We start from the raw sequence: 56,735 nt of genomic DNA, 5'->3' as shown, positions 1-56,735 counted from the left end.
GACACTGCATTCGAGCTTCAGCGACTTGTACACCGCGTACGACACAATCTTCGACTCTTGTTCCGAGACGGACCGGCGACTGTTGTTCGGCGACACAGCGCAGCGCCTCTACGGCCGCAACATGCGGCAGGCACGCTGCCCACCCTGCCCGTCCAAGGGCTGACCGAAGCGCAGCTCATCGAGCTCAACCGCGCGGTGGCGACGGAATACTGCCCCGACGTCCTACGCCGGCAAGGAGGGGAACTGACATGACCGCCGTCTACACCGGGGACGTCTTCTCCACCCTCGACGGCTACGGCTCCTACGCCGAGGGCGCCGACTGGGGCGGCTACTGGGGCAAGCAAGGCCCCGAACTGCTCGAGCATCGCGCCGCCCTCTTCGACACCGAGCAGCGGATGGTGTTCGGGGCCACCACCTTCCGAGAGAACGCTGAAATCATGTCCTCGGGCATCGATCCCCATACGCTCGACGAGTGGAACGTCCGGACGATGCGCATGCCGGCGACGGTGATCTCCTCCACGTTGCGGGACACCCTCGGCTGGCCGGACGCGACCATCGTGACCGGTCGTCTACCGCCCCACCCTCCGATGACGGCGTCCTGGACGACCCTGCGCCTGGTCAACGAACCGGCGTCGGAGCGCAGCAGACCGGACTACGACCCCGCGCCGTCTGCGTAGGCGTCTATCTCGGCGATGATCTGCGACTTCACGGCGTCCTCGGCGTATGAGGCGCGGACCGCGGTGCGGGAGAGCTCGGCGAGCCCGGCCTCGTCGAGCTCGAGCAGCTCTGCCGAAAGCTCGTACTCCCGGTTCAGCGTGGTGCCGAACATCGGCGGGTCGTCGGAGTTGATCGTCACCGTCACGCCCGCGTCGCGGAACACCGGCAGCGGGTGCTCCGCGAGCGTCGCGACGGCCCGCGTGGCGAGGTTGGACGACGGGCACACCTCCAACGGCACGCCGGTCGCGGCCAGGTGGGCCAGCAGCTCGGGGTCCTGCAGGTGTACGGCGTGCACGTCAGCTCGGCGTAGCGCAGCCGCTGCCCCACCGCCATCTCCCGGGCCACCTCGTAGGTGAGGTAGCCGATGTCCTGCGGCGTGCGGATCAGCGCGACCACCGCGAGGTAGACCTCGATGAAGTGGGCGAAGTCGCGGAACTCGTAGAAGCGCTGCAGCTCCTCGAGGTCGGTCGGTACCGTGCCGGGGTGGCGGGCCGCCAGCTCACTGACGATCCGCGGCGAGGCAGACCCGACGTGGTGGACGTGCAGCTCGGCCTTGGGCAGACCGGAGATGAAATCAGACATCCTCATCCGTCGATTGTCCGGGGACTCGGTGATGTGGCTCGCCGACGATGGTGCCCGGAGGCCCACACGGTTCGCCATGATGACGGGCTATGGACGATGAACAGCGCCTCGAACTGCGCGTGATTGGCGTGGTGCGGTCACCGTTGCGCGACCCGGCCGACGCGCCCCGCCAAGGCGACGAAGGCGCACCTCGCGCACAGGTGGTGCTGGATCCGCAGGTGTGGCCCGGGCTGGACGGCCTGCAGGTGGGTCAGGAACTGCTGGTGCTGACCTGGCTGCACCGTGCCCGGCGTGACGTGCTGCAGACCCGACCCCGCAACGATCCCCACCGTCCAGAACAAGGGGTGTTCACCACCCGGTCCCCGGACCGCCCGAACCCGTTGGGGTTGCACCCTGTGCGGGTCCTTGCCTTCGGTGGCAACACGGTGGAGGTCGACGGGCTGGAAGCGATCGACGGCACTCCTGTCGTCGACCTGAAACCGCTGCTCGGACCGCTCGACGAGCGTTGACCACCCACTCCATCAGACGCGGTAGGCGCACTACGCGCAACCGCTCCACGGACGTGGCACGCGACGAGGTCGACCGCACCGGTGATCCTTCACGAGCCAGGGGTCCAGGGAGCGAGGACAGAGGCCAAGTACCTGTGGGTCTGGCTCGAGCAACACTCCTCGTCGGGACTGACGTTGCCCGCGTCCGCCGGCCCGACGAGCGGGGTCGGCGCCGCCACGGTGCCGGCATCGGCGTGCTTAGCCGTCGACCCGCAGCGGCGCCAGGCGCTCGGCGAGTTCGTCCGCCGTCGCACCGTGCAGCTCGAGCGCCCGCACCCGGCCCGCAGCCAACTCGAACGTGCCCAGGTCGGTGTAGACCCGGTCGATGCACCCGAGGCCGGTGAGGGGGTAGGTGCACCGGGGAACGAGCTTGGGAGCGCCCTGCTTGTCGAAGAGCGTCATCATGACCCAGACCCGCTTGGCGCCGATCGCGAGGTCCATGGCCCCGCCGACGGCGGGGATCGCGTCCGGGGCGCCGGTGTGCCAGTTGGCGAGGTCGCCCGCGGCCGAGACCTGGAACGCCCCGAGCACGCAGACGTCGAGGTGGCCGCCGCGCATCATGGCGAAGGAGTCGGCGTGGTGGAAGTACGCGGCACCGGGCAGCTCGGTGACGGGGACCTTCCCGGCGTTGATCAGGTCGGGGTCGACCTCGTCGCCGTGCGCCGCGGGGCCCATGTTGAGCATGCCGTTCTCGGTGTGCAGCACGACGCCGGAGCCGGCGGGCAGGTGGTCGGCGACCAGCGTCGGCTGCCCGATCCCCAGGTTCACGTACGCGCCGTCGGGGTGCTCGGCCGCGATGTCGCGGGCGATGGCGGCAGCGATGTCGTCCTTGCTGCGCGGCGTGCTCATGCGGCTCGCTCCTGGCCGGCCGGGACGATCCGATCGACGTAGATGCCCGGGGTCACGACAACTTCGGGGTCGAGGCCCCCGATCTCGACGACCCGGTCGACCTGCACCGCGACCGTCCGCGCTGCGGTGGCCATGATGGGGCCGAAGTTGCGGGCCGTCTTGCGGTAGACGAGGTTGCCCATCCGGTCCGCGACGTGCGCCTTGATCAGCGCGAGGTCGCCCTTGATCGGGTGTTCGAGCACGTACGTGCGGCCGTCGATCTCGCGGCTCTCCTTGCCCTCGGCGAGGGAGGTCCCGACACCGGTCGGGGTGAAAAAGGCGCCGATGCCGGCACCGGCGGCCCGCAGGCGCTCGGCGAGGTTGCCCTGCGGCACCACCTCGAGCTCGATGCGGCCCGCGCGGTAGAGGCTGTCGAACACCCAGGAGTCCGCCTGCCGCGGAAAGGAGCAGATCACCTTGCGCACCCGGCCCGTGGCCAGCAGCGCGGCCAGGCCCGTGTCGCCGTTGCCCGCGTTGTTCGACACGACCGTGAGGTCCCCGGCGCCCTGCCGGATCAGCGCGTCGATGAGCTCGACGGGCATGCCCGCCATGCCGAAGCCGCCCACCAGCACGGTCGCGCCGTCGGCCGTACCCGTGACCGCGTCGTCGTGGCTGCCGCAGACCCGGGCGGTCACGACCGGGCGCCGGAGATGTTCTCGAGCACCACGGCCAGCGCCTGCCCGACGCCGATGCAGATCGCGGCCACGCCCCAGCGCTCGCCGGATTCCGTGAGCCGGGCTGCGAGCGTTCCGAGGATGCGCGCCCCGGACGCGCCGAGCGGGTGCCCGATCGCGATCGCGCCGCCCTTGGCGTTGACGATGTCCGGATCGACCTTCCAGGCGTCGACGCAGGCCAGCGCCTGTACTGCGAACGCCTCGTTGAGCTCGACGGCCGCGACGTCGTCCCAGCCGATCCCGGCGCGGGCGAGTGCCCGGTTGGCCGCCTCGACCGGGGCGAAACCGAACTCCCGGGGGTCGAGCGCGTGCACGCCCCGGCCTGCCACCCGGGCCGTCGGGTCGATCCCGATCCGCACGGCGGCGCCCTCGGAGCCGAGCAGCACGGCCGCGGCGCCGTCGCTGAGCGGGCTGGCGTTGCCGGCCGTGATGGTGCCTGCCGACTGCCGGAACACCGGCGCGAGCGCGGCCAGCTTCTCCGGCGTCGAGCCGTCGCGGATGCCCTCGTCCCGTGCGGACTCGACGCCAGGAACCGGGACGACCAGGTCGTCGTAGAAGCCGGCCGCCCAGGCCTGCCCGGCGAGCCGGTGCGAACGGGCGGCGAACTCGTCCTGGCGGTCGCGCGAGATCGCGAACCGCTCGCCCAGCTGCTCGTTGCACTCGCCCAGCGACACCGTCCACTCCGCCGGCATCCGCTCGTTCACCAGACGCCAGCCGAGCGTCGTCGAGACGGCCGTGACGTCGCCGGCCGGGAACGCGCGGGAGGGCTTGGGCAGCACCCACGGTGCCCGGGTCATCGACTCCACCCCGCCGGCGACCGCCACCTCGAGGTCACCGACCTCGACGGCCCGCGAGGCCTGCATGGCCGCGTCGAGCGACGACCCGCAGAGCCGGTTGACCGTGGTGGCCGGGACCGAGGTCGGCAGCCCGGCCAGCAGCACGGCCATCCGCCCCACGTCGCGGTTGTCCTCGCCGGCCTGGTTGGCGCACCCCCAGACGACGTCGCCGATCTCGGCAGGGTCGAGCCCGGGGGCCCGCGACAGCACGCCGCGGAGGGTGCTCGCGGCCAGGTCGTCGGGCCGCACGCCGGCCAGTGCGCCACCGAAGCGGCCGAAGGAGGTCCGGGCGCTCGCGTACAGGTAGCAGGACGTCACGCCGTCCACGGTAGGAAGCCTCATCCATCACGTCCAATAGCAATCTGCCCGTCATTCATAAGCCCTGCGCATAAGCTGACGCCGTGGAGCTGCGCCACCTCCGGTCGTTCGCCGTGCTCGCCGAGGAACGCCACTTCGGCCGCGCCGCCGCCCGGCTGCACATCGCCCAACCGGCGCTGTCGCAGCACCTGCGGCAGCTCGAGCACGAGGTCGGCGTCCGGCTGGTGGACAGGTCCACGCGTCGGGTCGAGCTCACCGAGGCGGGCAGGCTGCTGCACGACCGCACCCGGGAGATCCTGGCGACCCTGGATCGCACCACCGCCGATCTCGCTCTGCTCGCCGCAGGCCGGGCCGGCCGGGTCCGCGTGGGCTTCGTCGGCACGGCGACCTACGACGTGCTCCCCCGCGTCGCGCAGCGCGTGCGGGCCGAGCTCCCGGACCTCGAGCTTGACCTGCACGGGGAGCTCCTCGCGCCGGCCCTGCTCGACGCGCTGCGCGCGGCGGAGCTCGACCTGGCCGTCCTGCGTCCGCCCGCGGTGCTGCCGGACGACCTGGTGACCGTGACGCTGCGCGAGGAACCGCTGGTCGCGGTGCTGCCCAGCGGGCATCCCCTGGCCACCGCCACCGAGGTGGAGATCGCCGCGCTGGCGGGCCCGCCACTGATCACCCATCCCTCGGGCCGTCGCTCCACGATGCAGCCGCTGGTGCTCGAAGTGTTCCGGCGAGCGGGGCTCGAGCCCGAGATCGTGGAGGTCGGCGAGACCGGGACGCTGGTCGCCTTCGTCGCCGCCGGGCTGGGGATCGGGCTGGTGCCGGCGTCGGTCCGCGCGCTGCGCCTCGACGGGGTCGCCTACGTGCCGCTCGCCGGGACGCCGCCGACGGTGCCGCTCGTCCTCGCGCACCGGCCCGGTCCGACGGCGGCGGTGGCCCGGGTGGCGTCGCTGATCACCGCCGTCGTCCGATGATCATGGGCGACGCCGGGCGAAGGCCGGGCCGAGCATGTCCGGTTCCGGCGTGTCGAGGGCCAGCCGCAGGAACCGGCGCACGGGTGGGGTCGGGGGTTCGGACCGCCGGCGCAGCAGGCCCGTCTCCACGACCGGAAAGTGCCGGGTCAGGGGCAGCGCGACGGCGCCGGTATCCGGCCCGCACAGCTCGCCCGCGGACGCGGGGAGCACCGCGACGCCGGCGCCCGCACCCACCAGCGCGACGGCGGTCTGCACCAGCTGGACCTCGCGGCGCACGGGGTCGAACCCGGACAGCCGGCACGCTCCGACGAGGTGTGCCGCCAGGGAGCCCGACCCGGCGCGGGCGGGGACGAGGAACTCCGCGTCGGCGAGTGCCCCGAGGTCGACCCGGTCCCCGAAGCGCGCAGCGGCCTCGCGGGGCAGCACCGCGACCAGCGGTTCCCGGCGCACGACGGCGACGTCCAGGTCGTGCCCGACGCCGGCGGCCGCGCCGGCGGGCGGCAGGTAGAGCAGTCCGAGCTCGGCGCGGCGCTCACGCACGTGCCCGGCGACGGCGTCCGCACCGTCCTCCACCAGCCGGACCGTCACGTCGGGCCGGTCGTCGCGGAACCGGCGCAGCAACGGCACCAGCAGCGGACCGGCCGTGGCCGCGACGAACGCGACGGTCAGCCGCCCGGTCCGCCCCTGCCCCGTGCCCGTGACCTCCTCCGCCGTCGCCTCGGCCTCGGCGAGCAGCCGCCGGGCCCGCTCGGCCAGGACCCGCCCGGCCTCGGTGAGGTCGACACCGCGCCGGTGCCGGACGAGCAGCGGGACCCCGAGTTCGTGCTCCAGCCGGGCGAGCTGGGCCGACAGCGGTGGCTGGGTGAGGTGCAGCCGGACGGCGGCACGGGTCACCGAACGCTCCTCCGCGACGGCGAGGAAGTACTCCAGTTGCTTCAGGTCCATGGTTTTCCGTATGGCTGTGCTTCGGATTCGGTATTGGACATATAGCTGACGCGCGCGCAACTGTGAAGGGGCCCACCGAGAAGGGGACCTCCAGTGCACCACTTCACCTACGACCAGCTCCCCGCGCGGATCGTGTTCGGCGCGGGCCGGGCTCGCACGGAGCTCGCGGGCGAGATCAGCCGGCTGGGCGCGGAGCGGGTGCTGGTGATCGCCTCGACGCGCGACGCGGAGCGGGTCGCCACGCTCGTAGAGCCACTCGGAGAGCTGGTCGCAGGGACGTTCACCGCCGTCCGCGAGCACGTCCCCCTGCCGACCGCCGAGGCCGCCCGCGCGGCGGCCGCGCAGGTGCGGGCGGACGCGGTGCTGGCGATCGGCGGTGGGTCGACGGTCGGAGCAGCCAAGGCGGTCGCGCTCACGGCGCGGCTGCCCGTGGTCGCCGTACCCACCACCTACGCGGGGTCGGAGGTCACGCCCGTGTGGGGGCTGACCGAGAACGGCCGCAAGACCACGGGCACCGACCCCGCCGTGCTTCCTCGGGTCGTCGTGTACGACTCGGAGCTCACGGCGACGCTCCCCCGCGACCTCGCGGCCGCGAGCGGGTTCAACGCGCTCGCCCACGCCGTCGAGGCGATGTGGGCGCCGCGGCAGAACCCCGTCAGCACGGCCGTCGCCGAGGAGGCGATCGGGCGGCTGGCGACCGGACTCCGCAAGGACGACCCGGCCGAGCTGCTGTGCGGCGCGTGGCTCGGCGCGTCGGCGTTCGCCGTGGCCGGCTCGGGCCTGCACCACAAGCTCTGCCACGTGCTGGGCGGGACGTTCGACCTGCCGCACGCACGCACCCACGCCGTCGTCCTCCCGCACGTCCTGGCATTCAACGCGCCGGGCGCGCCGGACGCGGTGGCTCGGGTCGCCCGGGCACTGGGCGTCGCCGACGGGGTCGCGGGGCTGCGGGCGCTCGCCGACGAGCACGGCGTCCCGCGGGGGCTGCGCGCGTTGGGGATGCCCGAAGACGGGATCGAGAAGGCCGCCGCGCTCACCGAGCCGGCGGTGCCGGAGGACAACCCCGTCCCGGTCGGGGACGGAGCGCTGCAGCGGCTGGTCCGCGCGGCGTGGAGCGGGGAGGACCAGTGACCACCACCGACACCACGACATCGGGGAAGCGCGAGCAGGCGGTGACCGACGAAGTCGTCGCGAGCTTCGCCGGGACGAAGGACGACCGCCTGCGCGAGGTGCTGGAGAGCCTGACGCGGCACCTCCATGCTTTCGCCCGCGACGTGCGCCTGACCACCGAGGAGTGGGAGGCCGGCATCGGCTTCCTGACCCGGGTCGGGCACATCACCGACGACCGGCGCCAGGAGTTCATCCTGCTCTCCGACGTGCTCGGCCTGTCGATGCAGGTGGTCGGCATCAACGCGCCCGCCGACCCGCGCGCCACCGAGTCGACCGTGTTCGGACCCTTCTTCGTCGACGACGCACCCGAGGTCCCGCTCGGGGGCGACATCGCGAACGGCGCCACGGGCACACCGTGCTGGGTCACCGGCACCGTCACCGACACCGACGGCGTCCCGGTGGCCGGCGCCCGGATCGACGTCTGGGAGGCCGACGACGACGGCCTCTACGACGTGCAGCGCGACGGCGACGAGACGGCCGGCCGCGGGTGGCTGCGGTCCGGGCCGGACGGCGGCTACCGGTTCTGGTCCGTGCGGCCGTCGCCCTACCCGATCCCCTACGACGGGCCGGTCGGCGACCTGCTCACCGCGACCGGCCGCGGCCCGATGCGGCCGGCCCACCTGCACTTCAAGGTCGAGGCGCCGGGTCACCGGACCCTTGTCACACACATCTTCGTCGCCGGCGACCCCTACCTGGACTCCGACGCCGTGTTCGGCGTCAAGGACAGCCTCGTCGTCGATGTCGCCGAGCACCCCCCGGGCACCGCACCGGACGGCCGCGCGCTCGACATCCCGTGGACCGGCGTCCACTTCGACATCGTCCTGGAGAAGGCCTCATGACCGAGAACGAGAACCTCGAGACGGACGTCCTGATCATCGGCAGTGGCCCCGCCGGCGGCGGCGCGGCGCTCGCGCTGGCCACCTACGGCGTCGACCACATGGTCATCACCAAGTACCGGTGGACGGCGAACACCCCGCGGGCGCACATCACGAACCAGCGCACCATGGAGGTCTTCCGCGACCTCGGCATCGAGCCGGACGTCTGGGCCCAGGCGGTGCCGCACGAGCTGATGGGCGAGACGGTCTTCTGCACCAGCCTCGCCGGCGACGAGATCGGCCGCGTCCGCACCTGGGGCACGCACCCCGCCCGCGAGGCCGACTACACGCTGGCGAGCCCCTCGCAGAACTGCGACATCCCTCAGACGCTGCTCGAGCCGATCGTCGTCGGGCACGCGGCGTCGCGCGGCAGCCGGATCCGGTTCGACACCGAGTACGTCTCGCTCGTGCAGGACGACGACGGCGCGACCGTCACCGTGCGCGACCGCGTCACCGGCCAGACCTACGACATCCGCGCGAAGTACGTGATCGGCGCGGACGGCGGCCGCAGCCGGGTCGCCGAGGACGTCGGACTGCCGTTCGAGGGCCAGATGGACCTCGCGGGCTCGATGAACATCGTCTTCCACGCCGACCTGTCGCACCTGGTCGAGCACCGGCCGAGCGTCCTGTACTGGGTGCTGCAGCCCGGGTCGGACGTCGGCGGCATCGGGCTGGGGCTCGTGCGGATGGTCCGGCCGTGGAACGAGTGGCTGATCGTCTGGGGCTACGACATCGGGCAGCCGCCGCCCGACGTCGACGACGAGATGGCCACGCGGATCGTCCACGAGCTGGTCGGCGACGACACGGTCGCAGTGACGATCCGGTCGACCTCGCTGTGGGGCAACAACAAGATGTACGCCACCCGCTACCGCACGGGCCGGGTGTTCTGCATGGGCGACGCCGTCCACCGGCACCCGCCGTCGAACGGGCTGGGCTCCAACACCTCGATCCAGGACGCCTACAACCTGGCCTGGAAGCTGGCCTACGTGCTCCGCGGGACCGCGGGCGAGGCGCTGCTCGACTCCTACGACGCCGAGCGGACGCCGGTCGGACGGCAGATCGTGCTGCGGGCCAACAAGAGCATCGAGGAGTTCGGCCCGATTTTCTCCGCGCTCGGCGTGCTCGGGACGGACGACCCGGACGTCATGCGGGCGCACATCGAGAGCCGCCGGGACAACACCCCGGAGGCCGCGCGGCAGCGGGCGGAACTGCGCAAGGCGCTGGAGCTCAAGGACTACGAGTTCAACGCGCACGGCGTCGAGCTCGGCCAGCGCTACGCGTCGGGCGCTGTGGTACCCGACGGCACGCCGGAGCCCGCGTACGACCGCGATCCCGAGCTGCACTACCACCCGACCACCTGGCCCGGCGCCCGGCTGCCGCACGTCTGGCTGGGCCGTGCCGGCCGGCGCGTCTCGACCCACGACCTCGCGGGCAAGGGCCGGTTCTGCCTGCTGACCGGGATTGCCGGCCAGGCGTGGGCGGACGCGGCCGAGAAGGTCGCCACCGACCTCGGGATCGAGCTGGCCGCGCACGTGATCGGCCCCGGCCGCGAGCACATCGACCTGTACGAGGACTGGGCGCGGGCCCGGGAGGTCGGCGAGGACGGCTGCGTGCTGGTCCGGCCGGACATGCACGTCGCGTGGCGGGCAGCCGGGGCGGTCGACGACCCCGCCGCCGAGCTGTCCCAGGTCCTCACCGCCGTCCTGGCCCGCTGAGAGGAGACGTCATGGGACGCATGGACGGGAAGGTCGCCTTCATCACGGGAGCGGTTCGCGGGCAGGGCCGGGCACCAACGCCGGGATCATCAACGCGGTGCGGCCGAGCTGGGAGCTCGACGAGGCCGACTGGCAGACGATGATCGACATCAACCTCAGCGGGGTCTGGCACACCACCAAGGCCGCGATCCCGCACCTGATCGAGCGCGGCCCCGGCGGGTCCGTGGTGCTGATCAGCTCGACCGCGGGCCTGCGCGGCATTCCCGGCATCGCGCACTACAACGCCGCCAAGCACGGGGTGCTGGGACTGTCGCGGACACTGGCCAACGAGCTGGCACTCCACCGCATCCGGGTCAACTCGGTGCACCCGACCAACGTGCGCACGATCATGATCGACAAGCCGTCGTCGGCCCGGATCTACCGGCCCGACCTCGAGAACCCGACGTTCGAGGACTCCCTGTCGGCCCTCGCGAAGATCAACATGTGGGACGAGCCGTACCTCGACGTCGAGGACGTCGCGAACGCCGTGCTCTTCCTGGCGAGCGACGAGGCCCGCTACATCACCGGCGCCGCCCTGCCGGTCGACCTGGGGATGAGCCAGAAGTACTCCGGCGCCTGATTCCCCTCCACCCGCATCGCCCCGCACGACACCGCCGTCGAAGGAGTCGCCGTGACCCCGTCCGTCGCCCCACGCGAAACCGCCCGTCCCGCCTCCCCCGACCTGCCCTTCGACGTCGAGGCCGACGTCGTCGTGGTGGGCGGCGGGGGTGGCGGCCTGCCCACCGCGCTGTTCGCCCGCTGGCTCGGCGACGAGGTGATCCTGCTGGAGAAGGCCGCCGAGCTGGGTGGCACCGCCAACAAGGCCGCCTTCTGGTACTGGGTACCGAACAACGAGCCGATGCGCGCCGCCGGCCTGAGCGACACCAAGGAGGGCTACCTCCGCTACGTCGCCCGGCTCTCGCACCCCGAGCGGTACGACGCCGACAGCCCGACGTTCGGGCTCACCGAATGGGAGCACGCGGCGCTCTCCGCGATCTACGACAGTGCGAGTCCGGCCACGGAGCTGCTCCGCGAGCGCGGCGCGCTCCCCTACCGGCACTGCCCCGCCGTCCCCGACTACTGGTCGGAGATCCCGGAGGACGCCGCACCGTACGGCCGTGTGCTCGTGCCGGTCGACGCCTCGGAGTCCATGTCCGACGGCGGCAAGCACGCGGTCCGGACCATGTCGGCCGCCGCCGAGCGCGACGGCGTCGACATCCGCACGAGCCACCGCGTGCAGCGGGTGATCCTGCGCGGCGGACGGGTCGCGGGCGTCGAGGCGAGCACCGCGGACGGCCGGGTCCAGCGGGTCGGAGCGCGCAAGGCCGTCGTCTTCGCCAGCGGCGGCTTCACCCACGACGACGACCTGCGCACCAACTTCCTGCGCGCCCCGGTCTTCCCCGGCTGTGCCGCCGCCACCAACGAGGGCGACTTCGTCCGCATCGCGAGCGCGGTCGGGGCGCAGCTGCGCAACATGAACTCGGCCTGGATGTGCCCGGTGCCGCTGGAGCGCTCCGGTCGTCCGGACCTCGTCGGCATGTTCTCCGTCGCGGGCGACTCCATGCTCTTCGTCGACCCCCGCGGCCGCCGTGTGGTCAACGAGAAGTTGCCCTACAACGAGCTGGCGCAGGCGTTCTTCCGCTGGGACGGCAGCACGGGCACCTACCCCGACCTCGTGCTCGTGCAGATCTGGGACCAGCGCAGCCAGGACCACAGCGCCAGCGACGAGTACGGGCGGCTGATCGTCCCGCCGGGCGCGGACGACTCCCATGTCATCCGCGGCGAGACGCTGGAGGAGCTGGCCGCCGCCGTCGATGCCCGCCTGGCCTCGGTCGCCGCCCGTACCGGTGGAGTCCGGCTCGCCGACGGGTTCCTGCCGACGCTGCAGGACAGCATCGCGCGCTTCAACGGCTTCGCCACCTCCGGGCGCGACGAGGACTTCGGCCGCGGCGGCACACCGATTCAGATGATCTTCAACGGCCCCGTCAAGGAGGAGCCCGGCCGCACCAACCCGACCATGTGGCCGCTCGCCGACACCGGCCCCTACTACGCCGCCCTCGTCACCGGCGGCACGCTCGACACCAAGGGCGGGCCGCGCACCACGCCGGACGGCCAGGTGCTCGACGACCTCGGCGACCCGATCCCCGGCCTCTACGGCGTGGGCAACTGCGTCGCATCAGCCTCCGGCAACTCCTACTGGGCAGGCGGCGCCACCCTTGGCCCGATCATCGCCTTCGCCCACCGCGCCGCGTCCGCGGCACACGCCGAGCGCCCCGCCCTCGTCCCGACCGCCTGACAGGAGAGAAGACCATGGCCGTCGCCACTCAGACCATGACTGACGAGCAGCGCAAGTCCGTCGCGCTCGAGTACCTCAAGGCCTTCGACAACGCCGGGGTGACGAGCACCGGCGGCAGCATCCTCGACCTGTTCGCGGACGACGCGCAGGTGTACTTCCCGAAGTGGGGCATCGCCGAGGGCAAGGAGTCCATCGGTCGCCTCTTCGGCGACATCGGCGGCACCCTCAAGTCGATCAAACACGACTACGCGTCGTTCAACTGGGTCTTCTCCGGCGGCGACACGATCGTCGCCGAGGGCACGTCGTACGGCGAGCACCAGGACGGCGCCTGGCGCGCGGGCGTACCGGACTGGGGCGCCGGGCGCTGGTGCGACGTGTTCGAGGTCCGCGACTTCCTCATCCAGCGCTGCTTCATCTACCTCGACCCGGACTACGCGGGCGGCGACACGGCCCGCTACCCGTGGCTCGACCGGCCCGGCCCGGCCTGACCGAGGAAGAAGGCAGGCCTGTGACGTCGTCGCGAACCACGATGCGCGCCGTCCGGCTCTCCGCCCCCGGCCCGGTGGACAACCTCCGGCTGATGACGCTCCCGCTCCCGCGTTTCCCCGGGTGCCGGGCATCGAGGCCGCCGGCATCGTCGATGCGGCCCCGGTCGACAGCGGGCTGGCTCCCGGACAGAAGGTCGTCGCCATGATCGGCGACATGGGCGGCACCTACGACGGCGGCTATGCCGAGTACACGTCGGTGCCGCTGTCCCAGGTCATCACGGTCGACACCGACCTGCCGTGGGAGGTGCCGGGTGCCCTGCCGGAGATGGTGCAGACCGCATACGGCTCACTCACCATCGGCCTGGACCTGAAGCCCGGTCAGTCCGTGCTGATCCGCGGCGGTACCTCCTCGGTGGGCCTGGCCGCCGCGGCCCTGGCCCGATGGCGCGGCGCCACGGTGCTGTCCACCACCCGGCAGGCCGGCCGCCTCGCTTCGCTGCAGGAGCACGGTGTCGACCACCCACTGCTCGACACCGGCGAGGTCGCGCCCGCCGTGCGAGAGCTCTATCCGGACGGCGTCGACGCCGCCCCTGATCTCGTCGGCACGCCGACCCTGCCCGACACCCTGCGCGCGGTGCGGGTGCACGGCACGGCCTGCTTCGGCGGCAGCCTCTCCAACCAGTACACGGTGCGGGGCTTCTCCCCGAACGAGTACCTGCCGAAGGGTGTGCGCCTGGCGGGCTACTTCGGCGACGCCGCCGACCTGCCACGGGAGGCCTTTCAGGAGATCCTCGACGCGGTCGCGGCCGGTCAGCTGACCTTCCCTGTGGATCGCGTCTACAACGGTCTGGAGCAAGTGCGCCAGGCCGACGACGACATGGAACACAACCGCGCCACCGGCAAAACTCGTCGTCCGCGTCCGGCATCAGGTTGTCTAGCCTCGTGGTCGGCTCCTGCACGCACGGTGCTGCTATGCCAGGTACTCCTCGATGGCCTGGGCACCCGCCTCGACTCCACCGGCGTCACGCACCTCGGCCTGCATACGATGGAGGTTCGTCCGGATCACCGGGCTCACGGTGACCTGAGCGACGGCGCTGCGCAAGGCGTCCGCGGTGATGGCCTGCGGGTCGAGTTTCACTCCGAGGCCGAGCGCGGCGACGCGGTCGGCATTAACCGCCTGTTCGGGCATCTGAGGAAGCGCGAGCATGGGTACGCCGTAGTAGAGCGCTTCCATCGTCGAGTTCATCCCCGCATGGGTGATGAAGGCGCGGGCTTGCCGCAGGACAGCGAGCTGCGGAAACCACGATGCGACCTGCACCGTCGGCGGCAGCGGGCCGACGTCGGCGGGATCGACATCGCCGATGGTCATCGCCACCTGGAAGTGGCCGTCGCCGAAGGCTTCCACGCACGTGCGGTAGAAGTCGGGACGGCCGGTGAAGATCGATCCCAGGGAGACGAACAGCAGCGGCAGCCCGGGGTGCGGCGAGGACCAGGACTGCACCTGCTCGCGCCCGCCGATCATCGCTCCCACGAAACGGAACCTGTCGTCGAAGCTGTCCCCGGCGGGCTGGAACGCCCGTGCGACGAACACCAGATTGAGATCCTCGACGACGTCCATGGTCCCGGCGACGTCGATGTCGACTCCATGCGCCGCGGCGAACGCCGCGACGTCGTCGGCGAACGCCGCCATCTGCGGGTCGCCCTCCAGACCGGTGGTGAGCGCGTCGTCGACCTGCGAGTACGTCTCGTTCTCGGCCAGGTTGGGGATCGTGCGCGCCGCCCGAAGGCCCATCCGGCGTGCGACCAACCGCGCCGGCCAATTCGTCGCGTCGTACACCACTGCGTCGGGCCGATGCGCGCGGCAATGCGCCAAGAGGACCGGATAGGTCGCCGCCAGGCCGGCGAAGAAGTGCCGGAACCACAGGGCGACGATCTCCGGGCCCACCTGCGCCGGAGGGACGAACGGCGCCAGTCCGGGCATCGCCACCCACTGCGCACCGGCCCGCCCGATTGCCTCCCTGAACTCAGGTCCGCAGGCGTACTCCACCCGATGCCCTCGCCGCACGAGCTCGGCGACCAGCGGAAGCGTGGGCGTCACATGCCCATGACCAGCCAAGCACGCGAACAGCACCAGCCGCGACACGCCGCGACCGTAGGCACCCGCCCGATCAGACCGCCAGCGAGTAACACCACGGGCGGCACCCGCGGAGCGTCGGTACTCGGCGCTGTCCACCGACCTGCGCCGACCGCAGACCGGAGACGTGGAACTGTGCCATCGTGGGTCGGTGAGCAACGTCCAGGTGGTCACGAGCCGTGAGGTGCCGCTCGGCGGTCCGCGCGCGATGACGGTGCGCCGTACGCTGCCCCAACGAGCCCGCTCTCTGGTCGGCGCCTGGTGCTTCGCCGACCACTACGGCCCCGACGACATCACTGACACCGGCGGGATGGACGTGCCCCCGCACCCGCACACCGGCCTGCAGACCGTCAGTTGGCTGTTCGCCGGTGAGATCGAGCATCGCGACAGCAGCGGCGTACACGCGATGGTCCGGCCCGGGGAGCTGAACCTGATGACCGGCGGGTACGGCGTGGCGCACTCCGAAGTCTCGACACGCGGCACCAGCAGCCTGCACGGCGTCCAGCTCTGGGTGGCGCTGCCCGACCACGCCCGGCACCGGCCCCGGGACTTCACCCACCACGTGCCCTCGGCGGTCCACCTCGGCGGTTCCACGGCGCGCGTACTGCTCGGCACGCTGGCGGGCCACACCTCCCCGGTGATCACTCACACTCCCTTGCTCGGCGCAGAGCTGGTGCTCGCCCCGCACGCCGAGCTCACCCTCGACGTCGCGGCGGACTTCGAGCACGGCGTGCTCGTCGACCTCGGGCCGGTCCTTCTCGACGGCACCGAGCTGGTCCGCGCCGAGATGGGCTACCTGTCCCCCGGTGCCGACCGGCTGACGGTGGCCAACCCCGGCGACCGACCTGCCCGGGTGCTGTTGCTCGGCGGCACGCCGTTCACCGAGCCAGTGCTGATGTGGTGGAACTTCGTCGGCCGCAGCCACGAAGAGATCGCCGGCTTCCGCGAGGAATGGGAAGCCGCGTCCGAGCGCTTCGGCCGGGTCGAGGGGTACCGCGGCCAGGTACAACGCCTGCCGGCACCACCGATGCCCACCGTCCACCTCAAGCCCCGGCTGACGCCGCCCGACCATGGCGATCCCAGCGCCTGGGGATAGGGACCGATCCGGACGGGTGCGAGGCCCCCGGCACGCCGACCTGATAGCGACCAGCCCGTGGGGTTCACTACGCGACGAGTCGCTCCACGCGGTCAGCCGGCGCCGGCTCACCGTCGACGGGCACGGTTACCGTCAGCTCCGAACCATCGCGACGAACACGCACGACGCCGAAGACGCGGCGCAGGGCCGCGAGAGCGGCAGCGTTCACCACGAGCATCTCGCCGACGAGCTCGCGGTAGCCCAGCTCCGCAGCCCGGTTCCGGGCCGCCTGCAACAGTTCGGTGCCGGCTCCACAGCCCTGGCAGCGGTCGATGACCTCGACGGCGAGCTCCCCGCGCCCGTCGCCGAGGTCGATGATCCGCACGATGCCGATGGGACGGTCCTGGCTGAAGGCCGCAAGCGCAACATGCGTCCGGCCGTCCAACGCGGTCAAGCTCCGACGGGTGGCAGCCGAGAGCTCGGCGACCGGGGCTTGGAAGCGCAGGTAGCGGCTGTATCGGGACAGCCCGGCGAAGACCTCGTCGACGACGTCGCCGTCGCCAGGCCCGATCTCGCGGATGCGAACGAGACTCCTGGCAGAGGCGGCGCCAAGCTCGGCATCGTTACTGATCCTGGTGCTGCCGGCGCCGCGGGTAGTGGCGGTGTTGATCGGAGTTTCCCTTCTTGCAGTTCCGGGCAATTCCCGGCAGCTGAAGGGTGCGCGCCGCTGTGCACTTGCACCGTCGGTCGATTGGGGCCTTGGCGGGATTGTCCTGCTGTCCCCCGATCGACCGACGCCGCATTCCGCCGCTTTGCGCGATCGTTCACCTCGGCGCCGAAGTGTGGCTCCAGCTTCGTCAGTTCCTGTGGGTGCCCAAAACCGAGTTCATGTCCCTGACTTGCTGCGCAGCGCTACCGAGGCGGGAGGCGCAGCGACGGACGATGCAGCGGTGGAGCGGGCGGGCGACCGGACGGGTCGGCCCGGCACGGCGTCGGAACGGGGTGGCGCCGGCCGGGGCGCGGCGCCTCACCTCGTCGGCACGCGACCCGTGGATGCCCGGGTGACGACGACCGGCAAGGTCGGGATGGCGACGTCGTGCGGCGCCGCCCCCTCGAGCTGGTCGAGCACCGCGTCCACCGCCGCCGCGCCCAGTTCGAGCAGCGGCATCGCCACCGTGGTCAGAGGTGGGCTGAGGTAGTCGGCCAGGGGCAGATCGTCGTAGGAGACGACGGAGACGTCCTCGGGGACACGCAGGCCGAGGACGTGCAGGGCGTGCAGGGCGCCGATGGCTTGGCCGAGCGTGCCGCAGTAGAGCGCGGTGGGCGCCGGTCGCCGGGCCAGCAGGTGGCGGGCCGCCTGCGACCCACCCTCCTCGCTGAACGGCGCGCTGACGCAGCAGCCGGGATCGAGCCCCAGCCCGGTCATCTGATCGCGGAAGCCCTGCTCCCGGACACGGGCGGGATACAGCTCGGCCGGGCCGGACACCAGGCCGATGCCGGTGTGCCCGAGCGCGTACAGGTGGCGCACGGCGGTGGCGCTGGCCTCGGCGAGATCCATCCCGACGTTGCGCCCGGAACCCGGCATCTCCCGGTTGACGAACACGTGGGGCAGCCGGTCCAGGCGCGCGGAGGCGAGCAACCGGTGGTCGGGCCGCGCAGAGGCGATGAGCAGCCCGTCGACCCGGCCCTCCTCGACGAGGTCGGCGAACGTCTCGTCGGCACCGTCGGCGGGGGTGTCCTCGACGAGCAGCACCACGTAGCCGCGCTCGCGGGCCCGCCGGCAGGCGCCGCGGACGATCCGGGAGTACACCGGGTTGCTGAGGTCTGGGATGAGCAGCGCGAGCGCTCGGGTCCGGGCGCCGGCGAGCGCGCGAGCGCCGGCGTGGGGCCGGTAGCCCAGCTCCCGCGCCGCGGCGAGGATCCGTAGCCGGGTCGCGGGGCGGATGGTCAGGCTGGGATCGCCGTTCAGCGCCCGTGAGGCCACCGACTTCGTGACGCCGCAGGCCAGCGCCACGTCCACGAGACGGACGCGCTCGCCCGCCGGTTCAACGTGATCCCCCATGGGTAGCCCCCTCAGTTCAACGTAGCGCGGAAAACCGGTTTCCAACAGCACGTTTGTTGCGGAATCGGATGTTGACGACCCGTGGACACGGTGCCATGCTCTCGCCGGAGAACCGGTTTTCTCACCCAACGACGGGATGGAGTCCACCGATGCAACTCCGAACCAGGGCGATGCTCGCCGGTGTGGCGGTGGCAGCTCTTGGGCTTGCGGGATGTTCCAACGATGCCGCTCCCTCGGCCCCGGCCGCCGGCGGCGGCGGTGCCGGCGCGCCACCGGCCGCCGCGGCGAACTGCCCGCTGGCCTCGGCCCCGGACCCGGGGAACTCGGCGCCCCCGACGGGCGTGCCCATGGCGAGCGGCGCGCCGAAGCTCGAGGCCAAGCCGACCTACAAGGTGGCCTTCAGCCAGAACGCCAGCAACAACCCGTGGCGGCTCGCGGAGACCGCCAGCATGCAGGATGAGGCCACCAAGCTCGGATACCAGCTCACGGTGACCGACGCCAACAACGATCAGTCCAAGCAGATCCAGGACATCAAGGGCCTCATCGCGCAGAAGCCGGACGCGATGTTCGTCGCGCCGATCACCGAGCAGCTGGGCAACGTGGTGGCCGAGGCCGCCGGCGCCGGCATCCCGGTGTTCCTGCTCGACCGCAACGTCGACCCGGCCGCGGCGAAGCCGGGCGAGGACTTCGTCACGGTGATCGTCTCGGACTTCGTGCAGCAGGGGAAGCGCGCGGCCTGGGCGATGGCGCAGGCCACCGGAGGCAACGCCACGATCATCGAGCTGGAGGGCACCACCGGGTCGTCGCCGGCCATCGACCGGAAGAAGGGCTTCGACGAGACGATCACGCAGTGCCCCGGCCTGCAGGTCGTGGTCTCCCAGTCCGCCGACTTCACCCGGGCCGACGGCCAGGAGGTGACCGAGACGCTGCTGCAGAGCCACCCCGACGCTACCGCGGTCTACGCACACAACGACGAGATGGCGCTCGGCGCGATCGCCGCGATCCGGGCCGCCGGCAAGGTGCCGGGCCAGGACATCAAGGTCGTGTCGATCGACGGCTCCCGGGACGCGCTGACTGCGGTCGACGCCGGTGACCTCTACACCAGCGTCGAGTCGAACCCGCGCTTTGGGCCGAAGGCCTTCGAGACGATGAAGCAGTACGCCGAGGGCCAGGTCCCGGTGAAGCTCGTGCTCGAGGACCGGCTGTTCAACAAGGCCAACGCCGCGCAGAACATCGAGAGCGCCTACTGACGCGGCTCGACGCGGATCGCGGAGGGGCGCCATGGCCCAGGAGCCACTGCTGCGGTGCAGCGGCATGGACAAGTCGTTCGCCGGGGTGCCGGCGCTGCGTGACGTGCACATGAGCGTCGCAGCCGGCGAGGTCCGTGCCCTCATCGGGCAGAACGGCGCCGGCAAGTCCACCCTGATCAAGGTCTTGACCGGCGTCTACCGCCGCGACGCCGGCCAGGTCGAGTTCGCCGGGAACCCGGTGGACTTCACCTCGACCCAGGACGCCCAACGGAACGGGTTGGCCACCATCTACCAGGAGGTCAACCTCGTCCCGTACCGGTCGGTGGCCGAGAACATCTGCATCGGCCGGGCCCGTCGCCGGTTCGGCCTGATCGACTGGAAGGCGGTCAACGCCGAGGCGCGGGAGCGGCTGGCCGCTCTCGACGTGCACGTCGACGTCACCCGCCCGCTGGTCGAGTACCCGATCGCCACCCAGCAGATGACCGCGATCGCCCGGGCCCTCTCGTTCGACGCCAAGTTGGTGATCATGGACGAGCCGACGTCGTCGCTGGCGGAGCGCGAGGTGGCGACCCTGCTGGACGTGATCCGCCGGCTGCGCGACGAGGGCGTGGCGATCGTGTTCGTCTCCCACCGGCTCGACGAGCTGTACGCGGTGTGCGACACGATCACGGTGCTGCGCGACGGCCGCACCGTGGCCGACTCGCCCATCTCCGAGCTGTCCCGCTACGACCTGGTCTCGACCATGCTCGGCCGCGAGCTGACCGAGTCCGAGCGACGGGGACAGCACGTCGGCGCCACCGCGACGGCGGCCGCCCCGACCGTCCTGGAGGCGCGCGACCTCCGCCGCGCCCCGGTGCTCAACGGGTCGTCGGTGACGCTGCGCCGGGGCGAGGTCGTCGGCCTGGCCGGGCTGCTCGGGTCCGGTCGCTCGGAGACGGCACGCGCCCTGTTCGGCGCGGACCCCGTCACGGACGGCGAGATCCACCGGGACGGCGAGCCGGTCCGGTTCGCCTCGCCGCAGGAGGCGATCCGGGCGCGGATCGGGTTCAACTCGGAGGACCGCAAGGGCGAGGGCATCATCCCCGACCTGTCGGTCCGGGAGAACATCACGCTGGCCCTGCTGCCGCGCCTGCTCCGCCGCGGCATCGTGGACCGGGGCCGCCAGCAGGAGATCGTCGACCGGTTCATCCGGCGGCTCGACATCAAGCTGGCCGGCCCGGACCAGAAGATCAGCGAGCTGTCCGGGGGCAACCAGCAGAAGGTCCTGCTGGCCCGCTGGCTGTGCACCGATCCCGAGGTGCTCATCCTCGACGAGCCGACCCGCGGCATCGACGTCGGGGCGAAGCAGGAGATCCAGAACCTGGTCCGCGAGCTGGCCGACGACGGACTGTCGGTCCTCCTGATCTCCTCGGAGCTCGAAGAGCTGATCACCGACTGCGACCGGGTGGTGGTGCTGCGCGACGGCGCCACCGTGGCCGAGCTGGAGGGCGAGGACATCAGCGAGAAGTCGATGCTGCACGCGATGGCCGAGGGGACCGCCGCTACCGGCTCGCGGCAACCGAGCGGGTCCCGGGAAGAGGACGAGGTCCATGACTGAGACGGCCACTGCCGGGCCGACGTCTCCCGCCGCCACGCGCCGCCCCACCGGCCGGTCGTGGACGGGCTTCGCCCGGCAGTACGGCGCCGCGGCGCTCCTGGTGCTGCTGCTCGCCTACAACGCGGTCTTCACGCGCAACTTCCTCTCGTGGCAGACCCTGATGGACGTCCAGCTGCGCCAGGCGGCGCCGGTGGCGATCGTCGCGCTCGGGATGGCCCTGGTGATCGCGGTCGCCGGCATCGACCTCTCGGTGGGTTCGGTGATGGCCATCGCCGGCCAGGTCGGCGCACTGACCGTGCTCGGCGGGCTCCCACCCGCACTGGCCGTCCTGCTCGCGCTGGCCGTGGCTGCGGCGTGCGGAGTGTTCAACGGGACGCTGGTGGTGCGCTACGGGGTGCAGCCGATCATCGCCACGCTGATCCTCTTCATCGCCGGCCGGGGCATCGCGCAACTGCTCAGCGGCGGCAAACTCACCGGCTTCCGCAACCCCGGCCTGCAGTTCCTCGGCCTCGGCCGGATCGCCGGCGTCCCCATGCCGGTGATGCTGATGATCGTGGTCGCGGCCGTGCTCTGGTTCGTGGTGCGCTACACCGGCTACGGGCGCACCCTGCTGGCCACCGGCGGCAACACGGCCGCGGCCCGGCTGGCCGGGGTCCGGACCGGGCGGGTCACGATGGTGGCCTACATCGCCTCCGCGGCGCTGGCCGGCCTGGTCGGCCTGGTGGTCATCGGCATCACCGCCGCGTCCGACGCCAACAACGTGGGGTTGGGCGTCGAGCTGGACGCGATCGCCGCGGTCGCGGTGTCCGGCACCCCGCTGACCGGCGGCCGGATCTCGGTCGTCGGCACCGTCGTCGGCGCGGTGATGCTCCGGCTGCTGCAGAACACCCTCATCGCCCAGGGCGTCCCCCGCGAGATCGCGCAGATCGTCACCGGGGTCGTCATCGTCGTCGCGCTGTTCCTGCAGCGCCGGGCCCGCTGAGCGCGTCGGGAGTCCCCATGTCCACCAGCACCGGGTCCACCAGCACCGGGTCCACCACCACCGCCCCGGCCCGCATTGGCCGGATCGGCCGGGTCCTGCAGAAGCAGGGCGCGCTCATCGCCCTGATCGTCCTCGTCGTGTTCGGCACGCTGCGCTACGGCGAGAGCTTCGCCACGGGCTTCAACGTGCAGAGCGTGCTCGCTGACGACGCCAAGTACGCCCTGGTCGCGCTGGGCATGTGCTTCGTCATCATGACCGGCGGCATCGACCTGTCGGTCGGCTCGGTCGCCGCGCTGGGCGGCGTGGTCGCCGTCCAGCTCAGCGGCGCCGGCCTGGTCCCGGCCGTGCTCGCCGCCGTCGCCGTCGGAGCCGTGGCCGGGCTGGTCAACGGCGTCCTGATCGCCCGCTTCCGGCTGGCCCCGTTCCTGGTCACGCTGGCCTCGCTGCTGGTGGCCCGCGGGCTGGCGCTCTACCTCGCCGACGCCCGGTCCGCGGTGGCCCAGCCCGGCGGCTTCACCGCCTTCGGCGCCTGGAAACTGCTGGGCATCCCGGTGTCGTTCTGGATCGTGGCGCTGCTCTTCGCGGTCGGCGCCCTGGTCCTGGACCGGACCGACTTCGGCCGCAACGTGCTGGCCGTCGGCGGCAACGAGGACGCGGCCCGGCTGATGGGCCTGCCGGTGGACCGTACGAAGGTCGCGGTCTACACGCTGTCCGGGGCGCTGGCGGGCACCGCCGGGGCGTTCCTCGGCGCGCAGACCGGCTCGGTGGACGCCGCCGCGGGGCAGGGCTGGGAGCTCAGCGCCATCGCCGCGGTCGTGGTCGGCGGGACGCTGCTCACCGGGGGCGTCGGATCGGTGCTGGGCACCCTGGTCGGCGTGCTGCTCCTGCAGCTGATCTTCAACGTGATCGTGTTCGAGAACAGCCGCGGCGGGCTCCAGATCAGCTCCTACTGGGAGTCGGTGATCCGCGGCGCCTTCCTGCTCGTCGTGGTGCTGCTGCAGGTGCGCCTGACCAGGGGCCGACGCGCCGCCCTCGCCTGATCGTCTCCATACCTTCTGATCCCCGGAGCGACCGTGTCCACCGTGGCTTCCATCCGTACCGACTTCTACCAGGTCCCGCTGCCCGTGGTACTGACCGACGCCACGCACGGCGTGATGCCGCACTTCGAGCTGGTCACCGTGCGCGTGCAGGACTCCGACGGCGCGGCCGGCCTGGGCTACACCTACGCCGTCAACTCCGGGGCGGAGGCCTTCGCGGTGCTCGTCGACCGCTACCTGGCCCCCGTGGTCGTCGGGCTCGACGTCGACCGGACCGAGCAGGTCTGGGAGAAGATGTGGTGGGCGGTGCACTACGCCGGGCGCGGCGGGCACGCCACCTCGGCCATCTCCGCCGTGGACATCGCGCTGTGGGACCTGCGGGCCCGCCGCGACGGGCAGCCGCTGTGGCGGTACTTCGGCGGCTACGACCCCCGCGTGCCGGTCTACGCCGGCGGGATCGACCTGGACTTCCCGATCGAGGCGCTGCTCGAGCAGGCCGACCGGTTCCGCAAGGAGGGGTTCCGGGCGATCAAGATGAAGGTCGGGCGCGCCGACTGGCGGGAGGACGTCGAGCGGGTGCGGCGGATGCGTGAGCACCTCGGCGACGGCTTCCCGCTGATGGTCGACGCCAACATGAAGTGGACCGCCGACCAGGCCGTCAAGGTCGCCCGTGCGCTGACCGAGTTCGACCTGGTCTGGCTGGAGGAGCCGACGATCCCCGACGACGTCGCCGGGCACGCGCGCGTGCTGCGCGACGGCGGCCTGCCGGTGGCCAGTGGGGAGAACCTGCACACGCTCTACGAATTCCAGAACATGATCACGGTGGGCGCCGTGACGTTCCCCGAACCCGACGTGTGCAACGTCGGCGGGATGACCGTCTTCCGCAAGGTCGCGGCCCTGGCCGAGGCGCACAACCTGCCGGTCACCTCCCACGGCGCGCACGACCTGACCGTGCATCTGATGGCCGCCGCCCCCAACCGCAGCTACATGGAGGCCCACGGCTTCGGCCTGGAGCGCTACCTCGCGGAGCCGCTGCAGATCGTCGACGGCGCGGCCGTCGCCCCCGACCGGCCCGGGCACGGGCTCACGTTCGACTTCGAGGCGCTCGCGCCGCACCGGATCGGAGGCTCCCCGAAATGATCGGCGCAGGCATGACCGGCACGCCCGTCGTGGTCACCGACTGCGACCACGCCACCCTCGACCCCGAGCAGGCCGTGCTCGCCCCGGCGGGGATCGGGTTCCGCCGCGAGCAGTGCCACACCGCGGCCGACGTGATCTCCCGAAGCGCGGGGGCGCGGGTGCTGATCAACCAGTACGCGCCGATCACCGCCGAGGTGCTCGACGCGCTGCCCACCGTCGAGCTGGTGGTCCGCTACGGCGTCGGCGTGGACAACGTCGACGTCGAGGCGGCCACCCGCCGCGGCGTCTGGGTGGCCAACGTCCCGGACTACGGCACCGACGAGGTCGCCGACCACGCCCTCGCGCTGGCGCTGGCGCTGCTGCGCGGGGTCACGGTCTACGACCGCTCGGTGCGGGCAGGCGGATGGGAGTACCAGGACGCCCGCCCGCTGCGCCGGCTGTCCGAGCTGACCTTCGGCGTCGTCGGCTGCGGGGCGATCGGGCAGGCTGTGGCCGCCCGGGCGGCCGCGTTCGGGCCGCGGGTTGTCGGGGCCGACGTCCTCGACGGCCGCCCGCCCGGGCCGATCGAGCGGGTCGAGCTGGCCGAGCTTCTCGCGGTCAGCGACGTGATCTCCCTGCACGCCACCCTCGACGCGAACTCCCGCGGCCTGATCGGCGAGCAGGCGCTGGCCGCGTGCAAGCCCACCGCCGTGGTGGTGAACACCGCGCGCGGCGGGCTGGTCGACACGACGGCGCTGCTCGCGGCGCTCGACGCCGGCGCGATCGCGGGCGCGGCCCTGGACGTGCTGGACCCGGAGCCGCCCGACGCCGCCACCCGCGAGGGGCTCGCCCGCCACCCGCGGGTGATCCTCACCCCGCACGCCGCCTGGTACTCGGAGGAGTCGTTCGTGCAGCTCAAGACGGAGGTCGCGCGCGAGGCCGTGCGGGTCTGCCAGGGCGGGCCGCCCCGCTCGCCGGTGAACCGGCCGGCGCAGAAGTCCTCGGAGGTCGCGCGATGAGGGCGCTCACCTGGGTAGGCGGCAGCGACGTCGTGGTCGCCGAGGTGCCCGAGCCCGAGCCCGGCCCCGACCAGGTGCTGATCGCGGTCGGCTACACCGGCCTGTGCGGCACAGACCTGCACATCTGCGCGGGCGAGCACCCGCGGGCGAAGCCCGGCGTGGTCATCGGGCACGAGATCGCCGGCACCGTCGCGGCGACCGCGCACGGGTTCGAGGCGGGCACCGCGGTCGTCGTCGACCCGCTCGTCTCCTGCGGCCGGTGCGCCACCTGCCGCAGCGGCCGCCCGCACACCTGCGAGAACCTGCGGCTGATCGGCATTGACTTCCCCGGTGGCGCCGCGCCGCTGGTCGCGGTGGACGCCGACCGGCTGATCCCGGTCCCGGGCTCGCCCGACCTGCGCCACCTCGCCTTCGCCGAGCCGCTCGCGGTAGCGGTGCGCGCCGTGCGTCGCTCCGGCATGCAGCTGGGTCAGACCGTGGCCGTCGTCGGAGGCGGCCCGATCGGGGTCGCGGTCGCGCTGTGCGCCCGCAACGCCGGGGCCGGCCGGGTCGTGCTCGCCGAGCCCGCACCGGCCCGCCGCGAGTTCGCGGCCGGGCTGGGGCTGGAGACCGTGGCGTCGGCCGAGGGGCTGGCCGCCGAGGTCGTCTTCGACGCCGCCGGGCACCCCGCCGTGGCCGCGCTCGTCACCGACCTGGTCGCGCCCGGCGGCACGGTGGTCGTGGTCGCGGTCTACGGAGACCCGGCGCCGGTGGATCTGCGGGCGGTCACCTTCAAGGAGCTGACGGCCGTCGGCACCCGCGTCTACTCGCGGGGCGACCTCGCGGTGGCGACCGACCTGGTCGCGAGCGGCAGGTTCGACCCCGAGCCGTTCCTGACCAGCACCGTCACCCTGGACGAGGCGGCGGCCGCGATCGCCGACCTGCGCCGCGGCGTCGGCCTCAAGGTCCTGGTGCGGGGAGATTCGTGACGGGTCCCTCGACGACGATGATGGCGCTGCGCAAGCACGCCGCTGGCGAGCACGCCCTGCACCTCGACGAGGTCCCGGCGCCGCAGGCCCGGCCGGGCTGGATGGTGCTCGACGTCGGCTACGCCGGAATCTGCGGTACCGACCTGCATATCGTGGACGACGAGTTCCCCAGCTGGCCGCCGGTCACCCTCGGTCACGAGTTCATGGGCACCGTCCGTGAGCTCGGCGAGGGCGTCGAGGACTGGTCGGTCGGGGACCGCGTGGTGTGCGAGCCGCACTCGCTGGCCTGCACCCGCTGCCACCTGTGCCGGCGCGGCCTGGCCCACCTGTGCGCGCACAAGCGGTCCCCGGGCTGGGGCATCGACGGCGGCTTCGCGGAACGGGTGGCCGTGCCCGCCCACCTGCTGCACGCCGTCCCCGACAAGGTGGACGACGTCGCCGCCGGCCTGGTCGAGCCGCTGGCCATCGTGGTCACGGCGTTCGAGCGCACCCCCGTGCCGCCGGGCGGCACCGTCATGGTCATCGGCCCGGGTCCGATCGGCATCCTCTGCGCGCTCACCGCGACAGCGGCCGGCGCCGGCCGCGTGGTGCTGGTCGGCAGGCGCTCCTCGGCGGTCCGGTTGGAGCTCGCCGCCGAGCTCGGCCTGGAGGTGTGGGACTCCGCCGAGGGCGACGTCGCCGAGCGGGCCTACCGCCACACCCGGAACCGCGGGATCGACCTGGTGGTGGAGACCAGCGGCGCCGCCGCGGCCGTCGCCCAGGGCCTGGGCAGCCTGCGCCGCCGAGGGCAGATGTGCGTGCTGGGCGTCAGCGGGGAGCCGACCATCCCCATCCCCTGGGGGCTGGCCATGAACCGGGCCGCGGACGTCGCCTTCTCGCTGTCGTCGTCCTGGTCCAGCTGGGACGCCGCGCTGGCCCTGCTGGCCCGCGGCGCGGTCGACCCGCGCCCCCTGGCCACGGTGTTCCCCCTGACCGACTGGGCACAGGCCTTCGCCGCCACGCGGGACCGCGGCGTGGTCAAGGCCCTGCTCCGCCCGGTACCGCACTCGACGACCAGGAGCACTCCATGACCAACACCTTCGACCTGCTCGGCGAGCAGCCCGGAATGCTCATCGGGGGCGAGCGGGTGACCTCCCCGTCGACCCGCCCGGTGCTCGACCCGGCGAGCGGGGGCGAGCTCACCGCCGTCCCCGAGGGCACCGCCGAGCACGTCGACGCGGCCATGGCCGCCGCCGTCGCGGCACAACGGCAGTGGGCGCGGCGCAGCCTGCCCGAGCGCGCGGACGCGCTGACCGCGGTCATCACCGAGATCGAGCGGCACGCCGAGCAGCTGGCCAGGATCGTCGTGGCCGAGCAGGGCAAGACCATCACCGAAGCTCGCGGCGAGGTGGAGGGCATCCGGGCGTTCTTCGACTACGCGGCCAGTGCCCACAAGTACCGGGCGGTCGGCGAGGTGGTCGCGGCCAGCCGACCGAGCGAGATGCTGGTCACCCGGGAGGAGCCGCTCGGGGTCGTCGCCGCGATCACGCCGTGGAACTACCCGGCCGCCATCGTGGCCCGCAAGCTCGGGCCGGCGCTGATGGCCGGCAACGCCGTGGTGCTCAAGCCCAGCGAGGAGACCCCGCTCTCCGCGCTCGCGGTCGCCCGGGTGTGTCAGCTCGCCGGCCTGCCGGACGGCCTGGTCAACGTGGTCACCGGGGCCGGCCGGGTGGTCGGGAACGCGCTGGTGACGCACCCGCGAACGAGCATGGTCACGCTCACCGGGTCGGTCCGGGCCGGCAAGGAGATCCTGGCCGCGGCGGCGCCGTCGATGATCCCGGTGTCCCTCGAGCTCGGCGGCAAGGCGCCGTTCCTCGTGTTCGCCGACGCCGACCTCGACCTGGCCGTCGAGCTGGCCGCGCAGGCCCGGTTCGTCAACTGCGGCCAGGTGTGCACCTGCAACGAGCGCACCTACGTGCACCGCAGCCGCTATGACGAGTTCGTCGCCCGGCTGGTCGAGCGTTCCGCCGCGATCCGGGTCGCCGATCCGTCCGACGAGAGCGCCGAGATGGGCCCGAAGGTGTCGGCGGCCGAGTGGGAGAAGGTGGCCGGGATGGTGGCGCGCGCCCAGGACCAGGGCGCGAAGCTCGCCCTCGGCGGCGGCCGGCCCGACGGCGAGCGGTACCGCGACGGGAACTGGTTCGCCCCGACCGTGCTGACCGACGTCCGCAACGACATGGAGATCGTGCAGCAGGAGGTGTTCGGCCCGGTGCTGCCGGTCGTCCCTTTCGACGACTACGGCCAGGCGATCGAGTTCGCCAACTCCACCACCTACGGGCTGACCGCCTACGTCTTCAGCCGCGACATGGCCACCGCCATGCAGGCCTGTGATGACCTGGAGTTCGGCGAGGTCTACGTCAACGAGATCGGGCCGGAGCAGGTGCAGGGCTTCCACCACGGCTGGAAGCAGTCGGGCCTCGGCGGCGAGGACGGCGAGCACGGCTACCAGCGCTACGTCCAGCACAAGACGCTCTACCTCGGCTACGGAGGACGCGCGTGACCGACACCGGCCTGCTGAGCCTCAGCCCGTACCGGGCACGGTGCGTCGCCGCAGTCTTCGAGGCGATGTTCCCGGCCGGGTCCGACCATCCCGGCGCGGTGGACATCGGCGCGGTCGCCTACCTCGACCGGGCGCTGGCCGGACACGACCGCCACCAGCGCGACGCCTACGACGTCGGGCTCGACGCCCTGGACCGGGAGGCCCGACGCCGCCACGGCGTGGGCTTCCCCGACTGCACCTCGGCCGACCAGGAGGCGCTCCTCACGGACCTGGAGGCCGGAGCGTTGCCCGCCTTCACCGTGCCCGACCAGCGCGAGTTCTTCCACATGCTGCACGGCCACCTGCAGGAAGGGGTGTTCGCCGACCCCGCGCACGGCGGCAACCGCGACAAGGCGGGCTGGCGCTTCCTCGGCCACCCCGGCGTCTGGCTGGAGCACTCGGCGGAGGAGCAGTGGGCCGAGGAGCCGGTGACCAAGGGCGGCGACGTCCGCTCCCTGGCCGACGCGGGCTGGTGCCTGGGCGGGTCCGCGGAGGAGCCGCCGCGCGAGGTGCCCGGCTACGACCCGCAGCGCGCCGCCGTCGAACCGCCCGGCCCCGCCGACGTCATCGTCGTGGGCATGGGCGCGGTCGGGGGCTTTGTCTCCGCGCTGCTCACCGACGCGGGCCTGCGGGTGGTCGGCTTCGAGGCCGGCAACTGGCGGCACCGGGCGGACTACCACCCCGACGAGCTCGGCGCGGCCTACTACTGCCGCGGCGACATGGGCCCGAAGTTCCTGGCCGAGGCCCCGCGCTGGCGGCGCAACGAGGGCGAGCCGACCCGTCCCATCACGTTCAGCCTGGGCCGGATGATGAACGGGATCGGCGGGTCGATCCGGCATTGGGGCGGCGCGCTGCGGCGCATGCACCCCCACCACTTCGCGTACCGCAGCCACATCGCCGAGCGCTGGGGCCTCGACGTGCTGCCCGAGGGCTGCACGGTCGCGGACTGGCCGCTGGACTACGCGGAGCTCGAGCCCTACTACGACCTGGCCGAACGCGTGGCCGGGGTGGCCGGCGACCGGGACGCGAACCCGTTCGTGCCGCGCTCCACCGACTACCCGATGCCGCCGCTGCGCCCGACCCGCAAGGGCGACATGTTCACGGCCGCTGCCCGCGACCTGGGCCTGCACGCCTACCCGACCCCGGCGTGCGTCAACAGCGTCCCCTACAACGGGCTGCCCGCCACCCGCTACCACCCGTGGAGCGCCGCGTTCGGCTCCTTCCACGACGACCGGTGGAACCCCGGCCTGACCTCGGTGCCGCAGGCGCTGGCCGGCGGGCGGCTCGACCTGCGGACGCACTGCCGTGTGCTGCGGCTGCTCACCGACCGCGACGGGCACGCCGACGGCGTGGAGTACCTCGACCCGCTCGGCGAGGTGCGCACGTTCCGGGCCCGCACCGTCATCGTCGCGGGGTACACGTTCGAGACGGTCCGGCTGCTGATGCTCTCCGGCGGGCTCGGCGGATCCTCCGGACAGCTGGGCCGGCACTTCATGTTCAAGCAGTGGGGCGACGTCTACGGCCACCTGCCCGGCGTCACGTTCAACTCCCACACCGGGCCGGCCGCGCAGATGACCACCCTCGACGACTTCGACGCCGAGGGCTTCGACAGCGTCGCGCACGGCTTCGTGGGGGGCGCCAGCCTGAACGTGGAGAACCAGCAGCTGCCGCTGCAGATCGCGCGCGACCCGCTGCCGCCCGAGGTGCGCAGTTGGGGGCGCGGCTACCAGGAGCACATGCGGCGCTGGCAGGAGATCGCGGCCGTGCGCATCCAGCCCGACTCGCTGTCGTACCGGACCGACTTCCTCGATCTCGACCCGCGGTACCGCGACCGCAGCGGGCTCGGGCTGCCGGTCCTGCGCGTGACCACCGACATGCGGCCCAACGAGCACCGGCTCCAGGACTTCATGCAGGCCCAGTGCGCGCGCCTACTGCGGCAGATGGGCGCCGTGCAGACCTGGGACGGCCCGCGGTTGCGCGGCATCGTCAGCAGCCACGACCTCGGCGGCGCGCGGATGGGCGACGACCCGGGCGAGACGGTGGTGGACCGCGACCTGCAGGTGCACGACACCCCGGGCCTGCACGTGTTCAGCGGGGCCGTCTTCCCCACCTGCACCGGGATCAACCCGCACCTGACCCTGATGGCGATCACCGCACGCGCGAGCAGGCAGCTGATCGAGCGGCTGGGTGGCTCCGTGCCGACCCGCGCGGCGGGGGCGCAGGTGTGACGGCCGTGGGTGCCCGAAACCGTGCACAGGGTGGCCGCCTGCGCTGCGGACTCCACCATTTGCTTGACATGGCTGCGGTGAGTGACCGAATCCGCGCCATGCGGGTGAAGTGATCACACGGATGGTTTACGGTGACCGCTCGCACTCGGGGAGGTCATCGGTGAATCGCACGCTGCCCGGCCCAGCCGGTGAAGTCGCGCTCGTCCTCGCGCGACTCATACTCGCCACAATCATGTTCGCGCACGGCTACCAGAAGCTGTTCATCAACGGCCTCGGCCGAACGACCCAGGGCTTCGAGTCCATGAGCATCCCGGCGGCGATCGTCTCGGCGGCTTTCGTGACCGTCGTCGAGCTCGTCGGCAGCGTCCTGGTACTCGCCGGAGCCCTGATGACCATTGTCGCGGCCTGCTACATGATCGTCATGGTTGGGGCCGCGGTGTTCGTGCACATCCCCAACGGCATCTTCGCCGCGGACAACGGCTGGGAATTGGTGGGCGCGATCGCGGCGCTCCTGCTCGTGCTGGCCGCGGCCGGGCCCGGCCGATGGAGCGTCGATCATGCCGTCCGTACCCGCCAAGGCTCAGACCTGGCTCTCGACCCGGTCCCGCCGTCCTCTCCGACCTCCGCGCCGACGTCCGTTCCGCCGCCGGAGCTGACGACCTCGGCCACCGACAGCCCGTCCTCCACCCCGACGATGGCCGAGGTCCCCGACCCCACCCGGTCCACCGACCCGCTCCCGTTCCATCGGCAAAGGACCGAGGCGTAATCGCTACCAGGTGGCCGCCGGGCTGGAGAAACGTGCCGCCGACGACAACAAGCGCTACCTGTCGGCTGCAGCCTGCGCGGCGCTGCCGATACCGGTCGTGCGACGCGACCAGCGGTGCGAGACCTGCTGTCGACGCCTGGGCGCAGTGCCTCGCAGGTTCACGAGCACGACCCCGACGAGGGTGATCGCGAGACCGGCGAGGGTCTCGGCGTCGACGGGCTGCCCGAGGACGGGTACGGCGAGCACCGCCGTCACGGCGGGCACCAGGTAGAGCAGGCCACTCACTCCGGCGCCGGTGCCGCCTCGCAGCAGGACGAACAGGATCAGCACCCCGCCGATGGAGTTCGCGACGGCGAGCCAGGCCAGCGCCGCGAACCCGACCGGGCCGGTGGGCAGCGGCAGTCCGCCCTCCACCATGAACGACAGCGGCGCGAGAACCACGGCGCCGGCCACCAACTGCACGGCGGTACCGGTCCGAAGATCCATGGCCGCGCCGAAACGCTTCTGGTAGAGCGTGCCCCCCGCGAAGCCGACCAAGCCTACTACCAGCAGCGTCATGCCGAGCAGTGATCCGCCGTCGTCGAGGTGCCCGACCCCGGCCACCAGCGTCCCGGCGACCGCGACTGCCGAGCCGACGGCGCCCCGCCGGCCGAGTCGCTCGCCGAGCACCGGGCCCGACGCCACGGCGACGAGAACCGGGCTCAGGCACAGGACCAGCGCGGCCAGCCCCGCGGGAACGCCGAGGGCGACGGCGCTGTAGGCGGCGCCGAACTGCACCGCCTGGAGCAGCACGCCGGTGGCGATCACGTCGCGCCACTCCCGCCGGGTCCGGGGCCACGGCGCGCGGGTGACCACCGCGACAGCCAGCAGCAGGCCGGCGGCGAGCAGGAATCGCCACACCGACAGGGCGAGCGGCGGGGTGTCGCGGGTGCCGAGGACACCGGCCAGGAACCCGCTGCTCCACAGCAGTACGAACAGCGGTCGTAGCAGTCGGTCCATCAGAACCTCCAGTTGTAACAGTTCGAGCCGTTACAGTCTGAGTACGCCCGAAGTAACGTGTCAAGCTGTTACATTGATGGCGTGGCCGCCACCCGCGCCGATCCGGCGCTCCGCTTCGACGCCGGCACGCCGTGGCTCGACCTGCTCGCCACGGTCGGCGGCGCCTACGGTTCGGCCCCGACCGAACGACTGGAGGGCGTTTCCGAGCTCACGGCGTGGCTGGCGCACGAGGGGCTCACCCCACGGGAGCCAGTCACCGAGGCCGACGTCGCCGCCGCACGCGACGTGCGCGAGGCGCTCCGCCCCGTTGCCCTGGCGGTGCTGGCCAACGACGAGGTCGACGTGGTCGCACTGGAGGCTCTGCAGCCGTGGCTGGATCGCGACGAGCCGTTACGGGTGCTGTCGCATGCCGGGCGTCCGATCGTCGAAGCGCCGCGAACGGTCAACGTCGCGCTGGCCCGCATCTGCCGCCAGGCCGTCGAACACCTGACCGGCCCCGAACGCGACCACCTCGGCGCGTGCGCCGATGCCGAGTGCCACATGGCGTTCCTCGACCCGACCGGACGGCGCCGGTGGTGCTCAGCCGAACGCTGCGGGGTCCGGGCGCGCGTCCGCGCGCACCGGGCCAAAACCAGGAGCGGGCGGGACAAATAGCCGACCCGACCCAGACGTGCTCCCGATCCGACGACTATCCACATTGCCTGCTCATCGGCTTCTGCAACGGAAGGGTGCTATGCCGGCAGCCGGTGGACGCTTTCGACTGCCGTCGTCGTCGGGCGACGGCCGGCGCGGATATCCATCGTGATCAGTCCGGGCGCCTCAACGACAGGATCGAGACGCCGCTGCGCAAGGTCGATGCCGCCTGAGGAATCCAGCCCTGCAGCCGGAACGATGTATCCGTATCGCCGAAGAGCGGGACTCCGGCTCCGATGGTGATCGGCGCGATCTTGAGGACCAGTTCGTCGATCTCGTCGTACAGGGCACCCGCGAGCGATCCCCCGCCGACCAGCCACAGCCCGCTGCCCGGCTCGTCCTTGAGCGCGCGGACCCGCTCGACCGGGTCGCCGGCGACCACCTCGACCGACGGGTCGAGGCTGCCGGCGAGTGTGTGGGAGAAAACCAGGCTGCGCAGGTGCGGGTAGGCGTTCGTCACCCCTGCGGCCAGACCGATCTCGTAGGTCCGCCGGCCCATCAGGGCAGTGTCGAAGGCTCCGCCGGTGGCCGTCACGCCCAGCGCGTTCCTGGCCGCGGCTGGCAGGGTCTCGGGAAACTCCGCCACCAGGTGCGCGATGTAGTCCTCGGGCAACGGCCAGAAGCCGTCCGGACCGGTGGGATCGCTGCGGTCGGGGGCTGCGATGAAGCCGTCGACTGTCATGGCGATCAAGTAGGTGAGTCGGCGCATCGTTCGTCTCCTGTCGCAGGTCGTGGGCAAAGCTCGGCGTTCGGGTGCTTGCACGAGATGAACGAGAAGGCTCAGGCCAAGGCGGAAGGGGCTCCTCGTCGGCGGGATTCACCGCGTTCGACGACCGAGCGGACATTATCGGCGATCAGGTCCCACAGGTCGGGGCGAGGTCGTGGCCCATGCCGTCGACGAGGACGAGTTCCGCGCCCGGGACGGCGGCGGCGGTGGCACGACCGCCGCTGGGGTCGACCATGGAGTCCGCTGCCGCATGCTTCTTGAGGCGCGGTGATCGGTTGGCGACGAGCGGGGACGGTGAGCAGTTCGCTGCTCACCGGCCCCGTTGCAGGTGGTCAGCAGCGGCGGTTCCGCATGGCCGCCGTCACGGCACCGCCTCCAGGTCGGGCGGATCTCGGCAAACCTATTAGGACGTGAGTCTCCATCACGGCACACGCCGATTGCTGAGCCTACTGTCAGTTCTGAGCCGAAGACCCCATCCGCGGGTCCACATGTTCTCGGCCGCCCCCCCATTCTGATCACGGAGTTGTTTTGTCTCTCAGCACGCCCAGCCACGCCCTGCACGACGGATCGACCGACACCGCGGCCTACCGCCCGAGCACCGAGACGAAGGCCGCCTTCAAGACGACCGAGTTCATCGTCTTCCTCGTCGCCGTCGTCGGTGTGCTCGTCGCCTCCGCGCTGGTCGGCGACTCCGACGGCCGCGGCGATGTCTTCCTCGCCGACAAGGCCTGGTTCTACGTCACGCTGCTCGCGATCGGCTACATGGTCAGCCGCGGCTTGGCCAAGGCCGGCAGCCGCGCGCACCACGACGCCTGAGCCCATCCCGGTCGACCGTTGAATCAGCGGCTCGGCGATCACGTTCTTTCTCCCCTCCTCCATCCGAGGAGAAGTACGAGTACAGCTATTCCGTGGAGTGACCCTCCGCGGCCGGAAAGGACACCATGACGATTTCGAACATGAGCGACCCGAGCACGATGACCGGCGCTCCCGTCCAGGGCAGCGACGGAGAGAAGCTCGGCAAGGTCGACGCAATCTACTTCGACGACACCACCGACGCACCCGAGTGGGCAGCGGTGAAGAGCGGCCTGTTCGGCTCGCACGTCACGCTCGTGCCACTGGCCCAGGCCAGCTGGAAGGGCGGCACCCTCTCCGTGCCCTTCGACAAGGCCGCGCTCAAGGCTGCGCCGCACCACGACCCGGACGCCGCGATCAGCGCCGAGGACGAGGACGAGCTCTACCGCCACTACGGCACCACCGCCGGGCGCTCCGCCGCCAGGGTCGACGCGTCCGACGAGCGCCGCGACCTGACCGGCAAGTCCGGTGTCCAGGGCCGCGACACCTCCGGTCCCACCACCGACTCGGCGATGACCCGCTCCGAGGAGCAGCTCCGCGTCGGCACCGAGACCCGCGAGGCCGGCCGCGCCCGCCTCCGCAAGCACGTGGTGACCGAGCACCAGCAGGTCACCGTGCCCGTCTCGCACGAAGAGGTCACCCTCGAGCGCGAGCCGATCACCGACGCCAACCGCGGCGACGCCTATGACGGCCCGGCCATCTCCGAGGAGGAGCACGAGGTCACCCTGCACGCGCAGCGCCCCGTGGTCGGCACCGAGGCTGTGGCGGTCGAGCGGGTCAAGCTCGGCACCGAGACGGTCACCGAGCAGGAGACCGTCGGCGGACAGGTCCGCAAGGAGCAGATCGAGTTCGACGACACCGAGAACCGCACGAACCGCTCCTGACCTCGCCCGGCTGCTGACCAACCACAGCCGTCGAGAGCAGTTCCTACCGCGCCGTCCCGCATCAGCGGGGCGGCGCGGCGCTGTTTCGAGCTCGGCGATCCGTCGGTGCGCCGCCACCAGCTCGGCGTGGTTGGTGGTTCCGGGTCGCTGCCCGGTGTCGATCAGACGCCGGCGGTGCCAGACGTAGATGGTTTGCTCCGCTGTGTACGCGGACATCGTGGGAGCCGCGACTCGCTCGCAGTTAGAGTTCGCGGCTGCGCACTGCACGACGACGAGCACCGATCACCCACGGCACCCGTGGCATGGCGGCGACCCTGCATCAGCGGGCTCGTCGACGAGAAGATCTCCGCGGCCCGACGGACGTCCACAGCGGGACCCGGCAGTTCGCGGCTCGCTCCGTCGTGGCCGGGTCGATGCCGCGAGCCGGACGGGGGGGTCGTCGGGGGCCGCCTGCGGCCGTACAGTCCCCTCGTGTCACCCGACCGGGACCGTTCCTGGGTCGGCGCGATGGCGGAGACCTACGACCGCTACCTCGGCCCCACCGTGTTCCACTCCTTCGCGGTCGACCTGGTCAGCCGGGCGGCCGGCACCCCCGCGCACCGGGTGCTGGAGGTGGCCGCGGGCAGCGGAGTGGTGACCCGCGAGCTGGTAGGCGCGCTGCCGGACGCGACGCTGGTGGCCACCGACCTGAACCCGGCCATGGTGCGCACGGCCGCCGAGCGGGTGCCGCGGGCGCACTGGGCGGTCGTCGACGGCCAGCGGCTCCCGTTCTGCGACCGGGGTTTCGACCTCCTCGTCTGCCAGTTCGGGGTGATGTTCCTCCCCGACAAGCCCGCCGCCTTCGCGCAGGCGCGGCGCGTGCTGGCGCCCGGCGGCCGGCTACTGTTCACGACCTGGGATGCCCTGGACACCCACGGCTTCGAGCGGGCCGTGACGGTCGGTCTCCGCCGGGCCTTCCCCGACGACCCACCCCGGTTCCTCGAGCAGATCCCGCACGGCTACCACGACCTGGCGCAGGTCGTCGCGGACGTGCGTGGCGGCGGGTTCAGGGCCGTCTCCGCGGAGACGGTGACGGTCACAGGGCACGCCGCGTCGGCCGCCGACCTCGCGTTCGGCTACTGCACGGGCACGCCGCTGCGCGCCGGCATCGTGGGTCGCGGCGACCTGGCCTCGGCGACGCCCGGGTCGAGGAGGCTCTGACCGCGCAGCTCGGGGCAGGCCCGATCGAGGCCGAGATGAGCGCGCACGTCGTGGAAGCCGTCAGGTGAGGTGCACCCACTCCGCCGATCACCGGACGCCTGCCGTGTCGAAGACGGTGGTCACCCGCAGCGCCGTCAACAGGTAGGGCGGCGCCCTCCGGGGTACGCCCTGGAGCTGCTGGCGCGCCGCGACGGCTTGTTCTGCCCGGACGTCACCGCCGGTCCCCGCCGAGATCGACGACCAGTTGCGCCGGATTCGTGAAGCTCATCGGGTTGTATCGACGGCAGATATGTCGGTCGGCTCGTCGAGTGTCGAGCGGTGGTGGGTGCCGACGAACGCGCCGTTGCGGAACTCGACAGCAGTGAAACCGCCAGTGGGGGCAGTGAAGTGGTAGAAGCGCACGACCGTGCCATCGGGGTCGGGTACGTCGAGCAGGTCCCCGCCCGGTGTGACCTGGATACCGTCGTGCGCGATGCCGAGCCCGGTACAGCGGGCGGCCAGCTGCTCAAGCTCGGCGCGGGATTCGGGCCGAAACGCCACCACGTCGAACCCGCGTAGGTCAGGTGTGCTCGCAGAGACCGACCGGTCCCGCAGGGCGATGCCGAACCGGCCCTGGGGGTCGATCAAAGCCGCCCCGCGGGCGACGCCGTCCTCGACTATCTCGGTCCACAGTCGCAGCCCGAGCAGCTGCCGATACCACCTGACGCTACGGGCCAGGTCAGTCACCGGGATCTTGACCTGGGCAATACCTGCAGCGATTCCGCGCATCCTGTCACCCTTCCCTTCGCTGCCTGAACGGGCAGCTCCGTCACAGCGGCTGTCGCGCTCGAGCGGAGAGCACGGGACCGCCAGCGGCCTGCGGACCAGCGTCGCGGCTCTGCACCGACCACGCCTCGGTGCCTCCTACCGAACTTCTCCGCGCTGGCTGCCGGCCACGCTCCACCGACGGTCTCGGGCCGCTATCTCTCCTCGGCCGAGCGGGAAGACACTGCACTGTGGCCCGCGAAGGAGCTCGGTGTCCCGAGATCGCCCGGCGGCCGGGCCGCAGCCCGTCGACCATCTCCCGCGAGGTCCGCCGCAACGCCTCCACCCGGACCTAACGCCTGGACTACAGGGCGTCGACCGCCCAGCGGCACGCCCAGCGGCACGCCGAGCGACGCGCGCAGCGACCGAAGACCGCCAAGCTGCCCGCCGTGGGGATCCGACCGGCCGGCGGAGCGGAATTGCCGGACCTGGTGGAGGTCAACCTCGACATGCGGGAGGGTGGCGGCCTCGCCGAGCTCATGGCCGCCGCAATGGACGCCCACCGCTGACCGCTCCGCACCATGCGGGCGGCGACTGCGACTGCTCGGGTCCGGGACGCGGATCAGGCCAGGTGGGCGAGCACGTTGATCACGGTGCCGCTCGGATCCTCCACGAAGAACCGCCGGACACCCCATGGCTCGTCGGTGAGCGGGTACACCACGCGCATTCCGCGGCGCACGGCCTCGGCGTGCGCGGCGTCGACCGCTTCCGGATCTCCGACGTCGATCCCGAACCGCGGGGCAGGGTTCTCCATCCCTCGTGCGGGGATGAGGACCTGAGCCGTGGGGTTCGTCGGCGACGTGAGGGCGAGCACCGGATCCTCCATCGCGACCTCGAACCCCATGACCCCTACATAGAAGTCCCGGGAGGCCGCGAGATCGTCTCCACCGGCGTAAGCAACGACTCTTCTGATCATCCAGCCAGGGTGACAGCCGCGGGACTTCCTGGCTTGGACGAATCGGAAGCCCTACGGTGTCCGCCCGACGTGGCCGGGCGCCGATCCGCCTGAGCTCGGCCGGAGCGAGCAACACCAGCCCTAGCGGCGCCCACGCGGTCTCGCCATGACGATCAGTAAGGCGTCTGGACGACCCGTTGACGGACGATCCGCTGGTGGTGCACGTTCGGGAGACGTGTGCGACTGTGGCCCCGTCGTCCAGCTCCAGTCCGTAGTGCCACTCGCCGTCGAGCGACCTGCCCAGTACCTCGCATCTTGTTACGCGTCCCCGTGGGCGCCGTAGCGTGAGGGGCCGTGACCACCGAGAACGGTTTCGGGCCGGATGAGACCGCCCTGGATTCCGCTGGCCTCCCGGCTGTCCCGGTTTCCGCGGGCGCGCTCATCTTCGACCGGGCAGGTCGGCTGCTGATCCTCAAGCCAACCTACAAGTCCGGGTGGACGATTCCCGGCGGCGTCATGGAGGCCGACGGCGAGACGCCTTGGGACGCTTGCCGGCGTGAGGTGGCCGAAGAATGCGGCCTCCACATCGGCGTGGGCCATCCGGCGCGGCTGGCGTGCATGGACTTCCGCCGCCCTCGCCCGGGCAAACCGGGCGGCATCCGGTACCTGTTCGACTGCGACGCGTTCAGCGACGCAAGCCTCGCCACGATCATGGTGCAGTCTGAGGAGATCGCCGAGCACCGGTTCGCGGACCTGCCCACGGCCCTCACGATGCTGAGAAAACCCATCCGGCGGCGGGTACGGGCGGCGACCCGCCGGCACACGCTCTGCTATCTCGAAGACGGCCGGCCTGTGCAGGGCGTCATGACCGCGGGGACGCTGCTCAGCCGAAGAAGCGTCGTAGGTCGGTGACGATCGCGTGGGGGTTCTCCAAGGCCGCGAAGTGCCCGCCGCGGTCGTGGCGGCTCCAGTGGACGATGCCGGTGTTGTCGCGCTCGGCGAATACCTTGATCGTCTGGAAGTCGTCGGCGAACACCGCCACGCCGGTCCGCGCGTCACTTACCCGAGACTCGCCGCCGGCGTGAGCCTCTTCGTGGTAGTACCGCACGGCTGTGGCGGAGGTGTTCGTCAGCCAGTACAGCGAGACCTGGGTGAGGATCTGCTCTACGGTCACCAGGCTGGTGCCGTTGCCGAACGAGGCGAACAGCTCGTGGTAGGCCAGCAACCCGACCGGGGAGTCCGACAGTGCGACCGCGACCGTCTGCGGGCGGGAGCCGTTCATCTGGCTGTAGCCACCGACCGACTGGAACCACTGCATGTGCTCCAGCCCCGCGTAGTCGGCCGGCTCCAGCCGCTGGAACTCGCTCGGGTCGCCCGAGGGAAAGCTGAACAGCTGCAGCACGTGCAGCCCGAGGAATCCGGGCGGGTCGAGCAATCCGAGCTCACGCGCGACCATCGCTCCCATGTCACTGCCGTGCGCGCCGTAGCTGTCGTAGCCCAGCCGCCGCATCAGCGTGTCGTACGCACGCGCCACCCGGGCCATCGTCCAACCCCGGTCGACGACCGGAGTGGAGAATCCGACGCCCGGCATCGACGGCACCACGACCGAGAACGCGTCCTCGGCGCGGCCACCGTGCGCGACCGGGTCGGTCAGTGGGCCGATCATGTCGAGGAACTCCGCGAACGAGCCCGGGTAGGTATGCAGCAACAACAGCGGCGTCGCTCCCTCCACCATCGAGGGCACGTGCACGAAGTGGATCGTCTGGCCGTCGATCTCGGTCAGGTAGTTCGGCACGGCGTTCATCCGCGCCTCGTACGCCCGCCAGTCGAACGTGCGCCACTGCTCGACCATCGCGGCCAGGTACTGGTTCGGCGTTCCGTAGGTCCAGTCGTCGCCCGGCGCCTGGCGCGGCAGCCGGGTGCGCGCCAGCCGGTCGGCGAGATCGTCGAGGTCGGCCTGGTCGACCGCGATGGTAAAGGGCCGTACCGCTTTATCCGTGCTGGTCGCCGTGCTGATCGGGCCCTGGGCGTCGGGTGTGCCGGTGGAGGTCATGAGGCGAGACTAGGAACGAATGCGGCACGTTCGGTTCCGCGTTTCCGCCCGGTTGTGCTCGATCTGCGAGGAGCTCGACGTCGTGCTGGACACCTCCGCCCGCCTGCTCGCGCTGCTGTCACTGCTGCAGTCGCGCCCACGCTGGACCGGCCCCGAGCTTGCTCAACAGCTCGGCGTCGCAGCCCGTACCGTCCGCGCCGACATCGTCCGCTTGCGCGCACTGGGTTACACGGTCGAGGCCGAGGTCGGCCGCGCCGGGCACTACCGGCTCGGTGGCGGTGCGAACCTCCCGCCGCTGCTGCTCGACGACGAGGAGGCCGTAGCCGTCACCATCGGCCTGCGTGCCGGGCTCGCCGGCATCGGCAACTCCGACAGCGGGGCCCGCGCGCTGGCCAAGCTGGAGCGGATCCTGCCGCAGCGCCTGCGTCGTACCGTGGCGGCGCTGCACGACGCGACCGCACAGGCACGGGAGAACACTGACACCGACGCCGATGATCCTGTCGTCGATCCCGCGGTGCTGGCCCGGCTCGCGGCCGCCATCCGTGACCACCGCTCGATCCGCTTCACCACCGCTGCGCCGGGGACCGAACCCGAGGGCCCCGTCCGCCTCGCCGAGGCCTACCGCATGGTCAGCTGGCAGCGCCGGTGGTACGTCGTGGTCCGAGAGCAGCTGCACGACCCGCCCGGCGCGACCTGGACCGTGCTGCGCGTGGACTGGCTCGAGCTCCGCGTCCCCGACGGCCCCGTCTTCACCCCACAACCCGAACCGGAGGACGCGACCGACCTCGTCATGCGCCAGGTGGCGGCAGAAGGGTGGCTCGTACGCGCCCGCATCGCGGTCGACGCACCCGCCGGCGACGTACTCGCACGCATCCACGCCGGCGTCGGCGTGGTCGAGATGACCGACGCCGACCACAGCGTCCTCGTCACCGGCGCCGACAGCCTGGCCACCATCGCCGCCTACATCGGCATGCTTGACCTCGGCTTCCACATCCTCGAACCCGCCGAACTCGTCGATCACGTCCGCAAGCTCGGCGAACGCTACGTCCGCGCCGGCCGAGCAGAACGTCCACCCCGGCGATGGCGCGAATCAGATGTCAGGTCTCATCGGCGATCACGACCGAGTCCGCCCACTTGACCCCCAGATGATTTATCGGCGTCCGACACATTGGACCTAGCGCCCGGTGGTCGCAAGGTGGTCGCAGGACTGCTGAGATCACGTGCCACTCGTCAACATTTACCGGACGGCACACCTGGATCATGGCGAGGTGGGCTATGGCTTCGCAGTTCGCGGGCGGGGTCTCGTAGTCCCGCACGCAGCGGCGGTGCTTGGCGAAGTGCAGATCGTCAAGCGCACCGACGACCTGTCCGGCTTCCAGGTCTGCCCTCGCCGCGGGGTGGTCGAGCGCACTCTGGCCTGGATCGGCGACTCGGTCTGCGGCGACGCGCTGTCCAGTAATCGGACACCGCAGTAAGCTCGTTCTCGTCGAGCCGCTGACGGCGATGGGGGGAGTCGGTGGCCTTCAGCCGTTGTCGCGACCTCATCTGTCGCCCTCTCGGGATACTTCTGTTGGCGCTTGCCTCCATCGCCGCCTGTGGTGGGCCACCGGGTTCTGCCACCGCGGCCTCCCGGCCGGCTCCTGCCTCGTCTGTCGCAGCTCCGTCCACAATCACGGGCCGTACCGAGGCCGTATGTTCGGCGTGGGTTGACTCCGACGCGGCCGCAGCGCGCGTTCTGATGAACGCCGACCTGGGGTCGGGCACGCCTGAGCAGATACAGACCATCGTGAAGGACTTCTGGTCCGCCCAGGAGCCGATCCTGACCTCGATGCAACCCGCTCCCGATCCGATCAAGGCCGACGTCGAGGCACTCCTCGCACTTGCCCACAACGGCGCCTCGACCGGTGACAGCGCCACCTTCACCTCCGATGACCTGCAGACCGCCGACCACAACATCGACCAGTACATGCTTCGGACGTGCGGCTACGGCCAGATCTCGGTCACGGCCACCGACGACGCCTACCAAGGCATCCCCGCCACCATCGGCAGCGGTGCGGTGGCGCTGACGCTGAACAACCGGGGCCGCGAAGCACACCAGGTGCTGATCGTCCGGATCAACGACGGCGTCACCGAGCCGTTCCGCACGCTGCTCGACCTACCTCCCGACCAGCGAATGCAGACGGCCGCCGCGCTGGGCTCGGTCGAGGTCGACCCCGGCCAGGTCGGCACTCTGTTCCTTCGACTCGCTTCCGGACGGTACGGCGTCGGCGACTTCCTCTCACAGGGCTCGACCAGCCTCGACGCACCCGGGAGCGGCGACCCGCACTACGTGTTGGGCCTGCACGCCGAGTTCACCGTCGCCTGATCCCCACCGTGCCGTTGTCAGGCATGAGTGTCTGGCGGGCCCGGGACGCAGCGGCGTTGTGGCGGTATGTGGATGGGCTTCTCGATGAGCTCGGGCTCGATCGCACCCTTCGGCCGGAACCATGGAAGTCCGGCCCAGTCGCCCCGCTCGGTCCGATCGTCGGGTCCCTCCCGGGGCACGTCCGAGTCGAACGTCCAGCCGGTCGGGAGCCGGACGCCGATCGGGTAGACGGTGAGGCCGGTGCGGTCGACGTGGAGTCGAAGGAAGTTCTTGTACGCCTCGTTGGCGCAACCCGCGTACAGCTCGTTGCTGTTGACGCGAAAGTGGTCGGCGATCCACAGGTACACCGCGACCACGAGCGGACCGAGAAGGGCACCCACGGCGGCGCCGAGGACGGCGCGCATCCAGGGGTCGCCGGCGGCGGCCCCGCTCAGCTGCAGCAGCAGGTCGACGACTGCGATCACCACCGCGAGGTGCAGCACGGTGTGCAGCGTCGCGGCGGCTCGTTTACGGCGGCGCGACACCTGCGCCCCGGCGGTGAAGGCGTAGAGGGCGGCGAACACGAGCAGCCCGACCAGCGTCACCGGGAGAAGCGCGGCGACGGTCTGCAGCCGCCCAGCCGGATCGAAGATGCGGTCGGCCGGAACTGCCATGGCCACCAGCGCGTAGGCCGCCGCGGTGACGAGGAAGAAGCCGCGGTTGCGGTAGATCTGGGCGACGATGCGCCCACGTAGCCGACGGGACTCGTCCTTGCTCGGGAACACGTGCCGGAGCTCGAACTGCTTGGGGGCGTCGTCCGACCGCGTCCCGGAGGTGTCCGGGGAAGGGTGTCGGACGGGTGTGTCCAGGTGGTGGGTGGGCGCGAGGTAGGCACCGCCTCCCCCTGCGATGATCTTGCTCTCGTCGTCGGCGGCGGTGTAGCGGGCGTAGAGGTGCAGGTCGCCGGACAGGGTCAGGCGCAGCGCGGCACGATCGCCGATCACGGTGCGCTCGAAGTATTCGAGGACGTCGGGAGCGGTGGGGTCGTCGTGGTGCGTGGCGGTCCAGGTCGGCTTGGCCGCGCAGAGCACGATCTGCGCACCCGGCTGCAGGGCCCGGGCCCGCTCTTCGAAGTAATCGAGCTGACCCGTGTCGATGTCGGTGCCCAGCGCGACGTCGACCGCCCACAGGTGCCAGTTGTGCGGCAGGGCCAGGGCGAAATAGCTGCGCGTCTGGGCACTGCGCCAGCCGCCGATCCAACGGCCCTGACAGAACTGCTTGACGAAACTCGCCAGACCGTCGTACCAGTCGTGGTTGCCCGGGATCGCGAACAACCATCGGGGATGCCATGTCCACGGCAGCACGGAGCGGAACGGGCCGACCAACCGGTTGCGGTACTCCTCCATCGTCGCGAACGGGTAGGCCTGGTCCCCGCCCAGCACGAGCACCGCACCCGCCCGCGTCTCGTGCACCCGCGTCGGCCCGCCCCCGACCGGATCCGGCAGATCCAACCGGTCGCATGCTGCCAACGCGGCGATCGTCGTGGTGGCGTCGAACCCGTCCCCGGCGTCGGCGATGTAGTCCAGCCACAACTCGTCGGTGCCGGTGAAGTCGAACCCTTGCGCGGTCTCCGTCAGGCTCCAGCGGCTCGCCGACGCGGCTCCGTCGACCGGGCGGTCCGGGGACCGGAGGCCGCCGTGGGCCGCGCCCGCCTGTGTCGCCTCCGGAAGGTGCGCGTGGGCGTCGCGCCGGTCGAAGAACTCGGCGAACTTGGTCGACAACGCCACCTGCACGGCAATCAGCATCAGCAGCTTCGGCTCCAGCCACCGGGTCGGTACCTGGGGCACGAACTCGATCTCCTGAGGGGTCGCCGAGGTGGGCCGCTTAACCGGTGGCTCGCCAGGATCCGGACGCAGCAACCCGTGCGGCCAGAGGTGGCCTCGGTCCGAAGACCCGCCCCTCGCGAACGCTCCCGCGGTCTCCTCACCCAACCCGCCACTGTCCACGGCCACCCCTCAGCTCACCCGACGCTGTGAGCGGGCGACCGCCCGAACCGGGTCCTGTCGCGCTCGCTCACGCGCATCGTGTTACCCCGACGCCACACCGATGCCACAGTGCTCTCCCATCGTCGCGGGCGTCTCCGGCGGTACCTCGTCAGGCACGACAGACCTCCTCGCGAGGAGCGAAGGGCACGGCGACGCTCCGCCAGTCCACCTCACTGGCGCTCGCGGCCAGGGAGCAGATCTCACAGAGGCTGTATTCGAAGGTTCGCGACCGGATCTCGTTTCGCACCACGAACGGCACATGCCGATCATCGACGAGTTGGCTGTCAGCTTCTCAATCCTTTTGCCGAGGGTGCCACCGCAGGCGTTACGACCGCCGAGCACACCCGGCTCCGCCGCCGTGGCGCGTATTTTCTCGTGCGATCATGGCAGCATGGCAGGGCGGGGACGAGCACCGCGTAACCACCGCGGCGCGGTCGGCTGGGGTCTGGCGACCGCGATCACTACTTTCCTTCCGATACTAATCGGGCTCCTCACCGCGGATGGCGACGTCTCGACGAGCATCTACGGCTTCGGGGCGCTGGCTGCGATCGCGGCGGCTGCCGTTGCGACGTACAAGTTCGTCGACGACGAGAAGTATCAGACGTCGCTTCGTATCGCCGTACAAGAGATCACACATTCGCGCGAGCAGCTCAAGTTGGAGCGGGCCGACACACAGTTGACGCTGGCCTCCGTAGGGTCAGGGTTGCTCGCGGTGGTGGAACGCAACGACGACGACACGTTGACGACCTTCATCAACTTCCTGCTGACCTCATTGCACGACAGTTTGCGCGATCGTGGGCCGAGTCGGGTCTACTTCCTCCAGAGCCATGTTGCGGCGGTGCCGGACGTGGCGGCAGGGTCCGGCGGCGCGACCCAGGGCGCCTCGTTCTCCCCCAGAGGCGCAGTCATCGGTCATCGAGGCACCCAACTCACGTGGGCGATTGCACCTGGAACGCCCGACGAGAAGGTCGCGATCGACATCCTGAGCAGGAATCCTCCCTGGCGGGATGGCTCCTTGCTGGTGGCGGACGTCAGCAACCCCGTATGGTCGCGTTTCGCAGAGCTCAGGCCACGGACTACGACGACGAGGATCCCGAATACGGGAAGCTCAAGAGCTGGTGTCGCTTCGGCGTGATCGGAGCTACCCGACAACTGGGGCTGCTGTGCGTGGACGCCTGGCGTCCGAACGCACTATCCGGGCCCGAGGACGAGAGCCTGATCGAGGCCTTCGCGACACTCCTCGCCGCGGGCCTGGTCCTCCGAGCGGGGATCACATCCTCGCTCTCCGCGGCCACCCGATCGGCAACCAGGATGAGTCGAGGGCCGGCAAGGTCATGGCCCGGCCGCCGCGCCGATCAAATCGGTCACCTGCTGGAGTCGCGCTCCGACGAGCCGAAATGATCGCCGTCGCAGCTACCGCCCACCGCGTCCTTGGCTTCCCGCGCCATGCGCGAGCGCAATTTCTTCTTCGCGGCTTCCAACGTCTCGCTCACGACACCTGAACCCGTGAGCAGACCGAGTGCGATTGCAGCCGGGTCCACAAGAAGTACGGTACACGGGGTACAGGCCGATGTACCGCCTCGTCCGGACCGCCCAACCCCGGCTCTGGCCACGAACCCGCACTTCCCCGCCGCAGCTCGACCAGCGAGGCGTCTCGCGAGGGCCCGCTGAAGGGGCCGATCCTGCCGGGCGGTGCTTTCCACCGGGCGCTGGCGGGGCGACGATCTGGTGCATGGCCCACGACGACCGACCCGACCCGCCAGCGGTATACGCCGCACTCGGTGACTCGATCTCCATCGACGAGTACGCCGGCGGACCGGGGCAAGGCGGGGCGAGTCTGTTCGCGCGCAACCGCGACGACACCTTCCCCCACTGGCACGGGCGCGACCTGGCCACCCGCAACCCGGGATTGCGCTATCACCTGTTCGCCGCCGACGGCGGCACGACCGAGACCGTTCTGGACCACCAGCTTCCCCGGTTGGAACGATCGGGCGCCGCGCCCACCGTCGCGACTCTCACCGTCGGCGGCAACGACCTACTCGGCGTTTATGGCGATACCCCAAGCGCACGACGGGTCATCGGGGTCGTGCGCCGGCGGGTCGGACAGACACTGCGCCGGCTCCGACCGCTCATGCGCAGCCCGAACGCCCCGATCATCGTGGGCACGGTCTACGACCCCAGTGACGGCACCGGCGACGCCGGGCGCGTCGGCCTGCCACCCTGGCCCGCCGTCGTCGACCTCCTCGCCGCGCTCAACACCGAACTCGCGTCCGTGGCCGCCGAGCATGCCGCCCACGTCGCCGACATCCACCGGCACTTTCTCGGCCACGGACTCCGACGCGGCAATCCCGCACAGACCCACCCCCGACCCGCGGACCCCAACCTCTGGTACTGCAACGTGATCGAGCCCAACGCCTGGGGCGCCGACGGCGTGCGCGCCGCGTTCTGGCAGGCCCTCCACAGCTGACCACACCCCCGGGCCCGCGGGATCAGCGCAGCTCCCGCTTGCCTTCGCCCAGACTTCGGATCACGACCAACCTGTATCGCTCGCGATAGATCGTGTCCGATACATCGTGTAGGTCGGTACACCGCAGCCCGTGCTCACTGTCTCCGGTCAGTACAACCATCACCGTCTCGGCTGCCACCGCCCCAATGATTTCACTAGCTGCTGGGCCTCCCGAGCAGCCTGCTGCGCCTTCTCAGCGGCATGCGTCCTCTCCGCCGCCTGCTCGCGCAGCTGCTGCGCCTTCTCGACGGCCTGCTCGCGCAGGTGCTGCGCCTTCTCGACGGCCTGCTCGCGCAGCTGCTGCGCCTTCTCGACGGCCTGCGCACGTTCCTGCGCCCTGGCCGCGGCGCGACCGCGTGCCTTCTCAGCCTTGTCCTGGACCCGACCCATGGACGCGGCCTCAGCGCTCAGCGCGTCGACCGTATCGTCGACAAGGTTGCGCGCCTGCTGGTCCAGGGCGCCGACCGCACCATCCGCGGTCCCGGGTGACCGCCGGCTCCATCGACGACGAAGCCACAACACCAGCAGAACGAATGCCACGGCGCCTACTGCCTTGCCCTGGTTCGCCTGCGTCACCTGCGGCGCCCTCTCAGCAGCCCGCACCCGGATCTGCTGCGCCTTCTCGGCGGCCTGAGCCCGAACCTGCGGAGCCTTCTCCATCACTTGACCGCGCAGCTGCGCCGCCTTCGCTGCGGCTTGAGCGCGAACCTGCTGAGCCTTGTTCTGATTGCCATTCTCGGCGTCAACGTTGCGCTCAAGCGCATCCGCACTCTCCCCGAGATCGCGAGAGCTGTCGTTGACCTCGGTCGGAAGCACTACGGGATCACCGAGAGGATCATCGGGTCGCTGACCGACCGGTCGATCCGCAGGAGGCTGAGAGGAACTCATTGCTACATCCACTCCTTCACATAGTTGTGATCGCGCGCTGTCTGCTGACGGTCGGTAACAGCCGAGTCAAGGTCGACATGGTCGTACCGCAATCGCTTACGAGGCGAACGGGTAGCCAGACTGGGCGCGACCACATCTAGCCTTAGCAGTCCAGTAATCCCTACCCAGCACTCTGATCGGGCCGGACCAGTCCGCCGGTGGACGAGCACCGAACCGACCATGCTGCTCACCCGTTCCGGGTGGCTCCCTCATAGCGAAGCATTACCCCAGCTTGACATCGTCTACCCCGCTCCAGCACCCCAAAGCACGCGGTCCACCTCCATGCGATGTGATGATGTATGTCGCCGACCCGCCCTGCCGGGTCACGGTCGCCCGCAATGGGATTCCGGGACGCCGTTGTGCGGCACGTCGTCAGGCGACATGCCCGTGTTCGGGCCGGTATCCAGGGGACGCTGCGTCTTCTACCGAGAGGGTTTAGCGTCTCCTGGTGAGTGGGCTCAGCGCGGGTCGTGGACGTCGGGGGCGGTGTCGACCTCGATCTCCTCCCGGCGGACCTGACCGCCGAGCGTCTGCTGCTCGGTGATGGCCTGCTTGCCGAGACGGACCCGCTCGACGGGCACCGTCTCGCTCCTGACCACAGGGCGCTCCTCGTACAGGGTGACCACGTGCTCGTCGCCGGACCGGACCTCCTCGCCGAACCGGACGCGGTCAGATACCTCGGCCCCGATCTCCGGCCGGGTCTCCCCCGTTGCGGCGCCACCGGCCGCGACGGTGGGGCTCAGGTCTGCGGCCGGCTCCCGCTCCAGACGGATCTCTTCGCGCCGCACCGGCACGGTGATCTGCTGGTACTCGGTGACGACGTGCTTGCGCAGCCGGACACGGGTGTTCGGCTGCGACTCGGTCCGTACCCGCAGTTGCTCGTGGGAACGGGTCATGGCGTCGTCGGTGACCGGACCGGCGGTGCCCCGCTCCCTGGACGTTTCATCGGTGCGGCCTATGCCGCCCACTGCCCGGTCCGCCGCCAGGCCCGCGGCGGGGTGAGGGCCCGGGTCGCCGTAGGGCACCCCGTAGTGGCCGAATAGGTCGATCTCGTCCTGCGGACTCAGCTCCTGGCCAGGGTCGTGGTGTGGCGCGGTCTTGAGCTGCTGCTTGTTGAAGGGGACGTGCAAGTCCTCGCCTCGCAACTCCGCCGCCGCCAACGGGACCAGCGAGACATGCGAGCCGAACAAGCCGGTTCGCACCGCGATCCAGGCAGGGTGATCGGTGTTGTTGTCGTAGTACACCGCGCCCACCGTGCCCAACTTCGTGCCGTCGACCCCGATCACCGTGGCCTTGTTCAGTCGCTTCGAGTTGTTGATGTCGATCGCCATCGTCGGAGATCCCCCTCGTGCGGCCGTTGCGGCCATATGTCGCAGCAGGCAGTGGTTTCATGTGCCGCGGACAGGTGAGGGGTCACCGACAGCCTCCCGGCACAAACATCCGCCGCCGGTCAGCGCGGACGAACTGAACCGGGGTGCCGGTCGGCGGCATTGATCGTCTCGCATCGGAAGGTGAAGCCCGATGGCGGGAGCGGCCGGGCGGTCGCTCGACACCTCCGCAAAGGGTTTGCATCGGCGCGAGAGGGCAACCCTTACACCGTAAGCCAGTGCTGGCCGCGGGGCGACCCAGCGTTCGATGCAGATCGGAGGCACCGATGGTGGCTCGAGCCGAACTGCGTGACCGACAGGTCATTCTTGAGCAGGTCGCGGCGCTGCGTGAGTGCGTGGCGAGGTCGGCGGGCGAGTTCGAGAACGGCGCCCTGGCGGCACTGCACTGGTTGCTGAACGGCGGCCCCGGCCCGGTCACCGGTGAGACCGGCCGCCCTCCGGCCATGGCCCGGACGATCGTGCGCGAACTCGCCGCGGCCGAAGCTGTGATCTACGGGACGACGACGCAACGGACCGACTTCGCTCGCGGTGTCGAGCATGCCCTGATGTGGGCGCAGTTCGTCACATGCTCCACGCCCGCCGGGAACCCCGGCGGCCCGGATGGCGAGAACGTACGCGCTGGCCGGTGACACAGCCGGGACCCATTACTTGCAACAGTCCTTCCGTGGATCTGTTGGCCGCCACTCCGAAGGCGCCCGTACGACGGGATCAGCGACGACGAGGCCGTGAGCGTGAAGAAGGCCGCGCTCGCGAGGACCCTCAGCTGGTCGGCTACGGCGACACCTCTGCTTGACCTGCTGCTGAACCACTCGAGACGGGGACCGGGCGTTCAGGGGCGGGAGTTGCGGGTGCCGTGTCTACCCCGTCGGAGGCGCGAGATTCGGGGGTACGGGAGCCGGGGGCGCGGGAGCGGAAGGGCCACCGACCTGGCCCCGGCAGGCGTCGACCTCGCGCTGCAGCTCGTCACGCAGCCGCCTCACCTCGTCGAGGACATGCCGGAGCGCGGCTGGGTCCAGGGCACCGACTGCCCGAGCCGCTGCGTCGAGCTGTGCGAGCAGATCGCTGCCTAGCTGGGCGATTCCAACACAAGACGTCGGCACGACGGGCGGGGATGTCGTCGGCGGTGCCGCCATCGGTGGTGGCGCTGCGGGAGGTGGATCGGGCTCGGTCGCTGACCGCCAGACGTAGCCGAGACCGACACCCACCACGAGGGCTGCGGCAACCGCCAGGAGGAGCATCCAGCCGCGACGTCGCGGACCTCTGGGTGCGTCTTCGTCCTCGTCGTAGTCGCGCATGCTCCCCCGGTTGCGCAGTCGCCCCTCTGAACCGATCTCCTTGCGGAGGTCTTCCAGCAGTTGCCGGGAGCGTATGCGGGTGACACGGTCGGCGCATCGTGACGGGACGGAGGGGCGCCGGTGGTCTCCGAGCTGGCGCTGCTGCCGAGTGATCGGACGCTACGCCGGTGGAATCGCACGGCGGCGGTGTACATGCTCGCGTCGCCGGCGGTGGATGCGGCGGTGGGATGGCCGCTCTGGTCGCTCGCGGAGTTGCACCCCAGCCTGCCGGAGGCCGCGGACGCGTTGACCCTGACCGCCGGTGCCGTCGCCGTCGCGATCGCGCTGCTTCCGACCCTCCCCCTCATCGTGGTGTACCTCCCCCTGCGCGCGGCCAGCGCGCGCGAAGTCACCACCCTGCAGCAGAAGCTGGCCGGGCCGGTCGACGCGCTGCTCGTCGAGCACGTGGCCCACGCGGCGCTGAGCCGAGTGGCGTACTCCGAGCTGCGGCAGGTCTCGGATCGGCCGTGGCAGGACGGCGAGCAGGGACGGCACCGGCCACTTGGCGCGGCCGAGCTGAAGCGGCTGGGCCTCGGGCCGTCGGCGGGGTGGGCGGACACCGGCCCCGGCTCGGAGCTCGACCGTGGCTGAGCCACGGCGGCGCCTACTCGTCCACGGTTACGCCACCCTCGTCGTGCGCGGCCGGTGGGCCGTCCTGGCTCTCGTCGCGATCAGCACTTACCTCGCCGTCACGCAGCTACCGGGGCTGGCCGGCTCGCAGGCGGGGCTCTCGGGCCTGATCGATCAGGGGAACCCGGCCATCACCGCCGAGGTCGACGCGGTACAGCGGTTCGGACTGCCGCTCCTGAGCCGCACGGTCGTCGTGCAGCGCGACCCCGAGGGACTTGACCCGTTCGTCCAGGCCGACTCGGCGCTACGAGCACTGGAGCTCGACAAGCGCACCCTGGACGCGGGCGGCAAGCCCGACAGCGAGCTGCTGCTGGCCTACCCGCTCGCCAACAACCCGTTGCTGTTCCCCGAGGCAGCCGAACGCAACACGACGCTCGTCACCTACCTGTTCATCGCGCCGACGGCCAACCTCGGCGAGCAGGACGTGATCGCCGCCGACTACGCGACGCGCCTGGAGCGACCCGACGGCGGGTTGGTCGGCTCCACCGGCACGGTCCCCGTCCAGGTCGCGCAGGGTCGGATCGTGACTGACCGGCTGCCGGTCGTCGAGCTGGCCACCCTCGGTGCGATCGCGCTCATCGTGGGCCTCTACTTCAGCTCGGCGGCCGCACCCATGATCACTCTGCTCAGCGCGGGCACCGGCTACCTCGTCACCGACCGGCTGCTCGGGCTGGTCGGTGAGGTCACCGGGCTCAGCGCGCCCAGCCAGCTGCAGCCGGTGGTGGTGGCGCTCATCCTCGGTATCACCACCGACTACTCGATCTTCTTCCTGTCCGGCATGCGCCGCCGTCTGCGCGAGGGCCTGTCGGGCCGGGACGCCACGCACGAGGCGGTGGTGGAGTACCTGCCCATCGTCTTCGTCGCCGGGCTGACCGTCACCGCCGGGGTCGCGACGCTGATCGTCGCAGATTCCGCGCTGTTCCAGGCCTTCGGGCCGGGCCTGGCGATAACGGTGCTGACCGGGCTGGTGGTGTCGATCACGCTGGTGCCCGCGCTGCTCGCGGTGTTGGGCCACTGGACGTTCTGGCCGGTCCGCCAGAATCCGACCCCGGCGGGCGGGCAGCCCGTGCCGTTCGACCGGCCGGTCCCTCCCGGGCGCTTCCTGCGCGCGGTAGGACACCGCCCGGTGGCAGCACTGGTCACCGCGGTTGTGGTGGGTCTGCTCGTGGTCGCGGCACTCCCACTCGGCGGGCTGCGGGCGGCGGTATCGCCGGTGGCCGCGCTGCCCGCCGACGACCCGGTGCGCGAGGCCGCGGACGCCGCAGCGGCGGGGTTCGGGCCTGGGATCCTCGCTCCGACCGCGCTGGTCGTGTCCGCCCCGGGCATCACCGACGACCAGCGGTTGGCCGCACTGGAGCGGTTGCTCGACGCGCAGCCGGAGGTGGCCGCGGTGCTCGGGCCGCGGGACCAGCCGCTGCCGCTCCCGCTGGGGCTGTTCCTCGCCCCGGACGGTGGCGCGGCGCGCTACCTGCTGATCCTCGACAGCGACCCGCTCGCTGCCGAAGCGATCGACGGGCTGCGCGCCCTGCGGCAGCGCATGCCCGCGTTGCTCACCAGCGTCGGGCTGACTGAAGCAGAAACCTCCTGGACCGGCGACACCGCGCTGGGCCTGTCGCTGGTCGACGGCGCCCGACAGGACCTCGTGCGCGTCGCCGTGGCCGTTGTGATCGTGGACCTGGTGCTGCTGATGGTGTTCCTGCGTGCCTTGGTCGCCCCTCTGTACCTGCTGACCACGAGCGTTCTCGCGGTGGGCGCGGCCCTGGGATTGACCACGTGGGTGTTCCAGGACCTGCTCGGGCGGGACGGCATCATCTTCTACGTCCCCTTCGCCGCAGCGGTTCTGCTGGTGTCGCTGGGGTCGGACTACAACATTTTCAGCGTCGGCTACATCTGGGAGGAGGCTGGGCGGCGGCGCTCCCTGGCCGACGCGCTCGCCGTCGCAGTGCCCCGATCGACTCGGGCGATCAACGCAGCCGGCATCACCCTGGCCGTCAGCTTCGCGCTGGTCGCGCTCATTCCCCTCGCGCCCTTTGAGGAACTCGCCTTCGCCGTAGCCGTCGGGGTCCTCATCGACGCGTTCGTTGTGCGCTCGCTGCTCGTCCCCGCTCTGGTCTCGCTCGTCGGCCGAGCCAGCGGTTGGCCGGGGCGCCGCCTTGCCCGATTCGGCGACCCGCGCCGCCGCTGACGCGGCCCACTTCGAGAACGAGGGCTACTGCGACGTCGCCGCAGTGAGTGAGAAGCTGACGCTGTTGGCGATCGAGGCGATCTCCTCGACCTTCTGCTCGTCCTGCACACGTTGTCCATGGCCCCACTCGACGACCCGGAGGCGCAGCGTCAGCTCGTCCTAGCCGTGCCACGCTCGCGCAAACGATCACCGGCAGCCCGTCGGGCCCGACCAGATCCACGCCCTGGGCGCGGCCGATGAGTTCGTGGCTCGCGGCCGGTCCAAGCTCGCAACATCCTAGGAAAGGACACCACGATGTCAGAGCTTCTCGTCGACTTCATCACCTCCCTCGACGGCTACGCATCGGGAGAGGGCTGGCCCGGGTTCTGGGGCCTCGAGGGCCCGGAGTACCTCGCTTGGCTCGGCGAGCAGCCCGAGGTCACGTACCTGATGGGAGCGAACACCTACCGGCTGATGTCGGGCTTCGCCGCGGGCGAGATCCCGAATGGCCAAGACGGGTTCAGGGCCGAGGAAGAGGCGTCCGTCGACGAGCTCACGCAAGCGTCCAAGGTGGTGTTCTCCTCCTCGCTCGAGGAGCCACTGGCGTGGGCCAACTCCACGCTCGTCCGCGACGACGCCGTCGAAGCGGTCCGCGCCATGAAGAAGAACGGCTCGGGGCTCCTCAGCACGATCGGCAGCCTCAGCCTGTGCCGGACCCTACTGAAAGCCGGACTCGTCGACCGCTTCCGGGTCGGAATGTTCCCGGTGATCACCGGGGCCACGGGCGCAGAACGCATCTACGACGGCTACCCCGACGTCGCCCTCGAGATGATCGAGCACCGGACCTTCGACGGCCGCATCCAGCTGGTCGAGTACAAGCCACGGGTGCTCGAGCACCCGCCGCTCGGCGCCCCTGCGTGACGTCGCCCCGTCCGCGCCGGTGCAGCCGGTCCCACACCCCGGCGGCCTGCCAGGCCCGGAGCCGCCGCCAAGCGGTGTGCCCGGACCCGTAGCCCAGCTGCAGCGGAAGATCTCGCCAGCGGCAGCGGTCAGCGACACCCACCGAAGCTCGTCCCTCGGTCCGCGGGGTTCCTCGCCTCACGATGACGCCTCGACGGCGCCGGTGCTGTGCAGCCGTAACCTGACCGGTCGCCGGCATTCCGGCCACATTGTTTTCCGGCAGGTTGCTAATACTTCGTCTGCCGGCATACCTCAAATCAAGCTGGGCTGCGCTACGTCGACGGGGATCCCACTCGTCGGATACTCGGGCGTATGCCACAGGTCGATGGGTAAGCCTTGCCCGGATCTACCAACCATCTGAGGGGACAGCACATGATCGGCGAGAGCCAGGTTCAGAGCCTCATCGGCGCCACCGCCTACGACCCGTCCGGCGACAAGATCGGAAAGATCGGCCAGATCTACTACGACGACGACTCCAACCAGCCCAGGTGGGCCACGGTGAGCACCGGGCTGTTCGGCACCAACGAGACCTTCGTGCCGGTGCAGGACGCCGAGCTCACCGGTGACCGAGTCACCCTCGCCTACGACAAGGCGACGATCAAGGACGCGCCGAGCATCGCCGAGGACGGCCACCTGTCCCCCGAGGAGGAGCAGCAGCTCTACCGCCACTACGGCCTCGGCTACGGCACCTCCGGCACCAACACGACCCAGACCGCCGCCCAGAACACCTATGCCGCCGACACCTCGGAGCGCGGCGTGCGCGATCGGGATCTGGACGGCGACGGGGTCAGCGACCGTCTCGAGAGCGGCACCGTCGGTCGCGACACCTCGGGACCGACCACCGACGACGCCATGACCCGCTCGGAGGAGCAGCTGCGCGTCGGCACCGAGACCCGCGAAGCCGGCCGCGCGCGACTGCGCAAGCACGTGGTCACCGAGCACCAGCAGACCACCGTCCCCGTCTCGCACGAAGAGGTCACCCTCGAGCGCGAGCCGATCACCGACGCCAATCGCGGCGACGCCTACGACGGCCCCGCGATCTCCGAGGAGGAGCACGAGGTCACCCTGCACGCCGAACGCCCAGTGGTCGACACCGAAGCCGTCGCGGTCGAGCGCGTCCGGCTGGGCAAGGAGACCGTCACCGACCAGGAGACCGTCGGCGGCGAGGTCCGCAAGGAGGAAGTCGAGCTCGACAAGGGCCACAACGCCGACCGCGACAACCTCCGCTGACCCTCAAGCAGACAGCATCGCCAGCGCCGGCCCCGGGACGATGATGGTCGTCACCGGGCGCCGTTGCTGCGCAGCAGCGCGGGCACGGTGCGGAGCAGGATATCGGCATCCGACCGCAGTGAACGGCTTTCGACGTAGCGGACGTCCAGGCGGAGCATGTCCAGCGTCCCCAGCGTGCTGCGGCCGCTGACCTGCCACAGGCCGGTGAGGCCGGGCGGCACGCTGAAGC

General features: G+C 71.2%; 56 protein-coding genes and 3 pseudogenes (1 of these 59 running past the window's edge). 39 read left to right on the top strand and 20 right to left on the bottom strand.

Translation table 11 applies throughout. The features are described from left to right. Both RM445_RS24380 and RM445_RS24375 read left to right on the top strand, forming a co-directional pair. Window positions 1-163: the 3' end of an amidohydrolase family protein gene (locus tag RM445_RS24380; RefSeq protein WP_311559168.1), read on the top strand. It extends 788 nt beyond the left edge of the window; 163 of the gene's 951 nt are visible here — the last part of the coding sequence; its start codon lies off the left edge, out of view; the stop codon is at window positions 161-163. An 85-nt stretch (window positions 164-248) separates the two neighbouring features. Then, window positions 249-677 (top strand): hypothetical protein, encoded by a 429-nt coding sequence (locus RM445_RS24375; protein WP_311559167.1) that lies wholly within the window; start codon window positions 249-251, stop codon window positions 675-677. On the opposite strand, the gene RM445_RS24370 is transcribed toward RM445_RS24375, so the two are convergent. Beyond that, the gene (locus RM445_RS24370; RefSeq protein ID WP_311559166.1) at window positions 653-943 is read right to left on the bottom strand and encodes a hypothetical protein; all 291 of its coding nucleotides are present in this window, start codon (window positions 941-943) and stop codon (window positions 653-655) included. The two genes, RM445_RS24375 and RM445_RS24370, sit on opposite strands and share 25 nt — an antisense overlap. Further along, complete coding sequence (locus RM445_RS24365) at window positions 859-1,305, bottom strand: amidohydrolase family protein (protein ID WP_311559164.1); 447 nt, start codon at window positions 1,303-1,305, stop codon at window positions 859-861. Before RM445_RS24365 ends, RM445_RS24370 begins: the two co-directional genes overlap by 85 nt. A gap of 83 nt (window positions 1,306-1,388) precedes the next feature. Here RM445_RS24365 and tsaA point away from each other — a divergent pair, with 83 nt between their 5' ends. After that, entirely contained in the window at window positions 1,389-1,808 is a 420-nt protein-coding gene (tsaA, locus tag RM445_RS24360) for a tRNA (N6-threonylcarbamoyladenosine(37)-N6)-methyltransferase TrmO (RefSeq protein ID WP_311559163.1), read from the top strand. A gap of 237 nt (window positions 1,809-2,045) precedes the next feature. Here tsaA and RM445_RS24355 read toward each other — a convergent pair whose 3' ends face one another. From RM445_RS24355 to RM445_RS24345, 3 genes are read right to left on the bottom strand one after another with little or no spacing between them, the layout of a single operon-like run. Continuing rightward, window positions 2,046-2,696, bottom strand: a complete 651-nt coding sequence (locus RM445_RS24355; RefSeq protein ID WP_311559162.1) for a 3-oxoacid CoA-transferase subunit B — start codon at window positions 2,694-2,696, stop codon at window positions 2,046-2,048. After that, complete coding sequence (locus tag RM445_RS24350) at window positions 2,693-3,370, bottom strand: 3-oxoacid CoA-transferase subunit A (RefSeq protein WP_311559161.1); 678 nt, start codon at window positions 3,368-3,370, stop codon at window positions 2,693-2,695. The genes RM445_RS24355 and RM445_RS24350 overlap by 4 nt, the downstream gene beginning before the upstream one ends. Further along, on the bottom strand, window positions 3,367-4,563 hold the full coding sequence (locus RM445_RS24345) for a thiolase family protein (RefSeq protein WP_311559160.1): 1,197 nt from the start codon (window positions 4,561-4,563) through the stop codon (window positions 3,367-3,369). The genes RM445_RS24350 and RM445_RS24345 overlap by 4 nt, the downstream gene beginning before the upstream one ends. Before the next feature lie 83 nt (window positions 4,564-4,646). On the opposite strand from RM445_RS24345, the gene RM445_RS24340 reads away from it, so the two are divergent. Continuing rightward, a complete protein-coding gene (locus tag RM445_RS24340; protein ID WP_311559159.1) occupies window positions 4,647-5,528 on the top strand; it encodes a LysR family transcriptional regulator in 882 nt (293 codons plus the stop codon). Here RM445_RS24340 and RM445_RS24335 read toward each other — a convergent pair whose 3' ends face one another. After that, the gene (locus tag RM445_RS24335) at window positions 5,529-6,473 is read right to left on the bottom strand and encodes a LysR family transcriptional regulator (RefSeq protein WP_311559158.1); all 945 of its coding nucleotides are present in this window, start codon (window positions 6,471-6,473) and stop codon (window positions 5,529-5,531) included. 93 nt (window positions 6,474-6,566) lie between these two features. Between RM445_RS24335 and RM445_RS24330 the strand changes: the two genes are divergently transcribed. From RM445_RS24330 to RM445_RS24300, 7 genes and pseudogenes are all read left to right on the top strand, one after another. Next, window positions 6,567-7,604 (top strand): maleylacetate reductase, encoded by a 1,038-nt coding sequence (locus tag RM445_RS24330; RefSeq protein WP_311559157.1) that lies wholly within the window; start codon window positions 6,567-6,569, stop codon window positions 7,602-7,604. Then, complete coding sequence (locus RM445_RS24325) at window positions 7,601-8,482, top strand: intradiol ring-cleavage dioxygenase (RefSeq protein ID WP_311559156.1); 882 nt, start codon at window positions 7,601-7,603, stop codon at window positions 8,480-8,482. The genes RM445_RS24330 and RM445_RS24325 overlap by 4 nt, the downstream gene beginning before the upstream one ends. Then, window positions 8,479-10,233: an FAD-dependent oxidoreductase gene (locus tag RM445_RS24320; protein ID WP_311559155.1), complete on the top strand. Its 1,755-nt coding sequence runs from the start codon at window positions 8,479-8,481 to the stop codon at window positions 10,231-10,233. The genes RM445_RS24325 and RM445_RS24320 overlap by 4 nt, the downstream gene beginning before the upstream one ends. Window positions 10,234-10,330: 97 nt before the next feature. Next, window positions 10,331-10,852 carry an SDR family oxidoreductase gene (locus tag RM445_RS24315; protein WP_311559154.1) on the top strand — a complete coding sequence of 174 codons (522 nt, stop codon included), beginning with the start codon at window positions 10,331-10,333 and terminating at the stop codon, window positions 10,850-10,852. 51 nt (window positions 10,853-10,903) lie between these two features. Continuing rightward, window positions 10,904-12,568, top strand: a complete 1,665-nt coding sequence (locus tag RM445_RS24310; RefSeq protein WP_311559153.1) for an FAD-dependent oxidoreductase — start codon at window positions 10,904-10,906, stop codon at window positions 12,566-12,568. 14 nt (window positions 12,569-12,582) lie between these two features. Further along, entirely contained in the window at window positions 12,583-13,056 is a 474-nt protein-coding gene (locus RM445_RS24305) for a nuclear transport factor 2 family protein (protein WP_311559152.1), read from the top strand. Between the two features lie 121 nt (window positions 13,057-13,177). Further along, a pseudogene (locus tag RM445_RS24300) lies at window positions 13,178-13,900 on the top strand (zinc-binding dehydrogenase); the annotation flags it as partial. 126 nt (window positions 13,901-14,026) lie between these two features. Here the strand turns inward: RM445_RS24300 and RM445_RS24295 are convergent. After that, window positions 14,027-15,199, bottom strand: coding sequence for a macrolide family glycosyltransferase (locus RM445_RS24295; protein WP_311559151.1), 1,173 nt, complete (start codon window positions 15,197-15,199; stop codon window positions 14,027-14,029). A gap of 199 nt (window positions 15,200-15,398) precedes the next feature. Between RM445_RS24295 and RM445_RS24290 the strand changes: the two genes are divergently transcribed. Then, window positions 15,399-16,286, top strand: coding sequence for a pirin family protein (locus RM445_RS24290; RefSeq protein ID WP_311559232.1), 888 nt, complete (start codon window positions 15,399-15,401; stop codon window positions 16,284-16,286). Between the two features lie 67 nt (window positions 16,287-16,353). Here the strand turns inward: RM445_RS24290 and RM445_RS32480 are convergent, their stop codons facing one another. Both RM445_RS32480 and RM445_RS24280 read right to left on the bottom strand, forming a co-directional pair. Beyond that, window positions 16,354-16,965, bottom strand: a complete 612-nt coding sequence (locus RM445_RS32480; RefSeq protein ID WP_397469391.1) for a GNAT family N-acetyltransferase — start codon at window positions 16,963-16,965, stop codon at window positions 16,354-16,356. A 327-nt stretch (window positions 16,966-17,292) separates the two neighbouring features. Next, the gene (locus RM445_RS24280) at window positions 17,293-18,327 is read right to left on the bottom strand and encodes a LacI family DNA-binding transcriptional regulator (protein WP_311559150.1); all 1,035 of its coding nucleotides are present in this window, start codon (window positions 18,325-18,327) and stop codon (window positions 17,293-17,295) included. Between the two features lie 149 nt (window positions 18,328-18,476). On the opposite strand from RM445_RS24280, the gene RM445_RS24275 reads away from it, so the two are divergent. The 11 genes from RM445_RS24275 to RM445_RS24225 all read left to right on the top strand — a co-directional run bounded on the left by RM445_RS24275 (window position 18,477) and on the right by RM445_RS24225 (window position 31,871). Next, entirely contained in the window at window positions 18,477-19,577 is a 1,101-nt protein-coding gene (locus tag RM445_RS24275) for an ABC transporter substrate-binding protein (RefSeq protein ID WP_311559149.1), read from the top strand. Window positions 19,578-19,608: 31 nt separating this feature from the next. Continuing rightward, a complete protein-coding gene (locus RM445_RS24270; protein ID WP_311559148.1) occupies window positions 19,609-21,174 on the top strand; it encodes a sugar ABC transporter ATP-binding protein in 1,566 nt (521 codons plus the stop codon). Continuing rightward, on the top strand, window positions 21,167-22,156 hold the full coding sequence (locus RM445_RS24265) for an ABC transporter permease (RefSeq protein ID WP_311559147.1): 990 nt from the start codon (window positions 21,167-21,169) through the stop codon (window positions 22,154-22,156). The genes RM445_RS24270 and RM445_RS24265 overlap by 8 nt, the downstream gene beginning before the upstream one ends. Window positions 22,157-22,173: 17 nt before the next feature. Next, on the top strand, window positions 22,174-23,196 hold the full coding sequence (locus RM445_RS24260; RefSeq protein ID WP_311559146.1) for an ABC transporter permease: 1,023 nt from the start codon (window positions 22,174-22,176) through the stop codon (window positions 23,194-23,196). A 42-nt stretch (window positions 23,197-23,238) separates the two neighbouring features. Continuing rightward, window positions 23,239-24,333 (top strand): mandelate racemase/muconate lactonizing enzyme family protein, encoded by a 1,095-nt coding sequence (locus RM445_RS24255; RefSeq protein WP_311559145.1) that lies wholly within the window; start codon window positions 23,239-23,241, stop codon window positions 24,331-24,333. Continuing rightward, on the top strand, window positions 24,330-25,331 hold the full coding sequence (locus tag RM445_RS24250; protein WP_311559144.1) for a C-terminal binding protein: 1,002 nt from the start codon (window positions 24,330-24,332) through the stop codon (window positions 25,329-25,331). Before RM445_RS24255 ends, RM445_RS24250 begins: the two co-directional genes overlap by 4 nt. Beyond that, window positions 25,328-26,299: a zinc-dependent alcohol dehydrogenase gene (locus RM445_RS24245; protein ID WP_311559143.1), complete on the top strand. Its 972-nt coding sequence runs from the start codon at window positions 25,328-25,330 to the stop codon at window positions 26,297-26,299. The genes RM445_RS24250 and RM445_RS24245 overlap by 4 nt, the downstream gene beginning before the upstream one ends. Continuing rightward, the gene (locus RM445_RS24240; protein WP_311559142.1) at window positions 26,296-27,369 is read left to right on the top strand and encodes a zinc-dependent alcohol dehydrogenase; all 1,074 of its coding nucleotides are present in this window, start codon (window positions 26,296-26,298) and stop codon (window positions 27,367-27,369) included. The genes RM445_RS24245 and RM445_RS24240 overlap by 4 nt, the downstream gene beginning before the upstream one ends. After that, window positions 27,366-28,838 (top strand): aldehyde dehydrogenase family protein, encoded by a 1,473-nt coding sequence (locus RM445_RS24235; RefSeq protein WP_311559141.1) that lies wholly within the window; start codon window positions 27,366-27,368, stop codon window positions 28,836-28,838. Before RM445_RS24240 ends, RM445_RS24235 begins: the two co-directional genes overlap by 4 nt. Next, window positions 28,835-31,105, top strand: coding sequence for a GMC family oxidoreductase (locus RM445_RS24230; RefSeq protein ID WP_311559140.1), 2,271 nt, complete (start codon window positions 28,835-28,837; stop codon window positions 31,103-31,105). The genes RM445_RS24235 and RM445_RS24230 overlap by 4 nt, the downstream gene beginning before the upstream one ends. A gap of 160 nt (window positions 31,106-31,265) precedes the next feature. Next, window positions 31,266-31,871, top strand: coding sequence for a DoxX family protein (locus tag RM445_RS24225; protein ID WP_311559139.1), 606 nt, complete (start codon window positions 31,266-31,268; stop codon window positions 31,869-31,871). 54 nt (window positions 31,872-31,925) lie between these two features. On the opposite strand, the gene RM445_RS24220 is transcribed toward RM445_RS24225, so the two are convergent. Continuing rightward, the gene (locus tag RM445_RS24220) at window positions 31,926-32,870 is read right to left on the bottom strand and encodes a DMT family transporter (protein ID WP_311559138.1); all 945 of its coding nucleotides are present in this window, start codon (window positions 32,868-32,870) and stop codon (window positions 31,926-31,928) included. Between the two features lie 81 nt (window positions 32,871-32,951). Here RM445_RS24220 and RM445_RS24215 point away from each other — a divergent pair, with 81 nt between their 5' ends. Continuing rightward, entirely contained in the window at window positions 32,952-33,524 is a 573-nt protein-coding gene (locus RM445_RS24215) for a CGNR zinc finger domain-containing protein (RefSeq protein WP_311559137.1), read from the top strand. A 151-nt stretch (window positions 33,525-33,675) separates the two neighbouring features. On the opposite strand, the gene RM445_RS24210 is transcribed toward RM445_RS24215, so the two are convergent. Continuing rightward, window positions 33,676-34,272, bottom strand: a complete 597-nt coding sequence (locus tag RM445_RS24210) for a dihydrofolate reductase family protein (RefSeq protein ID WP_311559136.1) — start codon at window positions 34,270-34,272, stop codon at window positions 33,676-33,678. Window positions 34,273-34,818: 546 nt separating this feature from the next. Here RM445_RS24210 and RM445_RS24205 point away from each other — a divergent pair. The 3 genes from RM445_RS24205 to RM445_RS24195 all read left to right on the top strand — a co-directional run bounded on the left by RM445_RS24205 (window position 34,819) and on the right by RM445_RS24195 (window position 37,226). After that, on the top strand, window positions 34,819-35,106 hold the full coding sequence (locus tag RM445_RS24205) for a hypothetical protein (RefSeq protein WP_311559135.1): 288 nt from the start codon (window positions 34,819-34,821) through the stop codon (window positions 35,104-35,106). Window positions 35,107-35,246: 140 nt separating this feature from the next. Then, on the top strand, window positions 35,247-36,026 hold the full coding sequence (locus tag RM445_RS24200) for a PRC and DUF2382 domain-containing protein (protein WP_311559134.1): 780 nt from the start codon (window positions 35,247-35,249) through the stop codon (window positions 36,024-36,026). Between the two features lie 471 nt (window positions 36,027-36,497). Then, window positions 36,498-37,226, top strand: a complete 729-nt coding sequence (locus RM445_RS24195) for a class I SAM-dependent methyltransferase (protein WP_311559133.1) — start codon at window positions 36,498-36,500, stop codon at window positions 37,224-37,226. A gap of 264 nt (window positions 37,227-37,490) precedes the next feature. Here RM445_RS24195 and RM445_RS24190 read toward each other — a convergent pair whose 3' ends face one another. Further along, a complete protein-coding gene (locus RM445_RS24190) occupies window positions 37,491-37,994 on the bottom strand; it encodes a VOC family protein (protein ID WP_311559132.1) in 504 nt (167 codons plus the stop codon). Between the two features lie 171 nt (window positions 37,995-38,165). Between RM445_RS24190 and RM445_RS24185 the strand changes: the two are divergent. After that, window positions 38,166-38,413: pseudogene (locus RM445_RS24185) on the top strand (helix-turn-helix domain-containing protein); the annotation flags it as partial. Between the two features lie 179 nt (window positions 38,414-38,592). Here RM445_RS24185 and RM445_RS24180 read toward each other — a convergent pair. Continuing rightward, window positions 38,593-38,946 carry a VOC family protein gene (locus RM445_RS24180; protein ID WP_311559131.1) on the bottom strand — a complete coding sequence of 118 codons (354 nt, stop codon included), beginning with the start codon at window positions 38,944-38,946 and terminating at the stop codon, window positions 38,593-38,595. A gap of 333 nt (window positions 38,947-39,279) precedes the next feature. Between RM445_RS24180 and RM445_RS24175 the strand changes: the two genes are divergently transcribed. After that, the gene (locus tag RM445_RS24175; protein ID WP_311559130.1) at window positions 39,280-39,837 is read left to right on the top strand and encodes an NUDIX hydrolase; all 558 of its coding nucleotides are present in this window, start codon (window positions 39,280-39,282) and stop codon (window positions 39,835-39,837) included. On the opposite strand, the gene RM445_RS24170 is transcribed toward RM445_RS24175, so the two are convergent. Beyond that, window positions 39,809-40,978: an epoxide hydrolase family protein gene (locus RM445_RS24170; RefSeq protein ID WP_311559129.1), complete on the bottom strand. Its 1,170-nt coding sequence runs from the start codon at window positions 40,976-40,978 to the stop codon at window positions 39,809-39,811. The genes RM445_RS24175 and RM445_RS24170 overlap by 29 nt on opposite strands. Window positions 40,979-41,060: 82 nt before the next feature. Between RM445_RS24170 and RM445_RS24165 the strand changes: the two genes are divergently transcribed. From RM445_RS24165 to RM445_RS24155, 3 genes are all read left to right on the top strand, one after another. Next, window positions 41,061-42,116 (top strand): helix-turn-helix transcriptional regulator, encoded by a 1,056-nt coding sequence (locus tag RM445_RS24165; RefSeq protein ID WP_311559128.1) that lies wholly within the window; start codon window positions 41,061-41,063, stop codon window positions 42,114-42,116. An 82-nt stretch (window positions 42,117-42,198) separates the two neighbouring features. Further along, entirely contained in the window at window positions 42,199-42,453 is a 255-nt protein-coding gene (locus RM445_RS32475) for a hypothetical protein (RefSeq protein ID WP_397469390.1), read from the top strand. A 263-nt stretch (window positions 42,454-42,716) separates the two neighbouring features. Further along, window positions 42,717-43,343 (top strand): hypothetical protein, encoded by a 627-nt coding sequence (locus RM445_RS24155; protein WP_311559127.1) that lies wholly within the window; start codon window positions 42,717-42,719, stop codon window positions 43,341-43,343. A 17-nt stretch (window positions 43,344-43,360) separates the two neighbouring features. Here RM445_RS24155 and RM445_RS24150 read toward each other — a convergent pair whose 3' ends face one another. Further along, window positions 43,361-45,169, bottom strand: coding sequence for a hypothetical protein (locus tag RM445_RS24150; RefSeq protein WP_311559126.1), 1,809 nt, complete (start codon window positions 45,167-45,169; stop codon window positions 43,361-43,363). Window positions 45,170-45,626: 457 nt separating this feature from the next. Between RM445_RS24150 and RM445_RS24145 the strand changes: the two genes are divergently transcribed. Beyond that, entirely contained in the window at window positions 45,627-46,502 is an 876-nt protein-coding gene (locus tag RM445_RS24145; RefSeq protein ID WP_311559125.1) for a hypothetical protein, read from the top strand. 229 nt (window positions 46,503-46,731) lie between these two features. Here the strand turns inward: RM445_RS24145 and RM445_RS24140 are convergent, their stop codons facing one another. Continuing rightward, a complete protein-coding gene (locus RM445_RS24140) occupies window positions 46,732-46,860 on the bottom strand; it encodes a hypothetical protein (RefSeq protein ID WP_311559124.1) in 129 nt (42 codons plus the stop codon). A gap of 239 nt (window positions 46,861-47,099) precedes the next feature. Here RM445_RS24140 and RM445_RS24135 point away from each other — a divergent pair, with 239 nt between their 5' ends. Next, window positions 47,100-47,834: an SGNH/GDSL hydrolase family protein gene (locus tag RM445_RS24135; RefSeq protein WP_311559123.1), complete on the top strand. Its 735-nt coding sequence runs from the start codon at window positions 47,100-47,102 to the stop codon at window positions 47,832-47,834. Between the two features lie 159 nt (window positions 47,835-47,993). Here RM445_RS24135 and RM445_RS24130 read toward each other — a convergent pair whose 3' ends face one another. Both RM445_RS24130 and RM445_RS24125 read right to left on the bottom strand, forming a co-directional pair. Next, the gene (locus RM445_RS24130; protein ID WP_311559122.1) at window positions 47,994-48,689 is read right to left on the bottom strand and encodes a hypothetical protein; all 696 of its coding nucleotides are present in this window, start codon (window positions 48,687-48,689) and stop codon (window positions 47,994-47,996) included. A 569-nt stretch (window positions 48,690-49,258) separates the two neighbouring features. Further along, entirely contained in the window at window positions 49,259-50,131 is an 873-nt protein-coding gene (locus RM445_RS24125) for a PRC and DUF2382 domain-containing protein (protein WP_311559121.1), read from the bottom strand. 275 nt (window positions 50,132-50,406) lie between these two features. On the opposite strand from RM445_RS24125, the gene RM445_RS24120 reads away from it, so the two are divergent. The 4 genes from RM445_RS24120 to RM445_RS24105 all read left to right on the top strand — a co-directional run bounded on the left by RM445_RS24120 (window position 50,407) and on the right by RM445_RS24105 (window position 55,237). Beyond that, window positions 50,407-50,817: a hypothetical protein gene (locus tag RM445_RS24120; RefSeq protein WP_311559120.1), complete on the top strand. Its 411-nt coding sequence runs from the start codon at window positions 50,407-50,409 to the stop codon at window positions 50,815-50,817. 786 nt (window positions 50,818-51,603) lie between these two features. Beyond that, window positions 51,604-52,113, top strand: coding sequence for a hypothetical protein (locus RM445_RS24115; protein WP_311559119.1), 510 nt, complete (start codon window positions 51,604-51,606; stop codon window positions 52,111-52,113). Continuing rightward, the gene (locus tag RM445_RS24110; protein WP_311559118.1) at window positions 52,106-54,337 is read left to right on the top strand and encodes an MMPL family transporter; all 2,232 of its coding nucleotides are present in this window, start codon (window positions 52,106-52,108) and stop codon (window positions 54,335-54,337) included. Before RM445_RS24115 ends, RM445_RS24110 begins: the two co-directional genes overlap by 8 nt. A gap of 294 nt (window positions 54,338-54,631) precedes the next feature. Then, window positions 54,632-55,237 (top strand): dihydrofolate reductase family protein, encoded by a 606-nt coding sequence (locus RM445_RS24105; RefSeq protein ID WP_311559117.1) that lies wholly within the window; start codon window positions 54,632-54,634, stop codon window positions 55,235-55,237. A 15-nt stretch (window positions 55,238-55,252) separates the two neighbouring features. On the opposite strand, the pseudogene RM445_RS24100 reads toward RM445_RS24105, so the two are convergent. After that, window positions 55,253-55,358, bottom strand: a pseudogene (locus RM445_RS24100) (transposase); the annotation flags it as partial. 290 nt (window positions 55,359-55,648) lie between these two features. Here RM445_RS24100 and RM445_RS24095 point away from each other — a divergent pair. Further along, window positions 55,649-56,506 (top strand): PRC and DUF2382 domain-containing protein, encoded by an 858-nt coding sequence (locus RM445_RS24095; RefSeq protein WP_311559116.1) that lies wholly within the window; start codon window positions 55,649-55,651, stop codon window positions 56,504-56,506. Between the two features lie 50 nt (window positions 56,507-56,556). Here RM445_RS24095 and RM445_RS24090 read toward each other — a convergent pair whose 3' ends face one another. Beyond that, on the bottom strand, window positions 56,557-56,727 hold the full coding sequence (locus RM445_RS24090) for a sugar transferase (protein ID WP_311559230.1): 171 nt from the start codon (window positions 56,725-56,727) through the stop codon (window positions 56,557-56,559). Window positions 56,728-56,735 lie beyond the last annotated feature (8 nt).

It is taken from the genome of Pseudonocardia charpentierae, from assembly GCF_031845345.1.
Lineage (GTDB): Bacteria > Actinomycetota > Actinomycetes > Mycobacteriales > Pseudonocardiaceae > Pseudonocardia > Pseudonocardia charpentierae.
This window is presented reverse-complemented; position numbering and strand designations above follow the sequence as displayed.

Excerpts from the sequence above, each read along its gene's own strand:
- RM445_RS24375 (WP_311559167.1), top strand. The coding sequence starts at position 249 with ATGACCGCCGTCTACACCGGGGACGTCTTCTCCACCCTCGACGGCTAC.
- RM445_RS24365 (WP_311559164.1), bottom strand. The coding sequence starts at position 1,305 with ATGAGGATGTCTGATTTCATCTCCGGTCTGCCCAAGGCCGAGCTGCAC.
- tsaA (WP_311559163.1), top strand. The coding sequence starts at position 1,389 with ATGGACGATGAACAGCGCCTCGAACTGCGCGTGATTGGCGTGGTGCGG.
- RM445_RS24355 (WP_311559162.1), bottom strand. The coding sequence starts at position 2,696 with ATGAGCACGCCGCGCAGCAAGGACGACATCGCTGCCGCCATCGCCCGC.
- RM445_RS24335 (WP_311559158.1), bottom strand. The coding sequence starts at position 6,473 with ATGGACCTGAAGCAACTGGAGTACTTCCTCGCCGTCGCGGAGGAGCGT.
- RM445_RS24320 (WP_311559155.1), top strand. The coding sequence starts at position 8,479 with ATGACCGAGAACGAGAACCTCGAGACGGACGTCCTGATCATCGGCAGT.
- RM445_RS24305 (WP_311559152.1), top strand. The coding sequence starts at position 12,583 with ATGGCCGTCGCCACTCAGACCATGACTGACGAGCAGCGCAAGTCCGTC.
- RM445_RS24290 (WP_311559232.1), top strand. The coding sequence starts at position 15,399 with ATGACGGTGCGCCGTACGCTGCCCCAACGAGCCCGCTCTCTGGTCGGC.
- RM445_RS24280 (WP_311559150.1), bottom strand. The coding sequence starts at position 18,327 with ATGGGGGATCACGTTGAACCGGCGGGCGAGCGCGTCCGTCTCGTGGAC.
- RM445_RS24275 (WP_311559149.1), top strand. The coding sequence starts at position 18,477 with ATGCAACTCCGAACCAGGGCGATGCTCGCCGGTGTGGCGGTGGCAGCT.
- RM445_RS24270 (WP_311559148.1), top strand. The coding sequence starts at position 19,609 with ATGGCCCAGGAGCCACTGCTGCGGTGCAGCGGCATGGACAAGTCGTTC.
- RM445_RS24265 (WP_311559147.1), top strand. The coding sequence starts at position 21,167 with ATGACTGAGACGGCCACTGCCGGGCCGACGTCTCCCGCCGCCACGCGC.
- RM445_RS24260 (WP_311559146.1), top strand. The coding sequence starts at position 22,174 with ATGTCCACCAGCACCGGGTCCACCAGCACCGGGTCCACCACCACCGCC.
- RM445_RS24250 (WP_311559144.1), top strand. The coding sequence starts at position 24,330 with ATGATCGGCGCAGGCATGACCGGCACGCCCGTCGTGGTCACCGACTGC.
- RM445_RS24245 (WP_311559143.1), top strand. The coding sequence starts at position 25,328 with ATGAGGGCGCTCACCTGGGTAGGCGGCAGCGACGTCGTGGTCGCCGAG.
- RM445_RS24235 (WP_311559141.1), top strand. The coding sequence starts at position 27,366 with ATGACCAACACCTTCGACCTGCTCGGCGAGCAGCCCGGAATGCTCATC.
- RM445_RS24220 (WP_311559138.1), bottom strand. The coding sequence starts at position 32,870 with ATGGACCGACTGCTACGACCGCTGTTCGTACTGCTGTGGAGCAGCGGG.
- RM445_RS24210 (WP_311559136.1), bottom strand. The coding sequence starts at position 34,272 with ATGCGCCGACTCACCTACTTGATCGCCATGACAGTCGACGGCTTCATC.
- RM445_RS24200 (WP_311559134.1), top strand. The coding sequence starts at position 35,247 with ATGAGCGACCCGAGCACGATGACCGGCGCTCCCGTCCAGGGCAGCGAC.
- RM445_RS24190 (WP_311559132.1), bottom strand. The coding sequence starts at position 37,994 with ATGCGCGGAATCGCTGCAGGTATTGCCCAGGTCAAGATCCCGGTGACT.
- RM445_RS24180 (WP_311559131.1), bottom strand. The coding sequence starts at position 38,946 with ATGATCAGAAGAGTCGTTGCTTACGCCGGTGGAGACGATCTCGCGGCC.
- RM445_RS24170 (WP_311559129.1), bottom strand. The coding sequence starts at position 40,978 with ATGACCTCCACCGGCACACCCGACGCCCAGGGCCCGATCAGCACGGCG.
- RM445_RS24155 (WP_311559127.1), top strand. The coding sequence starts at position 42,717 with ATGAACGCCGACCTGGGGTCGGGCACGCCTGAGCAGATACAGACCATC.
- RM445_RS24145 (WP_311559125.1), top strand. The coding sequence starts at position 45,627 with ATGCCGATCATCGACGAGTTGGCTGTCAGCTTCTCAATCCTTTTGCCG.
- RM445_RS24135 (WP_311559123.1), top strand. The coding sequence starts at position 47,100 with ATGGCCCACGACGACCGACCCGACCCGCCAGCGGTATACGCCGCACTC.
- RM445_RS24125 (WP_311559121.1), bottom strand. The coding sequence starts at position 50,131 with ATGGCGATCGACATCAACAACTCGAAGCGACTGAACAAGGCCACGGTG.
- RM445_RS24105 (WP_311559117.1), top strand. The coding sequence starts at position 54,632 with ATGTCAGAGCTTCTCGTCGACTTCATCACCTCCCTCGACGGCTACGCA.
- RM445_RS24095 (WP_311559116.1), top strand. The coding sequence starts at position 55,649 with ATGATCGGCGAGAGCCAGGTTCAGAGCCTCATCGGCGCCACCGCCTAC.